Origin of the sequence: Serratia sp. X3, from assembly GCF_014982455.1 — a bacterium.
GTDB classification, from domain to species: Bacteria; Pseudomonadota; Gammaproteobacteria; order Enterobacterales; family Enterobacteriaceae; genus Serratia; species Serratia ureilytica.
Window position 1 is genome coordinate 57031 of sequence record NZ_JADCNB010000004.1, and the last position, 56627, is coordinate 113657.

A 56627-nucleotide genomic window follows, 5' to 3' on the forward strand; every position below is an offset into this window, starting at 1 on the left:
AATTTAAAGGAACCGGTGTGCTGCAGGTGATCGCATTTCAAATACAGCTCGCAACCCAATTGCTGAGATAGCAGCACGCTGCGCTCCAATGGCGTGACTCGCACCTGAGGGCGCAGTTGCTGATGGGCAGAAACAATGGCATCGAAAAGGGGGTTCATACCGGCTCCGGATTTTTAGACTTAAAATCCAGTTTGTACTTTTTTGTATTGATTGTAAACCCCGTCGGGCAACCCGGCCAGAAAGTGGAAATGGCCGGGGGGTACGCATCGCGTATGCGGTGAAAATAAACATTACCTGGCGTTTAGCGGCACAATTTTTTATTTATTTGCGTTAAGTAAGGTGTCGCTGTGGGCGTATTTAATGAGGAAAAGGATAATCAATAAAATAATGCTCGATTCCTTTACTTATACCGTTTGGGCGTCGTTGAGTTTCCCCATCAGTAATGTGGCCGGCTAGCCGGGCGTTTATTTCCTGCCGGTGTCGTCGATAGGCTTAACGGATAAGTCTCATGGAAATTTCGACGCGGGAAAGCCCCGGCTCATCCTCGCCGGCCATATGAAACGCGGCTGTCGATCCGGTAAGATGGCCGTTCAGTGCCAGCATGCGCAGGAGAGCCGTCATGAGCCATCGGGAAAAACAACTGACTTTCGACCCACGCGGGCATCAGTTAACCAATATCAACGTCTGGACGCCGGACAGCCAATGGCTGGCTTATGACGTGCGCCCGCGCGGCGCCTCTTTCACCGGCCTGAGCATCGAGCGGGTTAACGTCGCCAGCGGCGCGGTGGAAGTGGTTTATCGCGCCCAGCACGGCGCCCACGTCGGCGTGGTCACGGTCAGCCCCGATGCGCCGGCGCGTTACGTCTTCATCCACGGCCCGGAACATCCGGACAGCGCCTGGCAGTATGATTTTCATCACCGCCGCGGGGTGATCGTCAGCGAACCGGATCGCGAATTGGCCATTACCCTCGACGCGCTGGATATCACGGCGCCCTACACGCCCGGCGCGCTGCGCGGCGGCAGCCATGTGCACGTTTTCAGCCCGGACGGCAGCCGCCTCAGCTTTACCTACAACGATCACGTGATGCATGAATGCGATCCGGCGCGCGATCTGCGCAACGTCGGCGTGGCCGTGCCGCTGCACGGGGTCAATCCGCCGAAACAGCATCCCCGTGAATATGACGGCAGCCATTATTGCGTGCTGGTCAGCGAGACCGTGCCGCAGCCGCAGCCGGGCAGCGATCAGATCAATCGCGCCTATGAAGAAGGCTGGATTGGCCGCGAAGGCTACCGTAAGGCCGACGGCAGCCGGCAGCGCTGGGCGCTGGCGTTCATCGGCGATACGCTGTCCGCCGCCGGCGAGAAACTGCCGGAGGTGTTTATCGTCGATCTGCCGGAGAACGACGCCGACTACGCCAGGGCCGGCGCGGTGCCGCTGCAGGGGACGGAAAGCGAGCTGCCGGCGCCGCCGCTTGGCGTCAGGCAGCGGCGGGTGACCTTTACCGGTGAACGCCGTTTTCCGGGCGTGGTCGGTGCGCCGCGCCATTGGCTGCGCAGCTCGCCGGACGGCAGCCAGATAGCTTTTCTGATGAAGGATGACGGCGGCGTGGTGCAACTGTGGACGGTGTCGCCGAACGGCGGTGAGCCGCGCCAGGTCAGCCGCGGCGAGCATGACATCCAGTCGGCGTTCAGCTGGCACCCGCAGGGCGGGACGATAGCCCTGGTGTGTGACAACAGCGTGATGCTGTGTGAGGTCGCCAGCGGCCGCCTGCAGCGTTTAACGCAGCGCAGCGTGCAGCCCCCGTCGGGGGATGCCGTGGTGTTTTCGCCGGATGGCAAGAAAGTGGCGTTTATGCGCGAGATTGCCGGATTCAACCAGATCTTTGTGGTTGAGGCGTAAGGCGGGCCTGATGGCCCGCTGCGTGCGAGATTAGTGTGTGGCGGTGCTGTCGTTTCCCTCGCCGGGGTTGCCGGTTGCCGCCAGATTCTGCTGCTCGCTGCGCAGGATGCGCGCTTTTGGCGAGTCTGCGGTGGCGTCATTGCCTGAACGCAGATAGTCGTAAGGCAGCAGCACGGTATCCATCACTGCGGAGAACGGCAGATCCAGCGCCACCAGCGGCATCATCGCCCAGCTGGTGTTGTCGTCCTTCAGCATGTCCACGCTGGCGCGGGTGCCGGGATAGTAACCCTGATTCGGGCCGGTATGGCTCATCACGCTGGAGCAACCGCTGGTCGCCAACAACATGCAGCCCGTCGCTATCGCTTTCATCGTCGTCATTAATCCATCCTGCAGGGTTGCTGTGCCCTTAAATTAAGCTGATTTATAACATCCTGTTGCTGCTTTAAAAGAAGCAAAATCCCGCTCTGTGGCGGCTCTCTCACTTTAGTGTAAGTGGTAAAAAAACTTTCACCTAACCGAAAAGCGCTTTTTTTGATCCTCGCCCGTTGAATTGATGAAATCAACCCCCATTTTATCATCAGAGCCGGATTGAGAATTTGCCGTAAGGGAATTCTGGCTTAATTAGCCTGTCCAGAATGGAAGGCGTATTTATTTCAACCTCGCTGAAGTGCCTTAGGAGGCTGTTTTATGCGTAATTTCGATCTTTCTCCGCTATACCGTTCCGCCATTGGTTTCGATCGCCTGTTCAACGCGCTGGAGGCCGGCCAGAGCCAGGGCAACGGCGGTTATCCCCCTTATAATGTCGAGCTGGTGGACGAGAATCATTATCGCATCGCTATTGCGGTAGCCGGGTTTGCCGAGCAGGAGTTGGAGATCACCACGCAAGATAATCTGCTGATCGTGCGCGGTGCGCACAATAACGAACCGGCAGAAAAAACCTATTTATATCAGGGCATCGCTGAGCGTAATTTCGAGCGTAAATTCCAGCTGGCCGAACATATTCAAATTAAAGGCGCCAAACTGGAAAACGGTCTGCTGTATATCGATATGCAGCGCATCGTGCCGGAAACATTAAAACCGCGCCGTATCGAAATTAAATAATTCCGTTTTTGCCGGCAGGAACGCTGTCGGCAAATATGCAGTAATAATCCGCCTGCCGTCAGGGGGCTGAATAAACACATCTCGCTTAATGAAAGGAGTTGTTCCTATGCGTAATTACGATCTATCCCCGCTTCTGCGTCAATGGATTGGCTTTGATAAACTGGCCAGTTCCATGGGGGGCCAGGAACCCCAGGGGTTCCCGCCGTATAACATCGAGAAAAGCGATGACAATCACTACCGCATTTCTCTGGCGCTGGCCGGTTTCCGGCAGAGCGAACTGAATATCGAAGTGGAAGGGCCGCGGCTGACCGTCAGCGGCAAACCCACGCCGCCGGAAAAACAGGTCGAGTACCTGCATCAGGGGCTGGTGTGCAAAGAGTTCCAGCTGACCTTCACCCTGGCGGAGCACCTGCAGGTGTCCGAGGCCAAATTTGAAAATGGCCTGTTGCACATCGATCTGGTGCGTCAGGTTCCGGAAGCCTTGCAGCCTCAGCGCATCGCCATCGGTGCGACGCCGGAGCTGGAAGCCAAATAACCGACTGAAAAACAGTCATCATCATGCGGGGGAGATCCAGACGGATCTCCCCCGCTGCGTTATGTGGCGCATGCCACAGTCCCCCCGTCTGTCTGATGCCATAATCCTTGTTAATTGTGTGTCTTTGGCCGCAAATCCCATGTTCAACTTTGGCAAGGATGTGACCTATGAGCGATATCGCCCTGACCGTCAGCATGTTGGCGTTGGCGGCCGTCATTGGGCTGTGGATGGGGAACTGGAAGCTGTACGGTATCGGGCTGGGCATTGGCGGCGTGCTGTTCGGCGGCATCCTGGTCGGCCACTTCGCCCAGAGCGGGCAAATCAGCCTGAACGGGGACATGCTGCACTTCATCCAGGAGTTTGGCCTGATCCTGTTCGTTTACACCATCGGCATTCAGGTTGGCCCCGGCTTCTTCTCTTCGCTGCGCGTCTCCGGTCTGCGGCTCAACGCCTTCGCGGTGCTGCTGGTGCTGACCGGCGGCGCAGTGGCGGCGGCGGTGCACAAGCTGTTCGACGTGCCGCTGCCGATCATCCTCGGCGTGTTCTCCGGCGCGGTCACCAACACCCCGGCGCTGGGCACCGGTCAGCAAATCCTGACCGATCTCGGTTCCGATCCGGCGTTGGTGGACGGCATGGGCATGGGTTACGCCATGGCCTATCCGTTCGGCATTTGCGGCATCCTGCTGGTGATGTGGCTGATCCGATTGGTTTTTCGCATCAACATCGAGCGCGAGGCGCAGGCGTTTGAAAGCAGCCTGGGCAATCAGCGCGAGCTGCTGCACGCCATGAACGTGGCGGTGCGTAACCCCAATCTGCAGGGCATGGCGATCAAAAGCGTGCCGCTGCTCAACGGCGAAGCGATCGTCTGTTCGCGTCTCAAACGCGGGGAGCTGTTGATGGTGCCGGCGCCGCATGAGCGGCTGGAGCTCGGCGACTACCTGCACCTGGTGGGCAAACGCGAAGATCTGGAGAACGCCCGGCTGGTGATCGGCGAAGAGGTCGATGCTTCGCTGTCGACGCGCGGCACCGCGCTGCAGGTGGTGAGGGCGGTGGTGACCAACGAGCAGGTGCTGGGGAAAAAAATCCGCGATCTGAATCTGAAGCAAAAGTATGACGTGGTGATTTCACGCCTCAACCGCGCCGGCGTCGAGCTGGTGGCCGGCAGCAACGTGACGCTGCAGTTTGGCGACATTCTCAACCTGGTCGGTCGGCCGGAGGCCATCGACGCGGTGACGGCAATCGTCGGCAACGCCCAACAAAAGCTGCAGCAGGTGCAGATGCTGCCGGTCTTTATCGGTATCGGCCTCGGGGTGCTGCTCGGTTCCATTCCGCTGTTCGTGCCCGGCTTCCCGGCGGCATTGCGGCTGGGGCTGGCCGGCGGGCCGTTGGTGGCGGCGCTGATCCTGGGGCGCATCGGCAGTATCGGCAAGCTGTATTGGTTTATGCCGCCGAGCGCCAACCTGGCGCTGCGCGAGCTAGGTATCGTGCTGTTTCTGGCGGTGGTCGGTTTGAAATCGGGCGGCAATTTTATCGATACGTTGCTGCACGGCGAGGGGCTGACATGGATTGGTTATGGCGCGTTAATCACCGCCATTCCTCTGCTGAGCGTCGGCATTCTGGCGCGCACGGTGGGCAAAATGAATTACCTGACGCTGTCCGGTATGTTGGCGGGGTCGATGACCGATCCGCCGGCGCTGGCGTTCGCCAACGGCCTGCATCCCACCAGCGGCGCCGCCGCGCTGTCTTACGCCACCGTTTATCCGCTGGCGATGTTCCTGCGCATCATGTCGCCGCAGCTGCTGGCGGTGCTGTTCTGGACGCTGTAGTGCGGATCGTCTACAGCCGATAAGGCATCAACACGCCATTGTCAGTGCCGAAATCTTTGGGGTTGCGGGAGATGAGCATCCGGAATCCCACCTGCGCTGTGGCCCAGATAATGGCGTCTGGCAGTTTCACATGCTGTGAGTGGCGCAGTTCTACGGCGCGTTCGGCGACTTCATCGGTAATAGGCAGCAGCAGAAATTGCCCTAAAAACTGACGTGTTTTCAGCTCCAGTGCCGGACCCTGTTTTTTAGCACCTACCATCACTTCCATCCAGGTGATGGCGCTGATGGCCGGATTGATGTGATACTCGACCAGAACGTCCCTGGCTTGAGGAATGCCGTTGAGATAATCGATCAGGATATTGGTGTCGAATAACGCCCGTTGAGCCACCATTATTCCCACTCCTCGCGCTGACGATTTTCGTACTCCACGCCATCTCCCATCGCCCCGGACCAGAGCCCGAAAGCGTTGCTGGGATCTTCCACGTGGTTCTCCGTCAGATAGCGAGAGACTGCTTGACGAATGATCTCGGCCCGGGGAACGTGGCGGATATTTTTCAGATTATCGAGCTGCCGCAGGTCTTCTTCAGGTAAATCGATCACGATGCGAGTCATCGTTGGCCCTCCAAAAAAAAGATATACGATATATGCATCGTATATCTTTATCGGTCGATTTTCAATCAGTCGGCGTTAGCCTTCCTGATGTGCGCGCTCGATCTCTTCCGCCAGAATAGCCACGCCGCGCTCGATTTTCTCCGGGTCGGGCACATAGTTCATGCGCATGCACTGGTGGGTATGCGGCCATTCATGCTCCAGCCCCGGGAAGAAGTAGTGGCCGGGCACCATCAGCACGCCGCGCTTTTTCAGGCGCTGATACAGCACTTCGGTGGTGATCGGCAGATCCTTAAACCACAGCCAGAGGAAGATTGCCCCTTCCGGTTTGTGGATCAGGCAGCGTTCCGGCGACAGGTAGCGGCGAATGATCTCGATGGTGTGCTCGACGCGCTGTTTGTAAAACGGGCGAATCACCTCGTTCGATAGGCGCAGCAGATCGCCGCGCGCGATCATTTCCGTCGCCATCGCCGGCCCCATGCTGCCTGGCGACAGGCTGATGATGCCGTTCATGTTGGTCAGCGCGGTGATCACCTTCTCGTCGGCGATCACGATGCCGCAGCGCGAGCCGGGCAGGCCGAGCTTGGACAGGCTCATGCACAGAATGGTGTTCGGGTTCCACAGCGGCGTGGCGTCGCTGAAGATGATGCCGGGGAACGGCACGCCGTAGGCGTTGTCGATGACCAGCGGAATATCGCGCTGTTGCGCCAGCAGATCGAGCTTCATCAGCTCTTCGTCGGTGATCACGTTGCCGGTCGGGTTGGTCGGCCGTGAAACGCAGATCATGCCGATGTCATCGCCGATGGTGAGATGTTCGAAATCGACGTGATACTTAAACTGGCCGTCCGGCAGCAGCTCGATGTTCGGTTTGGCGGAGACGAACAGCCCTTCATCCAGCCCGGCGTCGGCATAGCCGATATATTCCGGCGCCAGTGGGAACAACACGCGGCGGCGCGAGCCGTCGGCATAGCGGCCGGCGAACAGGTTGAACAAGTAGAAAAATGCGCTTTGGCTGCCGTTAGTCAGAGCAATATTCTGCTCAGAGATCTCCCAGCCGAGCTCGTCGCGCAGCAGATTGGCCAGCGCTTTCAGCAGCGCGTCCTTGCCTTGCGGGCCGTCGTAGTTGCACAGCGCTTCGGTCAGTTTGCCCTGGTCGAGCATCTCCTGGCACAGCTGTTTGAAATACGCTTCCATCTCTGGGATCTGTGCGGGGTTGCCGCCGCCGAGCATGATGGCGCCGGGGGTGCGCAGGCCTTCGTTCAGGTCGTCCATCAAACGGGTAATGCCCGCATAACGGGTAAATTTTTCGCCGAAAAGTGAGAAAGTCATAGGTGCAGCAGTACTGTTTTTTAGCAGGTAATCACCCACCATACCGCCAGATAAACCCCGCTGCAATGCGGCTGACAAATTGAGCGGTGGGCACAAGTCTTGCCCTGCGTTCGATTAGCAGCATATTACGCTGGATTATTGTGACCGTTCGCCGGCCCACACCATTATCACCTCAACCTTTCAGCTACGCGATCTTAGGGTTGGCACAGGTTTTGCGGCCTCGACCCAGATCACACTTTTTCGCTGCATTTAATTAACACTATGGCAATTTATAACCATATCGAGTAACTTCCGCATCCGTTAAATTTAGCTTAACAATAAAGATTATCTAAACTAATGCTCGGGAAGGGATGAGTAGTGCGGTAGCGTGGATGAAGCCATGCCAAAAGCACGCCTTTCAAGGTGATTTTACTTGCCTGACCATAGGTTGATTGCCAGTTTCGTCTCTGTCTCTCTACAGAGTAATCTGTTTGATGAGCGGTGTCTCCTGCTGGCCGGCATGGGGCATGTACGTTGCCGTTGCTGAAAATTGGCTATTTTGTATAAAAATTACTAATCATACTGCCCGCGAGGGAGCCGCAAATAGCATTCAGCGGCACAACGCCAGGGTAGGGCGCTCTGTGTCTGGCAGATGCGCATCGCCAAACCTCGCAGCCCATTAGGCGGGTAGGGTTGGAGGATAAAGGTTTCGCGCCGATTCACCTGGCGTCATTTGAAAACCCGTATGCAGCGTAGACTTTCGCTCACCGCGCATAAGTGAGATGAGGTCAGGTAGCAATGAAAAACAGCGCAAGTCTGGTTTCGATAAATAAGTGGAAAAGAAATCTATAAAATTCTCTTTCGCACTTTTTAGCGTGCAGGAAGTTTAAAGAATAAATAATCAAGCTCTTTTATTTGTGAGATGAATTACTTCACTTGAAAAACAGGGAAGCATTTGCTGTTCAATGTTCATGAGCATTGCGGTGAACATCAATATGTCGTTATTCCAATCAGAGTAAAAAGGAAGATTGCACGATGATTCGTGGTAACATTAAAGAGTTTGAGAACACACTTGAGTGCCGTGTGAGCGCATACCCCATGATGACAGAAGTAGGGTATTGCAAATTGGCTTCGGATGACTTTAACCTTACCGATGCGCAAAAATCAGACTTAAGTATTATTCAGCGGCATTTCGATACGCTTGCTCTGGATCCCTACGGCGAAAATGCGGGGCGCTATCGGCAGCACAGTAAATATGTATTTTTACCTTGCTTTAATCTCTTGATTCCTCAATCTTCCGAACACGCCTACAGTTACAAACAAGATGTCGGATTTAATGATGAAGTCGTTGAGGAGGCAAGGAAGTTTCAGCCTGTCCCAAACGAAATTTTGTCAAATAATCTGATCACGTCGCTTGTCCTGCATGATTTTAAAAACTCCCCGTTACATGAATATGCTTCCACGATTCCCATGGAGGTCGGCATTCACTTCATCAGAATGAAAGCGACGGTTGATGCGCCGGGGATTTCCGTACCGAATCGACTTCATAAGGATGGCGAGCCTTGCACCTGGATACATTTGATCAATCGTGATGGTGTTTCTGGCGGTGAGAACATCATCACAGATAACACCAAGACGAACATCCTGTGTAATGAGGCGATGCTCAAACCGCTGGATTCCATCGGCATCGTTGATGATTTGGTCTGGCACCAGGTGAAACCGGTTCATGTGGATGGGCACGGTAAGGTGGGCTTCCGCGATGTCATATTAATCGATTTCACCCCGATGTTCGCGGTGCCAAATAACCCATCGTAATAAAGACTCACATGAACGGGGGGAGCCTTTATTCAAGGCATGCCCCCCACTTCCTGATACTCGAAAATAGGCAGTAACCGTGTTAGCAAAAGAAACTCTTGCCGTTCACAGCGGGACCATTATCGACGAAATGCATGGTGGCATTCTTTCTCCGCTATTCTCCGCGAGTTCTCACAAGCATCTTGATATGACAGAAGATGTCTATCCAAGACATGGTAACTTACCCAATCAGCGCGCCGTTGCCGAGAAGATGTGCGCATTGGAAAGCGGTGGTGAGGCCGCTCTGGTATTCAGTTCCGGTATGGCGGCTTTCGCGACGGCGATGCTTTCGCATTTAAAAGTCGGTGACCATATTGTTTTACAAAACGGCGTGTATTCAGGTGCGCTCAAGTTTGTACAGAATCATTTTGCAAAATTAGGCATCACATACAGCGTTTCGGAGAGTTGTGAAGTAGAAAGCATCATCGCATTAGTCAATTCGAATACGCGAATGATATATATCGAAACACCGACTAATCCATTGCTTAAAATCCTGAACATTGAGCTATTGACCCGATTCGCCAAGAGTCGGGGGGTGTTCACCATTATTGATAACACCGTGGCGACGCCGATCAACCAAAACCCTCTGGAATATGGCGTCGATTTGGTATTGCACAGCGCCACCAAGTTTTTGGGCGGCCACGGCGATGTGTCAGGCGGCGTGGCTGTCGGCAGTGAAGAGTCCATTGCTGCAATGGCCGAATATATGAATGACTTTGGCGGGTGTCTGAACGCGCAGTCATGTCACCTGCTTGAGCGAAGCTTGCGCACGTTGGCCATTCGAATGAATGCCATTAACCGCAACGCGATGGAACTGGCCAGCCGTTTAAATGAGCACCCTAATGTGACGAACGTGTTCTATCCGGGGTTGCCGAGTCATCATAATCATAGCGTTGCCCGCGAACAGATGCGGGGCTTCGGCGGCATGGTCAGCTTTGAAATCGCCCCGCGGTTTGACGCGACAAGTTTTCAGAAGAAGTTAAATCTCATCGTCCCTTCCAACAGTTTGGGGGATTTGGAAACCACGCTGAACTCGCCTTATCAGGCCTCATCGTCGTTCAGAAGTCTTAGCGAGCAGGAGCAGAAAAAATCAGGGATTACGAGGCAATTAATACGAATGTCAGTCGGCATCGAAGACGTTAATGACTTGTATGAAGATTTGCATCAAGCGCTCAAGTGAATGATATGGAATTAGAAATGCAAACAGGCTCAACGTTGAATAGTGATGAAGTTCACCGCATAGAATCTCTTTATGGGCTGACGGTAAAAAGCAGCGCCTTCTTGGGGATGGGATCCGGCAATACCAATTACTGCCTCGAAACGGATATCGGCCGCTGTGTTTTCAGCATTATTGAAGAGCAAAGCCGTGATGACGTTGAGATCATGGCAAAGACGCTGGTATGGCTGGAAGCACACGATTATGAGACCTCCTTGCTGGTCAAACCCAAAGGGCAAGAAAGCTATTCGATCATTTTAAGGGGTAAGCACTCTCTATTAAGAACCTATATGGATGGCGCCGTCCGCCGGGATTTCAACGAACATATGCTCAGGCAGCTCGGCGTTGCCATGGCGAAACTGCATACGATCCCTGTCCCTAATTTCTTAACAGACTCAGTCTTCTATGAGCAGAAAAAGTTCATGGATGCCCTCGATGCCAATATCGATCAGGATTATGAGCGCTGGGCCAAAGACAGACTCAGGCATCTTGCCGTAGAACGCATCAGCGGCTTGCCTACCTCTGTCATCCACTCCGATCTTTTCTACGACAATATGCTGTTTGAAGGCGAGCAGTTCGTCGGCATGATAGATTTTGAGTTGACCTGTATTTATCACTCCGTTTTCGATATCGCCATGGCGATTGTCGGCACCTGCGGCATCAATGGGACGCTGTCGCCGGAAAAAGCGAAGCATATCATCGCGGGTTATAATTCTATAAGAGTGCTTGAAGCGCGAGAAATTAAGGTGTTGAAAACCTATACGGAATACGCCGCCATTCTGACATCTCTTTGGCGTTATTGGCGGTATAGAATCTATCAGCCGGGTGGTGATAAATCTGATAAATATCGCGAAATGACAAGCCTGGCTAAAAGCATTGAACGCACCGACTTCTCACAAATTTGCTGACACGTTCCCTCCATAAAGTAAAAGGGCGTCGAGCGTAAATTCGACGCCAAGACAATCGAACGTTAATATTCGGCCCTGATTATAGTACGGAGTAACCCGCTGCATGGACATCAAAGACACGAAAAAAATCGTCATCCTCGTTGACGCCTACTCATCCGGCAATGATGTGGCACCGGAATTCAATAAAAAAGGATACGGGTGCGCGCACATTCAAAGTCGAGAAGATATCCCGGCGAAGCTGTTGAATAGCTACAGAGGGGATGATTTCTTTATCAGTTTGCAATACACGGGGGATGACATCCTCAATCAATTGCAAGAGTACGATGTTATCGCGGTGATTGCAGGCTGTGAAACAGGCATTGAACTCGCAGATCATCTGGCTGAGCTTCTGGACCTGCCCGGTAACGATACCAGCACGAGTCGTTCTCGCAGGAATAAATACCTGATGCAGGAGTGCCTGAAAAATAGCGCGATCAATCATATCCCCACGCACCGGTTAACTACCGTTAAAGACGCCACGCAATATGCGACCGAGCTGTTTAAAAAATACCGGAAGCTGGTCCTAAAACCCGTTGACAGCGCAGGCACGGACTCCGTTTTTGTTTGCAAAACGGTTGAAGAAGTTGAAGCTCATGCAGGTGATTTGTTCAAAAAAAGCAATCAGCTCAATTTAAAAAATGAAGTCATTATTCTGCAGCCTTTTATTGAGGGTGAAGAGTACGTCGTTGATACTGTCAGTTATCAAGGCCGTCACAAGATCTGTGCGATATGGAAGATGGGCAAAGGCAGTTACAACGGGGCCGATTCCATCTGTGAGTTCACCGAACTGACCTCCTTCGATGCGCAGAATCACGCTCAGCTCAAAGATTACATCTTTAGCTGTCTGGATGCTTTAGGGATCACGTTTGGCGCAGCGCACTCGGAACTGTTTTTAACCAAAGACGGTTGGACGTTAATTGAAACCGGGGCCAGACCGCACGGCGCGGGTTTTCCGGCGTTGTCATCCCTGGCGTTGAAGCGCACGCAGATTGACGAACTGGTACTGAGCGTGTGTTCAACCGAGGCATTCCTGGAAGCGGTCGCAGAGGAATATAAACCGTTAAACTATTTAAAAATTAAAGAGCTGATATCTTTTAGCGCTGGCACTATCAAGGCCGTTAAGCATGTCGATACCATCGCCGGTTTGCCATCCTACAAGAAATCAAATCTGCCGGATGTTGATCAGGAAATAAAACTCACGACGGACGTTTACAGCTCTCCGGGCTGGATTGCGTTAAGCCACCGTTGCGCCGATCAGCTCAATGCCGACTATCAATATATCGTTGGCCTTGAAAGCAAGGGCATGTTTGAAGTCTATGAACAGTAAAATCAAGGCGTCTGGCCCAACGTACATTCTTGGATATTGCATCCTGGGTGCGGCCATAGATGTTTTTCTCTCAGGTTTGTTGCAGAGCATCGATCTGTTCGTATTATTGTTTTGGACTTTCACCTTGACCTGGCTCGGTTTCTTTGTGATCTCCGTGCTGTTTTTCCCCGTCAAGCTGCGAGCTTGCCTCAACGCCTGGAAGTTAATTCTATTATTGAATATATCTACGCTGGGAGCTTGGGTTGGGCTTTTCGTTGGGTTGAAATGGACGGAGCCCTCCATTCTGGTGGCCATGCTTTTTGGTCTGAGCCCGATCATTTCTGTTTTCATTGAGATTTATAACCGAAACTCGGTGGGGGTAAAAAACATCGTTATAGCCGTGATGCTGGCTTTTATTGTCGCCGTGCTGATGATATTGGCCGTGAAAGGGCAGCGTTTTAATCCCTTCGATTCAAACACCCTATTTGTTCTGGCGCTCGGCTTAGTGTGTCTCGTCACCTCAACCTGTATGGCTGTCGGCACCTATATTGCAAAATCATTGTCCAAAAAAGCGTTTAACGCCGTCAATATTCAGTCGTTCAGATTTCCCTTGCTCATTGGCGTTTGCGCGCTGATGTTGCCGAGCGAAGGCGTATTGGCAACGACACAATCCAGCTTCTGGATGTACCTGCCGATCATCGTCATATTAGGGAATATATTGCCGCTATGGATGCTGCAAAAGGGTATTGAACTTACCAGCGCTTTGACCACCAACATTATTGTGAATGTTTCACCCTGCATTACGCTGTTGCTGGAGGCTTTTGACCCGTCGATAGCCTACAGCCATATGAAACTGGTGGTGTTGGTGATGCTGCTGCTGGTCATGCTGATCGCCAATGACGACGTTGGCAAATTTGTCGTCAGCAAGATAAGGGGGAAGCCCGTGAGGTTGACGGAGTGAAGATACTCCGTCGATAGCCGCAAAAAGCGGCGCGGCCGGCAATCCGCAGATCGCCGGCCGCGCTAAGTTATTTCTGCAACAGCTGCGGGTTGACGCAGTTTTCTTTCACTGTGCCGGTCAATGCCGCGATCAAGTTATCCACGGCGCAGGCGGCCATGCCGTAGCGCGTTTCATGGGTGGCGGAACCGATATGCGGCAACGCCACCACGTTCGGCATGCTGAGCAGCGGCGAGTCGGCCGGCAGCGGTTCTTTCTCGAACACATCCAACCCCGCGGCGTGGATCACGCCGTTTTGCAGCGCTTCGATCAGCGCCTGCTCATCCACCACCGGCCCACGGCCGGCATTGATCAGAATGCCGCTTTTCTTCATCTTCGCCAGCTGATCGCGGCCGATCAGATGGAAAGTTTGTTCGGTCAGCGGCAGCGTGATGCAAACGAAATCCGACTCGGCCAGCAGGGTATCCAGATCGCAGCGACGGGCGTTGAAGCGTTGCTCCGCCTCTTCGTGCGTGCGGCGGGCGTTGTACAGCACCGGCATGCCGAAGCCGAAGTGCGCGCGCTGCGCCAGCGCCAGGCCGATGCGGCCCATGCCGAGGATGCCGATGGTTTTGTGGTGCACGTCGACGCCGAACCAGTCCGGCCCGATGCTGCCGCGCCATTCGCCGGCATTGACCCGTTCCGCCACTTCCACCACCCGGCGCGCCGTCGCCAGCACCAGGCTCATGATGGTGTCGGCGACGGTTTCGGTCAGCACCGTCGGGGTATGCATCAACAGCACGTTATGCGCGTTGAGCGCCTCGACGTCGAAGTTGTCGTAGCCGACGGAAACGGTCGAGGCCGCGCGCAGTTTGGGCGCCTGCTGCAGGAAGGCTTCGTCAATTTTGCCGCCGGAACCGATGATCCCTTCAGCCTGCTGCAACGCCTGGCGCAGTTCCTCGCGGTTCTCCGGCTGCAGGCCGTTGAACGCGTGTACGGTGAAGTGCTGTTCCAGACGTTCACGCAGGTCGGCGGGCAGGCTTTTGTACAATACGATAGAAGGTTTCATCACGAACTCCAGCTGGGCCAAAGGGGGCCTGGCGCCCCCTCGGGTTGATTGACAGAGAAAAAGTATAACCGGATCAAGCCATCTGCGGCTGGATCTCGTTGCGGGCGGGCTTGACGATCAGCGTCAACACCACCGCCACCACCAGTGCGATGGCCATAAACATGTAGGAAGCCGCCGGGCTGCCGGTGGCGCCGTTCAGGTAACCGACGAACCAGGAACCGAAGAACGAACCCAGCGCGCCCATGCTGTTGATCAGCGCCATGGCGCCGCCGGCGACGTTTTTCGGCAGCATTTCTGGAATGATGGCGAAGAACGGCCCATAAGGGGCGTACATCGCGGCGCCGGCGACCACCAGCAGGCCGTAAGAGATCCAGAAATGGTTGGCGCCGACGGCGTAAGAGCCGAAGAACGCCAGCGCGCCGATCAGCAGCAGCGGCCAGACGAACAGCTTGCGGTTTTGCATTTTGTCCGACGCCCAGGAGACCACGATCATGGCGATGGTCGCCGCCAGGTAAGGCACCGCCGACAGCCAGCCGGCTTCCACCATACCCATCTGCATGCCGCTGCGCAGGATGGAAGGCAGCCACAGCACGAAGCCGTACACGCCGATGCTCCAGGCGAAGTACTGCACGCACAGCAGGATCACGTTGCGCGAACGGAAGGCTTCGCCGTAGTTGCGCACGGCCTTGATGCCTTTCTGTTCTTCGTCCAGCTGCTGTTGCAGCGCCTGTTTCTCATCGGCGCTCAACCAGCCGGCCTGCGCCGGTTTGTCTTTCGCCAGCACCCACCAGCAGAACGCCCAGATGACCGCCGGAATGCCCTCGATGATGAACATTTCGCGCCAGCCGAAGGCGTGGATCAGGTAACCGGACACCACCGACATCCACAGCACCGTCACCGGGTTGCCGAGGATCAGGAAGGTATTGGCGCGTGAACGCTCCGATTTGGTGAACCAGTTGCTGATGTAGATCAGCATCGCCGGCATCACCGCCGCTTCCACCACGCCGAGGATAAAGCGGATGGCGGCCAGCATCGGGATATTGCTCACCACGCCGGTCAGCGAAGCGCAGCCGCCCCACAGCACCAGGCACCAGAAGATCAGTTTTTTGACGCTGCGGCGCTCGGCGTAGATGGCGCCGGGAATTTGGAAGAAGAAATAACCGAGGAAAAACAGCGCGCCCAGCAGCGAGGCCATGCCCTTGGTGATGCCGAGATCCTCATTGATGCCGGCGGCGGAGGCGAAGCTGAAGTTGGCGCGATCGAGATAGGCCAGGCTGTAGGTGATAAACACGATGGGCATGATGTACCACCAGCGTTTGGCCGCGACAGTCGCTTTGTTCATGTTCAGTATCCTTCAGTGGTGTTGCATCCCCTTCGCCCAGCCCGTTGGGCATGAAAGACGAAGGGGCAGATGCTCTCCCGACGCGTCCCGGTTGTAGGGCCAGAGGCTGACGTCATGCGGAGAAGTCGTTTTTTATTGTTATTCGGCCAGCGCCGCGCGGGTCGGCAGGCCTTCGCTGTCGCCGATGGCCTGGATCGCCAGCGAGCCGATTTTGTTGCCGCGTTGCACCGCCTGTACCAGCGTTTTGCCTTCCAGCAGGGCGCTGAGAGTGCCGACGGCAAAGCCGTCACCCGCCCCTACGGTATCCACCACGTTGTCGACCTTGACCGCGGCCACCGCCGCCTTATCGCCGGCGGCGGTTTTAAACCAGGCGCCGTCCGGGCCGGTTTTGATGATCACCGCCTGCACGCCACGCTCCAGATAGAAATCGGCGATGCCTTCCGGCGTCGACTGGCCGGTGAGGATCTGTCCCTCTTTTAACCCCGGCAGCACCCAGTCGGCGGCGAACGCCAGCTGGTTCAGCTGCTCGATCATCACCTCGCGGCTGGGCCACAGCACCGGGCGCAGATTGGGATCGAACGAAATGGTTTTGCCCATGGCGCGCATCTCGCGCGCCGCATGGTGGCACAGCGCCAGCGATTCGCCGGACAGCGCCGCCGCCACGCCGCTCAGGTGCAGGTGGCGCGCGGAACCGAAATATTCGCGGTTGAAATCGGCGACTGACAGGCGGCTGGCCGCCGAGCCTTTACGGAAATATTCCACGCTGGGATCGGTACCATCGGTAGTCTTGGATTTCACCTGAAAACCGGTCGGATAGTGGCCGTCGACCGTCACCTGCCGGTAGTTGATGCCTTCTTTTTTCAGCTGCTGCAGGGTGAAGCGGCCAAACGAGTCGTTGCCGACGCGGCTGACCCAGCCGACGTTCATGCCCAGACGGGCCAGGCCGATCGCCACGTTCAGTTCGGCGCCGGCGATGCGTTTGGTGAAGGTTTCCACCTCCGCCAAATCGCCGGTCTGCGCCGCCACGAACATCGCCATGGCTTCACCCAGCGTGACCACATCCAGGGGCGCCTGCTGCGCCGTGGTTGCCGTTAACGTTGTCATCATGGGTTACTCCGCACGCAAAATATTGACGTAATGGCGGGTGACGGCTTCCAGGTCATCACCCTGCAACGGGAATTCGATGCCGCGCGGCGCCTCGTGCGGCAGGCGGGCCAGCAGATCGCGCCAGCTGCCGTCGGTATCGTCCAGCGCAATGGCGCGCCAGCCGCGCGGGCCTTGCGTCGCGGCCTTGACGTGCACGTAACCGACGTGGCGGGCCAGGCGCTCGGCGGCGGCGAAGGCGTCTTGCCCCACCCACAGCCAGTTGGCCATATCGAAGGTCATGCTGACCGGCAGGTGGCTATCTTCCGCTGCATGGAAAAAGGCGTTCAGCATCGACAAAATGCCGCAGTCCGGCGTTTGGTCGTTCTCGACCACCAGTTTGACCGGATGTTGCTCCAGCGCCACTTTCAGCTCGGTAAAATCGAAGCCGGGGCGGAAATGGCCGAGGGAGAGCTTCAGCTGGCGCGCGTTCAGCGCCTGCGCTTCCGCCAGCAGCGTCGGCAGGTTGGGATTCAACGTATGTTGCGGAGTGAACAGCGCCTCAGGGGCTGAATAGACGGCGAACAGCTGCTGGCGTTCTATCTCCTGGGCCAGCGCAGGCAGGCTGTCCAGTTCGCCGGCAGCGAACAGTTCGCGGCGGATCTCCACCCCGTCGGCGCCCGCGCCGGCGATGATGGGCAACAGCGCGCGCTGGCCGCCCTGTTGTTTGACGGTATCGGCGCCGTAGGCGCCAGTGACCACGATGATTTCTGTTTTCATTTTGACTCCTGAGGCGGCATTGTCGCCGCCGCTGCTGTTACCGGTACGTTAAATGGAACCGGTTCCAGTAGAAAGCGACAGAATGTAAAAATATGATCGCAATCACGAAGCTGAGCAAAAAACAGCCGATGAAGGCGGGGCGGTTAAGGCCCCGGAGAAGGCGGGTTAGCGGGTGGTAGAGCCGCGGACGATCAGCTCGCCGGAGAACATCTGCTCGCCGCTGGGGGCGGCCAGACCCTGAATACGCTGCACCAGCCGCTCCAGCGCCGCGTGCCCCATTTGGTAGGTGGGTTGTTTCAGCGTGGTGATGCCGACGCCCGCCAGTTCCGCCCACTCCAGCTCGTCGAAGCCCAGCAGGCCGATGTCGTTGCCCCACTGGATGCCGAGCCGGCGCATGGCGCGCGCCACCTGCAGCGTCAGGGCGCCGTTGGCGGAGATCACCGCCTTGCGCATGCCGCGATGACGGCCGCTGAAATCGCCCAGCACCTGTTCCAGTTTTTGCCGATCGTTGAGCGGCGTTTCGGCCTGCTCCGCCAGCAGCGCAGGGTGCTGCGCCATGGTATGCCTGAAGGCGTGCAGGCGTTCCAGGCGGGTATTGACCGTACCGAGCGGTTCGCTGAGGAACAGGATCGCTTCGAAGCCTTGTTGCAGCAGGTGCTCGGTGGCGACGGTGGCGGCTTCGCGGTTGTTCAGGCCCACTACGTCGCAGGCGAAGTCGGGGATTTTGCGGTCGATCAGCACCATCGGCAGCATCGACTGTTGCAGCGTGGATAAGGCTTCCTCGCGCATGCCGACCGCGTTGACCACGATGCCTTCCACCCGGTAACTGCTGAGCAGCTGCAGGTAGTGCTGTTCCTGATTGACTTCGTTGTTGGTGTTGCACACCAGCAGGGTAAAGCCGTGTTGGCGGCAGGCGGCCTCGATGCCGCGCATCACGTCCACCGAATAGGGGTTGGTGATATCGGCGAGGATCAGGCCGATCAGGCGCGTTTGGCCGCCCTTCAGGCTGCGCGCCATCTGGCTTGGGCGGTAGTCGAGCTGCTGGATCGCCTGTTCTATGCGCTGTTTGAGATCGTCGGAAAGCAGGTGCTGTTCACCATTCAGATAGCGTGACACGCTGGTCTTGCCGGTTTTGGCGATGCTCGCTACATCGCTGATGGTGGCGCGTCCTGAGGCGCGCGTTGCCTTGACAGTGCTCACAGCCGATCCCTCCTGCGGTTAATTGCCAAGGAGACTACCATACCCGGCGTGCGGGCGGGAATGTTGAAGGATAAGGAGAAAATCGCAGGGAAGCGGCGGGGCGCCGGTGGCGCCCCGCGCGGGATTACTGCAGCGGGCTGAGGGTGATCTCGACGCGGCGGTTTTGCGCCTTGCCTTCCGCGGTGCTGTTGGACGCGATCGGGTTGTCCGGGCCGGCACCGGCGGTGCGGATACGGTTCGCCGCCACGCCCTGGGTGATCAGCGCGCTGGCTACGCCATCGGCGCGCTGCTGCGACAGGTTCATGTTGAGCGAACGGGAACCGGTGCTGTCGGTGTAGCCGATGACGTTGACTGCGGTTTTCGGATACTCTTTCAGCACCATGGCGACGCCGGTCAGGGTGTTGGCGCCCGCCGGTTTCAGCGTGGCGCTGCTGCTGTCGAAGGTCACGTTGTTCGGCATGTTCAGCACGATGTTGTCGCCCTGACGGGTGACGCTGACGCCGGTGCCTTTCATCTTGTCGCGCAGTTTGGCTTCCTGCACGTCCATGTAATAGCCAGCGCCGCCGCCGAGCGCCGCACCGGCCGCCGCGCCGATCAGCGCGCCCTTGCCGCGATCTTTCTTGGAAGAGGACAGTACGCCGACGCCGGCGCCCAGTGCGGCCCCGAGGCCCGCGCCGATGCCGGACTTGCCGACTTCGGATTCGCCGGTGTAAGGGTTGGTGGTACAGGCCGACAGCGTGAGCGCGACGCTCACTGCGCCGGCAATAATTGCAATGCGTTTTTTCATGTTCTTGTCCTTAATGGCATCAATATCTGTACGCGCCGGCCCAACACGGGGGCGCAAAAAAGTAGGCGACGCAGGTGGGGCCCGCATCACCGCGCTACTATGACGCGTTGGCTCGCCGGCAGTTCCGGAGAAAAACGTGACAAATGATGAGCGCGGGTAAGTGCTGGGGGAGTTATGCGATAAAACGCCGGGCGGCGCCATGCAGCGGATTCCTAATTGCGCGCCGCCAGGGCGCGAATGCGCCTTTTTTAACCGTAACCGGTTGAATTCTCGATTGCCGGCCAGTTCATGATCAGCGTATAGGCCTGGGTTTCGTCGTTAAACAGGCGCTGCGTCACCTGAAAACCGTGCTTGTGGTAAAACGCGCAGGCGCGCAGGTTTTGCTGATAAACCTCCAGGCTGAGCCGGCGGTAGCGCTGCTGCACGTGCGTCATCAGCGCCCGGGCTACGCCGCGGCCGTGATACGCCCGATCGACAAACAGCGCGCCGATGAATTGTTCGTCCAGCACGCTGATAAAGCCGACGATCTCGTTTTCATGCCAGCAGGCCCAGCTCTGCGCGCGCGGCAGGTAATTTTCCCGCACCAGTGTGGCGCTTTCACGCCAGTATTTTTCCGCCACGAATGGATGAGCGGCGATGGTGCTGGGCAGCCACAGCGCCATCAGCCGGTCGATATCCGCCGGGCCACAGGGGAGGATCACCGTGGCTTTGGGTAGCACATGCACCCCGTGAGATGATCGTTCACCAGCCCGCTGGCCTGCATGAAGGCGTAACAGATGGTGGAGCCGATAAACTTGAAGCCGCGCTTTTTCAACGCCTTGGACATGGCGTCGGACTGCTCGGTTTTGGCCGGAACCTGGTTCAGCGCCTGCCAGCGGTTGAGCTGGGGCCGGCCGCCGACGAAGTCCCATATGAAGGTGACGAAATTCTCGCCGGCCGCCTCCATCGCCAGATAGGCTTTGGCGTTGGTGATGATGGCTTCTATCTTGCCGCGGTGACGGATGATGCCGCTGTCTTGCAGCAGTCTTTCCACGTCTTGTTCGGTCATGGCGGCGACCCGCTGCGGATCGAAATCATGGAAGGCGCGGCGGTAGTTCTCGCGCTTTTTCAGTACGGTGATCCAGGAAAGACCGGCCTGTTGCCCCTCCAGACACAGCATTTCAAACAGCTCGCGCGCGTCGGTGGTGGGCGTGCCCCATTCCTTGTCGTGATACTCGAGATACAACGGATCGGCCGTCACCCAACCGCAACGTTCGTCTGCCATCCTGAATGTCCTTATGCTGTATTTATGAACAGTAATCATCGCTCGAAGCGGCGAACTTGGCAAGCCTCTGATTGTTTTGTCCGCAGCCCCGCTTGACGTGACGAAAAAGCCGACAATAGTTACTACATGGCCGGTGGAAAACCGGCCAACGATAAAAACGACATTGCCTTCATTTGCAGGCTCTCAGGAGTCGATTCATGCCTCTAAAAATAACATGCATGCCCCGCCCGGCGGCGCTTGCAGTGGCGTTACTTTGCAGTGTGACCCTTCCGGCTCAGGCGTACGATCAACTCTACGTCTTTGGCGACAGCCTGAGCGATACCGGCAACAACGGCCGGTTCACCTATGACGGCAGCCAGCACCTGCTGTACGACGAAGCGTTGGCGCAACGCATCGGGGCGGCGCTGGTGGCTTCGGACAACGGCGGTGAGAACTACGCCGCCGGCGGCGCCGTGGCGGTGCCGGGCCTGAACCCGGCCGACAACACCCAGGAGCAGGTGCAGCGCTACCTGAATCGGGTTAACGGCCAGGCCGATGGCGACGGTTTGTATATTCACTGGATCGGCGGTAACGATTTGGCGGCGGCGGCGCTGAACGCCGCTACCGCGCCCGGCGTGGCCTATAACAGCGCCGCGGCCGCCGCCGCGCAGGTGCATTCGCTGCTGAACGCCGGCGCCGGCACGGTGATCGTGCCGACGGTGCCGAACATCGGCTCCACGCCGCAGCTGATGGAGCTGATCATTCAGCAGGCGCTGCCGCCGGTACAGGGGGCGGCGATTCAGGCGGCCTATGCCACGCTCAATTCGGTGGCTACCCCGGACAACGCTTCGCGCACGCAGGCAATCCATGCGGCGTTGACCGCCGCGGCGAAGCAGGGCAGCGCGATCCCTCAGGTGCAGCAGGCGATCGCTGCCCAGCTTGTGGCGGCCTATGACAGCCTGAGCGCGCAGGCCGCTCAGTTGACCGATTTCTATAATCAAAGCGAAGACCGTTTGCTGGCGCAGGGGGGCGGCAATATTGTGCGGGTGGACGTCAACAAGCTGTTCGCCGAAGCGATCGCCAATCCGGCGCAGTTCGGCTTCGCCAACACGGCCGGCATGGCTTGTCCGCCGGGCGTTTCCTCGGCGGTTTGCCGTTCCGACATGCCCGGCTTCGACGCCGGCCAGTCCTATCTGTTCTCCGACCATTTCCACCCCAGCCCGCAGGCGCACCTGCTGATTGCGGATTATATCCAGGCGGTGCTGGATGGCCCGGCGCAGGTGGTGGCGCTGAATCAGGCGACGGCGGCGATGGCGCGTGACAGCCGCGCCACGCTCGACAGCCGTTTCCAGCAGCTGCGCAACGGCGACAATCCGCAGGGCTCGCTGGGCGTGTTCGGCGGCTACGCAGGCCAGCACTATGACTATGCCGATAACCGGGCGGCGGGAGATGGCAACGCCACCACCCACAACCTGACCGTCGGCGTGGACTATCAACTGACCGACAGCTGGTTGATCGGTGCGTTGATCGCCGGTTCCAACGACGATCAGCATCCTTCCAGCCGCTATGACTACAAGGCGCGTGGGGTGCTGTTGTCCGCCTTCAGTTCGCTGGCCATATTCGAGCAGGGTTGGGTCAATGCCGATCTGCACTATGCGACGATGGATTATGACGACATCCGCCGCAGCATGCGGTTGGGGCCGCTGACGCGCACCGAAACCGGTTCGACCTCCGGCAAGCAGTGGGGCGCGCGCGTGACCGCCGGCTACGACTTCCCTATCGCTGCTTACCTCACCACCGGGCCGGTGGCGCAGTTCGCCTGGGATTACAGCCAGGTGTCCGGCTACAGCGAAGACGGTGATGACAGCACCGCCATGCGCTTCAACGATCAAACTTATCATTCGCAGATCGGCGCGCTGGGCTGGCGGTTGGATACGCAATTCGGCGTGTTTAACCCCTATGCGGAAGTGAGTTATCAGCATCAGTTCGGCGATGACGTCTACCGCGCCGGCGGCGGCCTGAAATCGACGCAAACCTCATTTACTCGCGACAGTGCGGGTCAGGACAAAAACTGGGTGGATGTCACGCTGGGGGCCAACATGCCGTTGACGGACAGAGTGTCGGCCTTCGCCACCGTCTCGCAAACCGGCGGTCTGAGCAGCGGCGAGCAGTTTATGTATAACGTCGGCGTCAGCGCGCGCTTCTGAGAAACTCTCGGGAGGGGGGGGGAGCCTGTGACGGCGAGGCGATGTGGGCGGATAAGACTGTACTTTAGTACAACTATCATTTATCGCTGAAAGTTCTTATCGTTATTGCATAACGGTAAAATACAGCGTTACAAAAAAAAACTGATCCTATAAAGGATCAGGTAGCCACTTGGCCAACACCAGGGAAAATTTTGGTTATTATTGTATATCCAAATCTTCACTGTCAATGGCTTTTTCCCTCCATCATCTGATGCGGGGCGTTTTCGCCTGCCTGTCTGGCCCCCTCTCATCTTCAACGCGACAGAACGCTTTTGTCAGATGCATGTCATGATGCCGGGTTGTTATGATTTTGTTTTATTTGTGTTTCTTTGCCGGATAATGCCCTCCGCCGCCCCTTCTTCAGCGACGCGCTTATTTCTCGATTAAATTAATTCCCCTCCCGAAATTATTTTAATTGACTCTTGAAAACACCTGTTGATTATTAACGCTTCCCATTATGCTTGTCGGTTTAATTTACTTGGCGGCGCAACCGGGTTATACTCTTCTCAGTTTTATAGTGATGTTATTTCTTGAAGAGGATTGGTGAGTGTCTAACTTTTTTTTCAATAATGAAACCATTAATGCCTCTATAAAAGAAGAGTTGGAACGCGGGCTGAGCAAATACAATAATATAAAATATGCCTATGCTATAATGAATAAAAGAAATCCGACTAGCTTTTCAATCATTTCCAATAGGACTGAGTGGTTCGAGTTTTATATCAAAAACAACTATCAGTTTATTGATCCCGTTTTGATTACCGCATCACATAGAATCACCCCGTTTACCTGGGATAAAGATTTGGAAATTGGCGCAGGATTAAAATTGCCAAAGATTTTTGATATGGCCAAGAACTACAATATTATTAATGGGTATACTTTCGTCTTGCACGATCATCATCATAATCTGGTGGTGTTATCCATTATGTTGGATAAGCATTGTGATGCGGATGTTGAACAGCAGATTGACAATAATAAGGCCGAAATTCAAATGCTGCTGATTACCATGCACGGAAAAATGACGGCGCTCTACCAGGAAATGAGCACGCCTGCTGACTTTGAAAAAATGAACCAGCGGGAGTTTTTCTCCAAGCGTGAAAATGAGATCATCTACTGGGCGAGCTTAGGTAAATCCTATCAAGAAATTGCCCTTATCCTGGGAATAAAACTCACCACCGTAAAATATCACATCGGTAACGCCGTCAAAAAGCTTGGCGTCACCAATGCCAAACATGCCATCAGGTTAGGTGTGGAGCTGCAGCTCATCCGGCCGCTTCTCGCTGACTCGGAAGGATAATGGCCAGGAATCCAATGGGTTATCCCACTTTGTGGCGTGTTGGTTGATGCGCGCCAGCAATCTGTTCCGGTTGGCATCGTCTATCGGCAGATAGATCAGATAAATATTTTTATTCTTTTCGGAGCATCCGGTTTTTACCACCGAGATATGCCAGCCGGAGCGTTGGAAAATAATGCGCATCGGGTGACTGATAATGGCGTATATGCCTTCGTAGCCGCAGCTTCTTGCATAGTTTATCATCGACAGGAAAAGCATGGTGCTAATTGGCGCTTGATGGAGTTGAAGTGCTTGAATGCGCGCCTTGTCTATAAATAATCTGCTGGCTTCAACGTAATTCCCTTCGGGGAGTTTTATATCGTTAAAGTAATTGTCGAATACGCCATCGCTGATCATGTTTGGGTATTTCGTTTCGATAAATCGCAAGCTGCAAATGACGTGATCTTGGTAGGTGCCGAAAATATAGGTGGCGTGACGGTTGTCGTATTCGTCAAACTCCATGTTATTTTCGCAATTAACGAGCCAGTCTAAACGGTCTTTAAACGTTTTTTTTCTTAAGGAGAATAGTTCTTTCGATCTGTTATCTGGCAGCAAATTATAGTCTACGTCAAAGAGCTCTATCATTTTCAATCTTTTTCCTAAGCGACTTAAATGGCTTTTTAGCTGCGGCTGTTATTTGTTCTTGTTATACTACCAGAGTCACTATGGCAAGTAAATTTCAGTCGATGCCGCGTCGGTGAGAATAAAGTAAATATATAACACTGAGTTATGTTTTTTTTCATTCCATTCACTTATTTGAATGTTGTTCAACACGCCTGTTGTTTGTCGAAGAAGCCTCAAGCTGCCGGTAGTGGAAGCAAGCGGGGGATGAATCGGCGTTTCTCTAAAGCCAGCCGATAGCGAAAGCGGTGCGGTTATCTCGCCCTCTGCGGCGCCGATGCCGCCGACGGTTTTCTTGACCGACGGGTGAAAATCCAGCGCTTCTCGCCCCGATTCGCACTTGTTGCCGGATTCTGGCTGTATATCTTACGGTCAAAGGGTATACTGGCGCATTCCATATAAATCCACTTGTATCGCGTGCGAATTCAACATGCAAAAGTTTGATACCAAGACCTTCCAGGGCCTGATCCTGACACTGCAGGATTATTGGGCGCGCCAGGGCTGCACCATCGTTCAACCATTGGACATGGAAGTCGGCGCGGGAACCTCACACCCGATGACGTGCCTGCGCGCACTGGGGCCGGAGCCGATGGCCGCCGCTTATGTGCAGCCATCCCGTCGCCCGACCGACGGCCGCTACGGCGAAAACCCGAACCGTCTGCAGCACTACTACCAGTTCCAGGTGGTGATTAAGCCATCGCCGGACAACATTCAGGAACTCTACCTGGGCTCGCTGAAAGAGCTGGGTCTGGATCCGACCATCCACGACATCCGCTTCGTGGAAGACAACTGGGAAAACCCGACGCTCGGTGCCTGGGGCCTGGGTTGGGAAGTGTGGCTGAACGGCATGGAAGTGACGCAGTTCACCTACTTCCAGCAGGTCGGCGGCCTGGAGTGCAAGCCGGTGACCGGCGAGATCACCTATGGCCTGGAGCGTCTGGCGATGTACATCCAGGGCGTGGACAGCGTGTACGATCTGGTGTGGAGCAACGGCCCGCTGGGCGTCACCACCTACGGCGACGTGTTCCATCAGAACGAAGTGGAGCAGTCCACCTACAACTTCGAATACGCCGACGTCGACTTCCTGTTCTCCTGCTTCGAGCAGTACGAGAAAGAAGCCCAATCGCTGCTGGCGCTGGAAAAACCGCTGCCGCTGCCGGCCTACGAACGCATCCTGAAGGCGGGCCATACCTTCAACCTGCTGGACGCGCGCAAGGCGATTTCGGTGACCGAGCGTCAACGCTACATTCTGCGTATCCGCACGCTGACCAAAGCCGTTGCCGAAGCCTACTACGCTTCCCGCGAAGCGCTGGGCTTCCCGATGTGCAACAAGAAGAACGAGAACTAAGAGGCAGCCATGACTCAACAGACTTTCCTGGTGGAAATCGGCACGGAAGAGCTGCCGCCGAAGGCTCTTCGTTCCCTGGCGGAATCTTTCGCCGCCAACTTCACCGCCGAGCTGGACAACGCCGGCCTGGAACACGGTAACGTGAGCTGGTTCGCTGCACCGCGCCGCCTGGCGCTGAAAGTGGCCAACCTGAGCGCGGCGCAGGCCGATCGCGAAATTGAAAAACGCGGCCCGGCGATCGCTCAGGCGTTCGACGCCGAAGGCAAACCGAGCAAAGCGGCCGAAGGCTGGGCGCGCGGCTGCGGCATCACCGTCGATCAGGCGGAGCGCCTGGTGACCGACAAGGGCGAGTGGTTGATGTACCGCGCCCATGTCAAAGGCCAGTCGGCGCAACAACTGCTGGCCGGCATGGTCAGCACCGCGCTCGGCAAGCTGCCGATCCCGAAACTGATGCGCTGGGGCGATTCCGACGTGCAGTTCGTGCGTCCGGTGCACACCGTCACGATGCTGCTGGGCGCCGATCTGATCCCGGGCACCGTGCTGGGCATCGAATCCGCGCGCACCGTGCGCGGCCACCGCTTCATGGGCGAAGCCGAGTTCACCCTCGACAATGCCGACCAATACCCGCAGATCCTGCTGGAGCGCGGCAAAGTGGTCGCTGACTACGAAGCGCGCAAAGCCCTTATCAAACGCGACGCCGAACTGGCGGCGCAGAAGATCGGCGGCAAGGCCGATCTGAGCGACAGCCTGCTGGAAGAAGTGGCCTCTCTGGTGGAATGGCCGGTGGTGCTGACCGCCAAATTCGAAGAGAAATTCCTGGCGGTGCCGGCGGAAGCGCTGGTGTACACCATGAAGGGCGACCAGAAGTATTTCCCGGTGTACGACGCCGCAGGCAAACTGCTGCCTAACTTTATCTTCGTGGCCAACATCGAGTCGAAAGACCCGCAGCAGATCATCTCCGGCAACGAGAAGGTGGTGCGTCCGCGTTTGGCCGACGCCGAGTTCTTCTTCAACACCGACCGCAAAAAACGTCTGGAAGACAACCTGCCGCGCCTGGAAACCGTGCTGTTCCAACAGCAGCTGGGCACCCTGCGCGACAAAACCGATCGCATCCAGGCGCTGGCGGGCTGGGTTGCCGGCCAGATTGGCGCCGACGTCAACCACGCCACCCGCGCTGGCCTGTTGTCGAAGTGCGACCTGATGACCAACATGGTGTTCGAATTCACCGACACCCAGGGCGTGATGGGCATGCACTATGCGCGCCACGACGGTGAGGCGGAAGACATCGCCGTTGCGCTGAACGAGCAGTATCAGCCGCGCTACGCCGGTGATGCGCTGCCGCAGTCGCTGGTGGCCTGCTCGCTGGCGATCGCCGACAAGATGGACACCCTGGCCGGCATCTTCGGCATCGGGCAGCATCCGAAAGGCGATAAAGACCCGTTCGCGCTGCGCCGCGCCGCGCTGGGCGTGTTGCGCATCATCGTCGAGAAAAACCTGCCGTTGGATCTGCAGACTCTGACCGAAGAGGCCGTGCGCCTGTACGGCAGCAAGTTGACCAATGCCAAGGTGGTCGACGACGTGGTGGAATTCATGCTGGGCCGCTTCCGCGCCTGGTATCAGGAAGAAGGCCACGCGGTCGATACCATTCAGGCGGTGCTGGCGCGCCGTCCGACCAAACCGGCCGACTTCGACGCGCGCGTCAAGGCGGTATCCCATTTCCGCACGCTGGACGAGGCGGCGGCATTGGCTGCGGCCAACAAACGCGTCTCCAACATTCTGGCCAAGTCTAGCGAAACGCTGAACGACAGCGTGCGCGCCTCGGTGCTGAAGGATGCGGCTGAGATCCAGCTGGCGACTCACCTGGTGGTGCTGCGCGACAAGTTGCAGCCGTACTTCGCGGCGGGCAACTACCAGGAAGCGCTGGTGGAACTGGCCGCGCTGCGTGAGCCGGTGGATGCGTTCTTCGACAACGTGATGGTGATGGCGGACGATGCGGAAGTGCGCGTTAACCGTCTGACGCTGCTGAGCAAACTGCGCGAGCTGTTCCTGCAGGTGGCGGATATCTCCGTGCTGCAATAAGCGATTCTTTGCTGTGAAAAGGCGCCCTCGGGCGCCTTTTTTATGGTTGGCGTAACAGTCTGATACCGGCAGCGGTCAAGCGATAGCGTTGTAAACGGCTCTTGGGTTTATCCGGTAGCGTCATTTCAATCCAACCCGCATTCAAGGCCGGCTGTAGATAGCGCTCGCGGAAAGATTTTCGATCTTGCAACTGTAGAACATTCTGGAGCGCTTCTCGCGACATCTCCCCTTGCAGCGCCGCTAGCAAGTCAGCGACTTGGGGGGTGACTTGGGGGGTGACTTGGGGGGTAATGCTCAGCTCAAGCGCTTTTAGAATCATTTCCAGCATGAATTCAACGAAGGGTGAGCAATCGGTCTTTTGGTTGCTGGCATTCAGAGCCTGGTAATATCCGGGCTGGTTATCATGTACCAGGCTCTCAACCGGCACGTTGGCGAACAACGGATCCCAGCGTGACAAAATCAGCGTTTGCCACAACCGTCCCATACGGCCGTTTCCATCGGCAAAGGGATGGATAAATTCGAATTCATAGTGAAATACACAGCTGCCGATCAGCGGTGGCAGGTCGGTTTGTTGCAGCCAGATGAGCAATTGACGGATTAGCAACGGTACGCGTTCCGCCGGTGGAGCCATATGGATCACAACATTGCCGTTCATCACGCCGACGCCGCTTTGACGATAGCGGCCAGCATCAGGCAGTAAGCTGTTCATCAACATCCCATGTGCGGCAAGCAGATCGCGTTCATTTTCGGGATGCCAATGATTCAGGTTGGTATAGCAATGGATGGCATTCATTGCTTCCTGAACGTCACGCGGAGGGGCGATGACGCGCTTACCTGCGATGATAGCGGTGATCTGCTCTTCGCTCAGGGTATTGCCTTCGATCGCCAACGAACCTTGAATAGTGCGGATCCGATTGATGCGCCTTAGCCGCAACGCATGCTCTTGTTCCGCTTGTATCGTCAAACGGGCCAATGCGGCGCCGACGTCTGTCGCCAGATGCAGAATGGAGGGCGTGATGGTCAACGGTGGCTGATAAGAGGACATGAGCAAGTTGGCCCGACGATAAACGTAGGAAAAGTGTACCATGCGTGCGTGGCACGTGCAGTACGCCGTTTTCAACCGCCTCCGGCCGAGACAATGTTCACCGCAAGTGGAATCGCGTATCGGAACGCCGCCAGTTGATCTATTCTTATAGGCGCACGGAGTGCGGAAAAAGGGGCGGAGTCCAATGAAAAAGCAGGTTTATAACAGGAGTTATGTCACATGGCGGTAGGGATCCAGAGCAGAGGTTTCGCGCGTTGGTTGGCACCGGTATTGGCATTGTTGGTGGTCATGCAATTGACCGCCTGCGGCGATAAAGAGCCGGAACAGCGCAAAGCATTTATCGATTACTTACAGAATACCGTGATGCGCAGCGGGGCGAACATCCCCACGCTGAGCGAAGACCAGAAACAGAAGTTCGGCAACTATGCCGGTGATTACGCGATTTTGGTCGGTTTTTCTCAGCAGTTGTCCAAGTCGGTCGGCGCCAGCCTGACCCCGGCGCTGGATCAGATTAACCAGATCCGCACCGCGCAGGACTACCTGAACAAACGCGACGCGCTGCAGCAATCGGTCGGGGCGTTGAACCTGTTGGGCCAGCAGATCCAGTCGGCCAAATCGCAGGCGGATACTGCCCACGCGGCGCTGAAGCAGCCTGACGATCTCAAGGCGGTGTACAACCAGGCCTATGACAAGATCGTCACCGCACCGGCCAACGCCTTGATGCCGGCGATCCCGACCACCGCCAGCTTTGTGCAGGATCTGGTGCAGGTCGGCGACTTCTTGCAGAGCCAGGGCAATCAGGTCAGCTTCAACAACAACGGCGTGCAGTTCCGCACTGCGCAGCAGGTGGCGCAATACAACACCATGATGTCGAATCTGGTGGCTAAGCAGCAGAACCTGATGAATGCGCAGAAAACCATTCAAAGCGTGATGCAATAACGCGCCCACGCATGAGACAGGCCAGCATTGCCGGCCTGAGGTTAATACCAACCTTGAAGACGTTGCCGGGTTTATAGAAGGCAACATATAAGAATAAGGAAAATCAATTCATTGATTTTCGGCTGCTCACCACAAAGGAGGAAAAACCACGCTTTTTCCTCCTTTGTCAGCAGCTAAAGGCCGGCATTGCCGGCCTGTTTTATTTCCCCTCAGCGTTTCCAATAGCTTGCTGGCTTATTGCGCAGGCTTCTGTACTACACTTCAATTAATCCATTCATTAGGCAATGTAGTTTTCTTTCACTCATCACTTCGCTAGTTCCCGGCGGGATGAGTGCTCACAGGGAAGATCAAACAGCGCGTGGTTATCGGGCGCGGCAGCTAAAAATAAATTGTGATGTTTGTCGCAATTTAAAAACAAAACACAAAGTTGAAAGTGTGACTGACATCACTTTATTTCGGGTTTTAAGGCGATTTTTTTCTCGTTGTGCTTTTTTTACACGTCATAAATGTGATCTAAATCACTATAAATGAGGGTTTGCTGGGGTGTTGTATGTGATTTGTATCACAAAAAATCCGTGAAGTTCGCGTGACAAAAACAGCGTGATAGAGTCCGTTTCGCATACAGCGGCAACACGGCTGGATCGTCACAACAATAATCACGCGCTCTATTGTCAGCGCGTAACAATAGGGGTGTGTTTTATGTTTTCACCAGACATCAAGGTTAAAGTGCAAAACTTTGGCCGCTTCCTGAGCAACATGGTGATGCCCAACATCGGCGCCTTTATCGCCTGGGGGATTATCACCGCGCTATTCATTCCAACCGGCTGGCTGCCGAATGAGACCTTGGCCAAGCTGGTCGGCCCGATGATCACCTACCTGCTGCCGCTGCTGATCGGCTACACCGGCGGGCGGCTGGTGGGCGGCGATCGCGGCGGCGTGGTCGGCGCCATCACCACCATGGGCGTCATCGTCGGCGCCGACATGCCGATGTTCCTCGGCGCGATGATCGCCGGCCCGCTGGGCGGCTGGGCCATCAAGCATTTCGACCGCTGGGTGGACGGCAAGATCAAAAGCGGCTTTGAAATGCTGGTGAACAATTTCTCCGCCGGCATCATCGGCATGCTGCTGGCGATCCTGGCCTTCCTGGGCATCGGGCCGCTGGTGGAGGTGCTCTCCAAACTGTTGGCCGCGGGCGTGCACGTGATGGTGACGAACAACCTGCTGCCGTTGGCGTCCATCTTCGTGGAACCGGCGAAAATCCTGTTCCTGAACAACGCCATCAACCACGGCATCTTCTCGCCGCTGGGTATTCAGCAGGCCACGGAAGCCGGCAAATCGGTGTTCTTCCTGATAGAAGCCAACCCAGGCCCGGGCATGGGCGTGCTGATGGCCTACATGTTCTTTGGCCGCGGCAGCGCCAAGCAATCCGCCGGCGGTGCGGCGATCATTCACTTCCTGGGCGGCATCCACGAAATCTACTTCCCCTACGTGCTGATGAACCCACGCTTGCTGCTGGCGGTGATCCTGGGCGGCATGACCGGCGTCTTTACCCTGACGATGCTGAACGGCGGCCTGGTTTCTCCGGCTTCCCCGGGGTCGATTTTGGCGGTGCTGGCGATGACGCCGAAAGGCGCTTACTTCGCCAACATTGCGGCGGTATGTGCTGCCTTCGCCGTCTCCTTCGTGGTATCCGCTTTCCTGCTGAAAACCTCCAAGGTGAAAGAGGATGACGATCTGGAAGCCGCGACCCGTCGCATGCAAGAGATGAAATCGCAGTCCAAAGGCGGCGCGGCGGCGCCGGCATCGGTCGACGGCGATCTGAGCACCGTGCGCAAAATCATCGTCGCCTGCGATGCGGGCATGGGTTCCAGCGCCATGGGCGCCGGGGTGCTGCGCAAGAAAGTGACCGACGCCGGGCTGAAGAATATCTCGGTGACCAACAGCGCCATCAACAGCCTGCCGGACGACGTGGATCTGGTGATCACCCACCGCGATCTGACCGAGCGCGCGATGCGCCACGCGCCGCAGGCCCAGCACATCTCGCTGACCAACTTCCTCGACAGCAAGCTGTACAGCGATCTGGTCGAGCGTTTGGTGGCGGTCAACAAAACCACCGACAACCAGCAGAAGGTGATGGGCGCGTTGGACGACAGCTTTGAAGCCGGGGAACCGAACCTGTTCAAGCTGAGCGAGAGCAACGTGTTCCTCAACCTGCAGGCCAGCGACAAAGAGCAGGCGATCCGCTTCGCCGGCGAGCAACTGGTGAAGGGCGGCTACGTCGAGGCGGAATACGTGCCGGCGATGCTGGAGCGCGAAAAGCTCACCTCCACCTACCTGGGCGAGTCGATCGCCGTGCCGCACGGCACCATCGAGGCCAAAGACCGGGTGCTGCGCACCGGCGTGGTGTTCTGTCAGTACCCGCAGGGCGTGCGCTTCGGCGATGGAGAGGACGAAGTGGCGCGCCTGGTGATCGGCATCGCCGCGCGCAACAACGAGCATATTCAGGTGATCACCAGCCTGACCAACGCGCTGGATGACGAGAGCGTGATCGAGCGGCTGGCGAATACCACCAGCGTCCAGGAAGTGCTGGACCTGCTCGGCGGCAAAAAAGCCGGATAACAGAATCATTTTAAAGGGTGCAGCTTGCTGCACCCTTCGACATTAAGAAGGTAGAGTTATGAAAGCATTACATTTTGGCGCAGGGAACATCGGCCGCGGTTTTATCGGCAAGCTGCTGGCGGACGCGGGCGTTGAGGTGACCTTCGCCGACGTCAATCAAACGGTGCTGGATCTGCTGAACAGCCGAAAAAGCTACTCGGTGCATGTGGTGGGCGAGCAAGAGCGCGTGGAGAACGTCACCAACGTCAGCGCCGTCAACAGCGGCGGCGAAGCCGCGGTGGCGCTGATCGCCGAGGCGGATCTGGTGACCACCGCCGTGGGTCCGCAAATTCTCGCCAAAATCGCCGGCACGATCGCCAAAGGACTGGTGCTGCGCCATCAGCAGGGCAATGTGCAGCCGCTGAACATCATCGCCTGCGAGAACATGGTGCGCGGCACCAGCCAGCTGAAGCAGCACGTGTTCGCCGCGCTGCCGCAGGATGAGCAGGCATGGGTTGAGCAGCATGTCGGCTTCGTCGATTCGGCGGTCGATCGCATCGTGCCGCCGGCGGACAGCAGCGATCCGCTGGAAGTGACGGTGGAAACCTTCAGCGAATGGATCGTCGATCAGACGCAGTTTAAAGGCCAGCCTCCGGCGATCGCCGGCATGGAGCTGACCGACAACCTGATGGCCTTCGTCGAGCGCAAGCTGTTCACCCTCAACACCGGCCACGCGATCACCGCCTACCTCGGCCAACGGGCCGGGCTGCAAACCATTCGCGACGCCATTCTCGATCCGGCGATCCGCCGGGTGGTGAAAGGGGCGATGGAAGAGAGCGGCGCGGTGCTGATCAAACGCTACGGCTTCGACGCCGACAAGCACGCCGCCTACATCAACAAAATCCTCGGCCGCTTCGAAAACCCGTATCTGCACGATGACGTCGAGCGCGTGGGGCGCCAGCCGCTGCGCAAACTGAGCGCCGGCGATCGCCTGATCAAACCGCTGCTGGGCACGCTGGAATACGGCCTGCCGCATGCCAACCTGATCCAGGGCATCGCCGCCGCCATGAGCTACCGCAGCGAACAGGATCCGCAGGCGCAGGAACTGGCGGAACTGCTGAACACGCTCGGGCCGAAAGCCGCGCTGGCGCAAATTTCCGGCCTGCCGGCGGAAAGCGAGGTTGTAGAACAGGCCGTTGCTGTGTATAACGCCATGCACAAGTAGAATCGTGATGATGAACACCCGAGCGCAGCTTGCTGCGCTCCTGCAACCCGAGTTCGGCATCGACGGCCCTCCCCACGCCTTTCGAAAAGCGACGATGGAAGAAGCACAGGCATTTGAAAACCAGGTTCTGGAAAAGCTGAACGCGGGCAAAACGGTGCGCAGCTTCCTGATCGCAGCGGTAGAGCTGCTGGCGGAAGCGCTCAACGTGCTGGTGGTGCAGGTATTCCGCAAGGACGACTACGCGGTGAAATATGCCGTCGAACCGCTATTGTCCGGCAGCGGCCCGCTGGGGGATCTGTCGGTGCGTCTGAAGCTGATGTACGGGCTGGGGGTGATTTCCCGCCACGAATATGAAGACGCCGAGCTGCTGATGGCGATGCGCGAAGAGCTGAACCACGACGGTTCGGAATACCGCTTCGTCGACGACGAAATCCTCGGGCCGTTCGGCGAGCTGCACTGCGTGGCCGCGCTGCCGCCGGTGCCGACCTTCCTGCAGCCGGGCGAGGCGGATGAAGCGCTGATCGCCATGCAGCGCCAGCGTTATCAGCAGATGGTGCGCTCCACCATGGTGCTGTCCATTACCGACCTGATCGCCGGCATCGGCGCCAAACAACCTTCCCGACTCTCTCCTCTCGGCCGCGGCTAAGCAAAGGCCGCGCGCCATTCGTCGAACAGCAACCACAGCGCGGTGGCGGCCATCAGCCCGGACATCACGCCGTTGAAGGCGCGCAGTTTCCAGGTGACCCGCAGCGCGTTGCGCAACCGGTCACCCAACACCGCCCACAGCAGCACGCACGGCAAGTTCAGCAGCGCGAAACCGGCGATGATAGACAGCGTATGGACGAAAGTGGCGCCTTCGCGCGGGGTGAACAGGATCGCCACGTTGATCACCATCAGCCAGGCCTTGGGGTTGACCGCCTGAAACAGCGCGCCGCTGAGCAGGCTCATCGGCTGCGCCTGTTCTTTGGTGTCCGGCGAGGCCGCCTGAAACAGCTTCCATGACAACCACAGCAGATAGGCGCAGCCGATCACCGCCAGCGGCAGGCGGATGACGCCGGCCCAGCTCAGCGCCAGCGCCAGCAGCGGGATAATGATCGCCAGCTGTACCGCACAACCGACGCAGATGCCGAACAGCATCGGCAGGGTGCGGCGCAGGCCGAAGTTAACGCCCGACGAGGCCAGCAGCAGGTTGTTGGGACCGGGGGTGATCGACATGACGGTGACGTAGCTGACAAAGGCGGAGTCCAGCATGGCAGGTTCCTTGAACGTGAAAATGACGGTAATAACGAGAGGATCAGCATAATCGCTGCGATGGGATGGTGACAGAATCACAAATCGGATATTGTCATGGTTACAGTTGTATGAAATGTAAACTGTACCCATTGCCTGGAGAGAAACTGTGACCTTGCTCGATGAAACCCCGGATACCCGTTACCTGCAGCTGGCGGATACGCTGGCCGAAGCCATTCGCCGCGGCACGCTGCAGCCCGGCGACCGCTTGCCTTCGGTGCGGCGCTGTGCGCAAACCCATCGCGTCAGCATCAATACCGTGGTGTCGGCTTACCGCACGCTGGAGGATCGCGGGCTGATCGAAGCGCGGCCGCAGTCGGGGTTTTATGTCCGCAGCACGCTGCCGGCGCTGAAGATGGCCTCGGCGCCCAGCAGCCGCATCGAGCCGCCGGCGGACGACGTGCTGGCGTTGATCGATACGGTGTTCGCCGCCCAGCAGAATCCGGCCTTCACCAACATTGCGCTGGCCTGCCCGCAGACCAGCGATTTCTATCCCGGCGGCAAACTGGGGCGCATGCTGTCTTCCCAACTGCGCCGCCAGCCGGGTCTGATCGGACAATATCCGTTGCCGCCCGGCAGCCTGCGGCTGCGTCAGCAGATCGCCCGCCGCTCAATGACGCTCGGCATGCTGTTGGAGCCGGGCGACGTGGTGTTGACCCACGGCTGCATGGAGGCGCTGCAGCTGGCGCTGCGCGTCACCACCAAACCGGGCGACTGCGTCGGGCTGGAGTCGCCGACCTACTTTTATCTGCTGCCGCTGCTGGCCAGCCTGGGGCTGAAAGCGCTGGAAATCCCTACCGATCCCCAGCTGGGGCTGTCGCTGGACGCGCTGGAGCTGCTGCTGAACGAGAAGCGGCTGAATGCGGTGATCGCCATGCCGACGGTGCAAAACCCGCTGGGTTGCACTATGCCGCTGGCCGCGAAAAAGCGGCTGGCGCGGCTGATGAACGATCATCAGGTGCCGTTGATTGAAGACGGGCTGTATGCCGAGATCCAGTTCGGCGGGGCGCTGTCGCCGGCGGTGAAGGCGTTCGATCGCGACGGCTGGGTGCTGTTTTGCTCCAGCTTCACCAAAACGCTGGCGCCGGATTTTCGCGTCGGCTGGATCTGCGGCGGCCGTTTTCACGAGGCGTTGCGCAAGCTGAAGGCGGTGTCGTCGATGTCCGAGTCGCAGCTGCTGTCGGAAACGCTGGCGACCTTCCTGGAGAGCGGCGGCTACGATCACCATTTGCGCAACCTGCGCAAGCGCTATGCGGCGCAGGTCGACGAGGCGAGGGCGCTGATCGCCCGGCATTTCCCGCGCGGCACGCTGGCCACGCAGCCGGCGGGCGGCTTCGTGTTCTGGGTCGAATTCCCCCCCGGCGTGGACAGCGTGGCGCTGTTCCATCAGCTGCTGGAGGAGCAGATCTGTTTGACGCCGGGCACCCTGTATTCCCCGAGCGGGCGCTACCGCAACGCGCTGCGGCTCTCCTGCTGCTACCCGTTCAACGCGCGCTACACCCAGGCGCTGGCTCGGCTCGGCGCCAGGGCCTGCGAGATGAGCGGCCTGCCGCCCGGCATTGCGCAGGACGGGTAACGGCGCGCGCCTTTTGCTACAATGCCGGTATCATTGATTAGAGTGCCATTTTGGGCACAACGGGCCAGAGACCATGAAAGAGAAAGAAAAGGCAGAGATCAAGCGCCTGAGCGACCTGCTGGACGCCTTGAACCACAAAGACGCCACCGTGATCCAACAGGGCAACCCTGACTTGATCGCGCAGCACACCAAAGAGAAAGAGAAGCTGGCGACGGAGATCGAGCGCCTGAAAAACGTGCGCGGCGAGAAGCTGAGCGCCGAAGCGCAGAAGCTGAGCCAGCTGCCGTTCAGCCGCGAGATCACCAAGAAAGAGCAGGCCGATATGGGCGCGCTGAAGAAAAGCGCGCGCGGGCTGATCGTAGTGCACCCGATGACTGCGCTGGGCCGCGAGATGGGCCTGAAAGCGGTCACCGGCTACGCCAAGAAAGCGTTCTGAATCCCGGGCGTCAGACCTTGGTGGTGAAATACGCCTTGGTCTGATAGGGCACGGTGACCGTGTCCTGGCCCCGCAGTTCCTCTTCTTCCGCCACCAGTTGGCGCAACCGATCGATAACCTGCTCCTGTTGCGCCTGCGGCAGCGCGGCGATAAAGCTGGTTGAACGCACGCGGTTGTAGATCACGTCCTCCACCGCCCCCCGGTGGCCGAGCATAAACACCTGCTCCTGCAGCGGTTCAAAGCCTTTGAACGGGAAGAATTTGCGCCATTCGCCGGTATAGAAACGCGGCGCATCGCCTTCATGGCTATCGACGATCTGATTCAGTTTACGCACCCAACCGACGCGCGCATCGCGCATGTTCCACACCAGGCCGAGTTTGCCGCCGGGCTTGAGAATGCGCTGGATTTCCGCCAGCGCCTGCGGCGTGGCGAACCAATGGAAGGACTGGGCGCACACCACGGCATCCACCGACTCGTCCGGTAGCGGGATCGCGTCGGCGGTGCCCGCCAGCGTTTTCACCTGCGGCAGCGCCGCCGACAGTTTTTCCAGCATTTGCGGCACCGGTTCGACGGCGATCACCTGCGCGCCGGTTTCCAGCAGGCGCGGGGTGAACTTGCCGGTACCGGCGCCGAGATCGATGACCGTCATGCCGGCGTGCAGGCCGATGACGTCACGCAGCCAGTCGGCGATTTCCGGCGGGTAATCCGGCCGGCCTTTCACATAGCGATCGGCATTGGCCTGATAGCCCTCGGCGGCGGCGTGATGAATCGAATGGGTCGGGGTGGTCATATACCTGGCTCCTGGCTGAAAAAACGTGCGGCTACAGTATAGGCGGAAGAAAAGGGTTAACGCGGCATTCGGCGCACGTTTTTCATTTTCCGCCCGCGCTTTCAACGGCCGAGCAGGCGGCGGTTGAAATCCTCAAGGCGCCCTTCGGCGAGCCGCGTGAGCATGGTCTTGCTCCAGCTGGCGGAGAGGCCGGCCACCGCCAACAGACGGCGATACTGTTCCGCATCGAACGGCATGTGCCAGGCGATGGCGATGGCTTCGGCCACCGACACATCGCTGTTGCGCGCCGCCAGCGCCAGCGGACGGTCGCCGCTGACCGCGCCCGGCGACACCACCCGATACAGCCAGCCGCAGCGGCCGCTTTGCTGCATCAGCACCGAAATGTCCTCGATGGCGAAGTGATAATTGAGCTTGAAGCACGGCGAGCGCGGCTGGGTGACCTGGATCAGCGCCTCGCCCCAGCGGAAGATGTCGCCCATAAACACATTGTGTTCGGTCAGCCCTTCGGTGGAGATATTCTCGCCGAAGGCCGGGGCGCAAAATTGCTCGGCCTGCGCCGGAAACTGCTCGCGCCAGTGGGCATAATGCTCGCGCGGGTAGTGGCACAGCGCGCGGTCCGGCCCGCCGTGGTAGCTTTTTTCGGCCTGTTCGTCGCCTTCCAGCCCGAGCGGCGTGAGCCGGATGGCGCCATCCACCTGGCGTTTGGCGATGGCGCTGGGGCGCCCGCCTTCATAGGGTTGGATGCTGCCGATGTAAACGTCTGGGTGATGCATGTGCGCCTCCGTGTCTCGCGTCGAGGGCTCAGCATAGCCTGAGTTGTTCTCGTACACTACCTGGCGTTTACCTGTACGGAAGGATGTGTTTTTCCTGTCTATATTTAGGTTTTTATCGTCGAGAAAAAACCATGCGTTTCATTGTATTGAGGCATGCGGAGTCAGAATGGAACCGCTCGGGGATTATTCAGGGACGAAGTGACAGTCCGCTGACAGAAGAGGGGCGACGTCAAATCGCTGGGCTTGGCGCTCGCTTGCAAATGTTATCGGTCACTTCGTTGATCAGTTCACCGGCTGGCCGGGCTTTTACGACAGCGGAGACGTTGGCTGAGAGATGTGGCTGCACTGTGCAAATGGATGAGCGTTTGCAGGAGCAAGATTTTGGCCGACTGGAAGGATTATCTTATGCGCAGGCCATGCGCGATTATCCAGAAGCGACGCAGTGCCTCTTTGCCGGTAAGGCAGAGGCGTCGGCTCCGGGAGGGGAGAATGCTTATGAGGTTGCCTGGCGCCTGATGGCTTGTCTGTCCGATCTGGCTGTCGATGGACAAAATCAAACGCTTGCTGTTGTTACGCACGGCCATGCTCTGCAGGCACTGATTTGGTGGCTTAAAGGGGCCGACCCGCAGGAGGACCTCCGCAGATACGGTCATCGCAATTGCGGCTACGCAATGCTTGATGCGACCGCCTCTGGTTTTAACTTGTTGAATTGGGGAGTCGCGACCCACCTGTTGCCACAAAGATAGGGCGAGGAACGGCTATTCCTCGCCTGAGGGCGTCAGAAGGTGGTCCAGTTCTCTTCCGCTGCGGCGTTGGCGGCCGCGGGTTTTACGGCCGGCGCTTTCGGCGCGGCGGCTTTCACGGCGGCGGGTTCGGTCTGCTCCGCCAAACGGAACACCGAAACGCTCTGCAACAGCATGTCGGCCTGCTCTTCCAGCGAATCGGCGGCGGCGGCGGACTCTTCCACCAGCGCGGCGTTCTGCTGAGTGGTATGGTCCATTTCGACGATCGCCTGGCCAATCTGGGCGATGCCGCGCGTCTGTTCATCGGAGGCGGCGGCGATCTCGGCCATGATGTCGCGCACGTGGGTAACCGAGCGGACGATCTGCTCCATGGTATTGCCGGTGCTTTCCACCAGTTCGGTGCCGGTTTTCACCCGGCTGACCGATTCGGCGATCAGCCCTTCGATCTCCTTCGCCGCCTGGGCGCTGCGGCTCGCCAGGCTGCGCACTTCGCTGGCGACCACCGAGAAGCCGCGTCCCTGTTCGCCGGCGCGCGCCGCTTCCACCGCGGCGTTGAGCGCCAGGATGTTGGTCTGGAAGGCAATGCCGTTGATCAGGGTAGTAATTTCGGCGATACGCTGCGAACTGCTGGAAATATCGCGCATGGTGCTGACCACGTTCTCCACCAGCTTGCCGCCCTGTTGCGCGGTCTGCGAGGCGTCGGTGGCCAGCTGATTGGCATGATGGGCGTTGTCGGCGTTCTGTTTCACCGTGGCGGTCAGCTGTTCCATGCTGGCGGCGGTTTCCTCGACCGCCGCCGCCTGCTGCTCGGTGCGGGAAGAGAGATCGGTGTTGCCGGCGGCGATTTCCGCGGAGGCGGTGGAGACCTGGCTGACCCCCATCTGGATCTTTTCAATCATGGTGCGCAGATTTTGGCTCATCGCCGCCACCGCGTTCAGCAGCTGCCCCAGCTCATCGCGGCGGGTGCTGGTTTGCGCCTGGCGCAGATCGCCGCTGGCGATGCGTTCCGCCATCGCCAGCGTGCTGTGCAGCGGACGGGTGATCTGCAGCGTGATACGCCAGGCGATAAGCACTCCGGCGATGATGGCGATCAGGGTGGTGATGCCCATCTGCAGCTGCGCCAGATTGATGTTGTTGCGCGTCTGCACCAGCTCGTCCTGCATAAAGGCGTTCACCAGCGTGCCGATCGCCTGCGCGCGTTCACCGAGCTGCCGGCTGATCTGCTGCTCGTGCTCATAGGCCGGCAGGTAGGCCGCAATGCGGTTTTTGTAATCGTCCAAAGCGGCGAGCAGCGGTTGCAGCTGCGGGCGTTGCGCGTCGCTGACCCGGCGGCTCAGGGCGTTGGCCGCGTCACGCGCGTCGTCGATGGCCGCCATCAGCGGCGCCTCGGTTTCCTTGTTCAGGCTCAGCAGCAGGCCGCGTGCGCCGTAGCGCACCTGGGTCAGCTTCTGGTTCAGCTGGATAAAGGCCAGCTGCAGATCGCCGTTGGTCAGCTGACGTTCCACCTGGCTTAGGCTGGCCTGCACTTCCGACATGTTCCAGCTCTGGCGCACCGCGTCTTTGGCCGCCACCGCCTGCTCAAAGACTTTTTGCTGCTGCTGATATTCCCCGATCAGCGTCACCAGACGCTGCAGATCCTTGCGGCTTTGGGCGTCCCAGTCCAGCGCCTGCCCCTGGTCTATCAGTTTGACGGCGTTGTCGATATTGGCGCGATTGTTCTGAATGTATTCCGGCTGGTAGGTCTGGCCATACATGGCGCGGTTGTATTTGGCCTGATTGATCTCCTCGTTCAACCGGTTGCTGAAGTCGATGCGATCGGCGCGGGATTCGATGATGTGCAGGTATTGCGCTCCGGTGCCGGCGATGACGACCGCCAACAGCAGCAACAGCGCGAAGCCGAGACCGAGCTTTTTACCTACGGTGAGATGAGTGAACTTTCCTGCCAATGCTTGCAATGCCGCCATAGCGTTTTTCCTTCTCCGGGCGAACGTCAATTGAACAAACCATCGGCAAGAAGTGGTCAAACTTTAGCGGGTTTCAGGCAAAAAAATACCCGCCGGTGGCGGGCATCTTCATCAGCGGGGGCGAATTACTTCTTCGCGGCGAAGCGTGCGGCCGCTTCGTCCCAGTTGACCACGTTCCAGAACGCCTTGATGTAGTCAGGGCGTTTGTTCTGATATTTCAGGTAGTAAGCGTGTTCCCACACGTCCAGACCGATGATTGGGAAACCGGAAGCGCCGGCGACGGCTTCGCCCATCAGCGGGCTGTCCTGGTTGGCGGTAGACACCACGGCCAGTTTGCCGTCTTTCAGCACCAGCCAGGCCCAACCGGAACCGAAGCGGGTGGCTGCGGCTTTCTCGAACTCTTCCTGGAATTTCTCAACGCTGCCGAAATCGCGCTCGATGGCCGCTTTCAGATCGCCGCCCAGCGTGGTGCCGGTTTTCAGGTTCTTCCAGAAGAAGCTGTGGTTGGCGTGGCCGCCGGCGTTGTTGCGCATGAAGGTGCGTTTGTCGGCAGGCACTTTATCCAGATCCTGGATCAGCTCTTCAACGCTGTATTTGGCCAGCTCAGGGTAAGCTTCCAGCACGGTGTTGGCGTTGTTGACGTAGGTCTGATGGTGTTTGGTGTGATGGATTTCCATCGTCTGCTTGTCGAAATGCGGTTCCAGTGCGTCGTAAGCGTACGGCAGGGATGGCAGTGAATAACTCATAATCATCATCTCCAGTGGTGTATGGGCGGCGCAAAGGGCGAGCACCGCGTAAGCAGTCGGATCATTATAGTTAATTAAATGATATTGAAAATGATTATCAATGCCCTGTGAACTGTGTGGTTAATGAACAAATCGTTGCGTTAACATGCTGATAGAAGAGGGCGCTGGGGGGCCGCGTCGAACCGCCGCCCCGGCGCGTTGGTTACTCTCTATACTGTAGGGAGCGCCAACGCCGAAATGTATCGAAATGTGCCAATGCGTTCACTGAATGAGCACGAGTGTGTAACAACCACAAGCACGCTGTGGTAATATGGCCGGCGTTCGTAGCAAGCATAACAACAGTGACATTCGCGTTTGCCGCGCTAGCGGGCAGGCGCATTTGAACAATGTGACAATCGAGAGTAAAGGAGACCCCCATGCAGGTCAGCAGAAGGCAGTTCTTTAAGATCTGCGCTGGCGGTATGGCAGGAACGACGGTGGCCGCGCTGGGCTTTGCCCCCGAAGTGGCGTTGGCGGAAACCCGGCAGTACAAACTGCTGCGCGCCCGCGAGACCCGTAATACCTGTACGTATTGTTCCGTCGGCTGTGGGCTGTTGATGTACAGCCTTGGTGATGGCGCCAAAAACGCCAAAGAAAGCATTTTCCATATCGAAGGGGATCCGGATCACCCGGTAAATCGCGGCGCGCTTTGCCCGAAAGGCGCCGGCCTGGTTGACTTTATCCACAGCGAAAGCCGCCTCAAGTACCCGGAATACCGGGCGCCGGGGTCGGACAAATGGCAGCGCATCAGCTGGGACGACGCCTTTACCCGCATCGCCAAGCTGGTGAAAGAAGACCGTGACGCCAACTTCATCAAAACCAACGACCAGGGCGTTACCGTCAACCGCTGGCTGACCACCGGCATGCTGTGCGCTTCGGCCGCCAGCAACGAAACCGGTTTTCTGTCGCAAAAATTTAGTCGCGCTCTCGGCATGCTTGCCGTAGACAACCAGGCGCGTGTCTGACACGGACCAACGGTAGCAAGTCTTGCTCCAACATTTGGTCGCGGTGCGATGACCAACCACTGGGTTGATATCAAGAACGCGAATTTGATTATCGTCATGGGCGGTAATGCGGCGGAAGCGCATCCGGTGGGGTTCCGCTGGGCGATGGAAGCCAAAATACACAACAATGCCAAGCTGATCGTGATCGATCCGCGCTTTACCCGAACCGCATCGGTGGCGGACTTCTACACGCCGATCCGCTCCGGGACCGACATCGCTTTCCTGTCGGGCGTGTTGCTGTATCTGATGACCAACAACAAATTTAACCGCGAATACGTCGAGGCCTACACCAACGCCAGCCTGCTGGTGCGGGAAGACTTTGCCTTCGAAGACGGCTTGTTCAGCGGCTACGACGCGGAAAACCGCAAGTACGACAAAACCACCTGGAACTACCAGTTCGACGAGAACGGCTTCGCCAAGCGCGACGTCACGTTGCAGGATCCGCGCTGCGTGTGGAACCTGTTGAAGCAGCACGTGAGCCGCTACACGCCTGACGTGGTGACCAACATCTGCGGCACGCCGAAGGACGATTTCCTCAAGGTGTGCGAATACATCGCCGAAACCTGCGTCGCGGATAAGACCGCTTCTTTCCTGTACGCCCTGGGCTGGACTCAGCACTCGGTCGGCGCGCAGAACATCCGCACCATGGCGATGATCCAGCTGCTGCTCGGCAACATGGGCATGGCGGGCGGCGGCGTCAACGCGCTGCGCGGCCACTCCAACATCCAGGGGCTGACCGATCTCGGCCTGCTGTCGCAGAGCCTGCCGGGCTACCTGACGCTGCCGTCGGAGAAACAGACCGATCTCGAGACCTACCTGAAGGCCAACACGCCGAAGGCGCTGCTGCCGGGCCAGGTGAACTACTGGGGCAACTACCCGAAATTCTTCGTCAGCCTGATGAAGACCTTCTACGGCGACAAGGCGCAGAAGGACAACAGCTGGGGCTTTGACTGGTTGCCGAAGTGGGACAAAGGCTACGACGTGCTGCAGTACTTCGAGATGATGGCGCAGGGCAAGGTCAACGGCTACTTCTGCCAGGGCTTTAACCCGGTAGCGTCGTTCCCGAACAAAAACAAGGTGGTGGCTTCGCTGTCCAAGCTGAAGTTCCTGGTGACCATCGATCCGTTGAACACCGAGACCTCCAACTTCTGGCAGAACCACGGCGAGTTCAACGAAGTGGATTCCTCGCAGATCCAGACCGAAGTGTTCCGCCTGCCGTCCACCTGCTTCGCCGAAGAGAACGGCTCGATCGTCAACTCCGGCCGCTGGCTGCAGTGGCACTGGAAAGGCGCGGACGCCCCGGGTGAAGCGCTGAACGACGGCGAGATCCTGGCGGGCATCTTCAGCCGCCTGCGCGAGATGTATGCGCGCGACGGCGGCGCGGTGCCGGAACAGGTGCTGAACATGCGCTGGGACTACCTGACGCCGGACAACCCGGCGCCGGAAGAGGTGGCGCAGGAGAACAACGGCAAGGCGCTGGCGGATCTGCTGGATGCCGACGGCAAAGTGGTGGTGAAAAAAGGCGAGCTGCTCAGCTCGTTCGCGCAGCTGCGCGACGACGGCACCACCGCCAGCGGTTGCTGGATCTTCGCCGGCAGCTGGACGCCGGCCGGCAACCAGATGGCGCGGCGCGACAACGCCGATCCGTCCGGTCTCGGCAACACGCTGGGCTGGGCCTGGGCATGGCCGCTCAACCGCCGCATTCTGTACAACCGCGCCTCGGCCGATCCGCAGGGTAAACCGTGGGATCCGAAACGCCAGCTGCTGGAGTGGGACGGCGCCAAGTGGGTCGGGGCCGATATCCCGGACTACAGCACCGCTGCGCCGGGCAGCGACGTCGGGCCGTTCATCATGCAACCGGAAGGCATGGGCCGCCTGTTCGCCACCGACAAGATGGCGGAAGGGCCGTTCCCTGAACACTATGAGCCGTTCGAAACGCCGCTCGGCACCAACCCGCTGCACCCGAACGTGGTGTCCAACCCGGCGGCGCGCGTGTTCAAGGACGATCTGGCGGCGATGGGCAAATCCGACAAGTTCCCGTACGTCGGCACTACCTATCGTCTGACCGAGCACTTCCACTACTGGACCAAGCACGCGCGGCTGAACGCCATCGCGCAGCCGGAGCAGTTTGTGGAGATCGGCGAGAAGCTGGCGGAGAAGAAAGGCATCAAGCAGGGCGATACCGTGAAAGTCAGCTCCAACCGCGGCTACATCAAGGCCAAGGCGGTGGTGACCAAGCGTATTCGCACGCTGCAGGTGCACGGCCAGGAAGTCGACACCATCGGCATCCCGATCCACTGGGGTTACGAAGGGGTGGCGAAGAAAGGCTTTATCGCCAACACGCTGACGCCGTTCGTCGGCGACGCCAATACGCAAACGCCGGAGTTCAAGGCGTTCCTGGTCAACGTGGAAAAGGTGTAACGGAGACGAATTATGGCCATGCAATCTCAAGACATCATTCGTAAATCCGCCACCAATGGCTTCACGCCGGCGCCGCGCGCCCGTGACCACCAGGAAGAAGTGGCCAAACTGATCGATGTCACCACCTGTATCGGCTGCAAGGCCTGTCAGGTGGCCTGTTCCGAATGGAACGACATCCGCGACGAAGTGGGGCACAACGTCGGGGTGTACGATAACCCCGCCGATCTGACCGCCAAGTCGTGGACGGTGATGCGCTTCTCCGAGGTGGAGGAAAACGGCAAGCTGGAATGGCTGATCCGCAAGGATGGCTGTATGCACTGCGCGGATCCGGGCTGCCTGAAGGCCTGCCCGTCGGAAGGCGCGATTATTCAGTACGCCAACGGTATCGTCGACTTCCAGTCCGAGCACTGCATCGGCTGCGGCTACTGCATCGCCGGCTGCCCGTTCGACGTGCCGCGCATGAACAAGGACGACAACCGGGTGTACAAGTGCACCCTGTGCGTCGACCGCGTGGACGTCGGCCAGGAACCGGCCTGCGTGAAAACCTGCCCGACCGGCGCGATTCACTTCGGCACCAAGGAAGCGATGAAGCAGGTGGCGGCGGATCGCGTCAGCGAGCTGAACACCCGCGGCTACCAGAACGCCGGTCTGTACGATCCGGCGGGGGTGGGCGGCACGCACGTGATGTACGTGTTGCACCACGCCGACAAACCGCAGCTGTACCACGGTTTGCCGGACAACCCGAGCATCAGCCCGGCGGTGACCTTCTGGAAGGGCGTGTGGAAACCCCTGGCGGCCATCGGCTTTGCCGCCACCTTCGCGGCCAGCGTGTTCCACTATGTCGGCGTCGGGCCTAACCGCGTCGAGGATGAGGACGAGCACGACGAGTCGCACGACGAGGAGACGCGCAAATGAGAAAGGAAAAGCCCATTCAGCGTTACAGCGCACCGGAGCGCATCAACCACTGGATCGTGGCGTTCTGCTTCGTGTTCGCCGCCATCAGCGGGCTGGGGTTCTTCTTCCCCTCCTTCAACTGGCTGATGAATATCTTCGGGACGCCGCAGCTGGCGCGCATTCTGCACCCGTTTGTCGGGGTCATCATGTTCGCCGCGTTCCTGCTGATGTTCCTGCGCTACTGGAAGCATAACCTGATCAACCGGGAAGATATCGTCTGGGCCAAGAACATCCACAAAATCGCCATGAACGAGGAAGTGGGTGATACCGGGCGCTATAATTTCGGCCAGAAGTGCGTGTTCTGGGCGGCGATTATCAGCCTGGTGCTGCTGCTGGCCAGCGGCGTGGTGATCTGGCGGCCGTATTTTGCGCCGTCGTTCTCCATCCCGCTGATCCGCATCGCGCTGCTGGTGCATTCGCTGGCCGCGGTCGGCCTTATCATCGTGATTATGGTGCACATTTACGCCGCATTGTGGGTAAAAGGCACCATTACCGCGATGGTGGAAGGCTGGGTGCCGGCGGCCTGGGCCAAGAAACATCATCCGCGCTGGTACCGTGAGGTCCGCGAGAAACGACAGGAAGATAAACCCTGATGAGTATCCGCATCGTTCCTAAAGAGCAGTTAGGGGCACAGCGTGAGAAGTCCACAACGGCGGAGAACATCCCGCCGTTACTTTTCGCCAACCTGAAAAGCCTGTACAGCCGCCGCGCCGATCGTCTGCGTCAGCTGGCGGTCGATAACCCGCTGGGCGACTACCTGAACTTCGCCGCCGAGCTGGCGCAGGCGCAGCAGCATGCGTTGCACGATAACCCGCTGCAGCTCGATCTGAGTGAAGCGTTGGCGCAGGGCGCCACCAGCGGCAAACCGCCGCTCGATCTGAGCGTGTTCCCGCGCAGCGAGCACTGGCGCAAGCTGCTGACGTCGCTGATCGCCGAGCTGCGTCCGCAGGCGCCGGAACACATTCTGGCGGTGCTGGACAACCTGGAGAAGGCCTCGGCGCACGAGCTGGAGCTGATGGCCGACGCCTTGCTCAACCGCGAGTTCGGCAAGGTGGGCAGCGAGAAGGCGCCGTTCCTCTGGGCCGCGCTGTCGCTCTATTGGGCGCAGATGGCCAGCCTGATCCCCGGCAAGGCGCGCGCCGAATACGGCGAGCAGCGCCAGTTCTGCCCGGTGTGCGGCAGCATCCCGGTTTCCAGCATGGTGCATATCGGCACCGTCAACGGCCTGCGCTACCTGCACTGCAACCTGTGCGAAAGCGAATGGCACGTGGTGCGGGTGAAGTGCAGCAACTGCGAGCAGACCCGCGATCTCAACTACTGGTCGCTGGACAGCGAACAGGCGGCGGTGAAGGCGGAAAGCTGCGGCGACTGCGGCACTTACCTGAAGATCCTCTATCAGGAAAAAGACCCGCAGGTCGAAGCGGTGGCCGACGATCTGGCTTCGCTGGTGCTGGACGCCCGCATGGAAGAGGAAGGCTTCGGCCGCAGCAGCATCAATCCGTTCCTGTTCCCGGCGGAGTAACCGCCCGGCCCCGTTCGCGCGGGGCCGGACAAGCAATTTCAGAACGGGCTTCTGGCATTCGCCCGGGCGAGTTGCTACGTTTAGGCCATGACGCGCCAAGCGAAAGGAACCACGATGTTAAACACCCTGGCAAAACTGACCGCGGTCGCCGTGCTGGCGATCGGACTGGCGGCCTGCGACAACAAGGACGACACCAAACCGGCGGTGCCGCCACCGGACACCAAGCCGACCGTGACGCAGCCCGCGCCACCGCCGCCGCCTGCGCCGGTAGAAACCCCACCCGCGCCGCCGGGGCTGAACGTGTCGCTGCAGAAGGGCAAGATCACCTTCGAGTTGCCGCCGGGCTTTAGCGATCAAACGTTGAACAGCGGCATCGTCAATGACAGCACCTCCACCATCCAGCGCTTCCTCGACGGCAAGTCGCGCCAGAGCGCGGTTTCGTCCGAAGTGATCCCGCCGGACGGCATGAAGATCAATACCAGCGACAAAATGCTGAAAGAGCTGACGCAGAGCGCCATCACGGTGCTGGCCGAGCGCTATCAGAATATCCAGACCACCAAAGAAGAGAACTTCACCGTCGGCAAACAGAAGTTTCGCCGGGTGGATACCGAGCAGACCGTCAACGGCCAAAAGGTGGTGTCCACCCTGGTGTTGACGGTGTTCAACAAACGGGTGGTAACGCTGCAAATGCTGTCGCCGGCCAAAACGCCGGAAGTGCATCAGGCGCTGGTGCAGCGGATTATCGATACTCTGGCGGTGAAGTAAGGGCATTGCGCCGCGGCCAGGACGAAGCGGAGGAGACCGGATGAAGCTTATCGGCAGTTACACCAGCCCCTTTGTGCGCAAGATTTCCGTGATGCTGCTGGAGAAGGGGATCGCGTTTGAATTCGTCAACGATCCGCCGTATGAGCCCGGCAGCCGGGTGAAGGAGCAGAACCCGCTCGGCAAAGTGCCGGTGCTGATCGCCGATGACGGCGAGGTGTTTTACGACTCGCCGATCGTGGCCGAATACCTCGAACTGCTGACGGTGGAGCCGGCGTTTTTGCCGGCCGATCGCGCCGCTGCGCTGCGCGTCCGCCAGGTGGCGGCGCTGGCGGACGGCGTGACTGAGGCGGCGGCGACACTGTTCCGCGAAAGCCGGCGCGCGCCGGAAAAGCAGGACGAAAACTGGATGCTGCGCCAGCGTGACAAGCTGACGCACGGCCTGGATGCGCTGGAGGCGCTGGCGCGGGAAAAAGCGTGGCTCAATGCCGAGCGGCTGACGCTGGCGGATATCGCCGTCGGCTGCGCGCTGGGCTATCTCAATTTCCGCCGCATCCTGCCCAACTGGTGCGTCCAACGTCCGGCGCTGGTCAAGCTGGCCGAACGCCTGTTCGCCCGCGAAAGCTTCGCCCGCACGGCGCCGCCCTGAACATTCTTTTCTCCCCGCCGCGGCGGGGTTTTGCTATGCCGATACGTCTAAACTGAAAACCGAGCGACCATGAGCACTGAATCCCACCTTCTTTACAGCCAACTGCCCGCCATCGACCGCCTGCTGCGTGAACCCGCGATTGAACCGCTGGTGGCGCAGCATGGCCAGACGCTGATCGGCGAACTGCTGCGCCGGCTGCAGGCCGAGGCGCGCGCCGCTATCAGGCAACAGCAACGTTTACCGGCCTGGTGCGGCGACTGGCCGCAGGCGCTGAGGACCGAGCTGGCCCGGCAGCAACGTCCGGCTTTGTTGCCGGTGTTCAACCTCAGCGGCACCGTGCTGCACACCAACCTCGGGCGCGCCCTGCTGGCGCAGCCGGTGCAGGATGCGGTGAGCGCGGTGATGGGAGAGGCGGTGACGCTGGAGTACGATCTGGACGGCGCCGGGCGCGGCCATCGCGATCGGACGGTGGCGAGTCTGCTGTGCCGGCTGACCGGCGCAGAGGACGCCTGCATCGTCAATAACAACGCGGCGGCGGTGCTGCTGATGCTGGCGGCGATCGCCCCCGGCAAAGAGGTGGTGGTGTCGCGCGGCGAGCTGGTGGAAATCGGCGGCGCGTTCCGCATTCCCGACGTGATGCGCCAGGCCGGCTGTCAATTGGTTGAGGTCGGCACCACCAACCGCACCCATCTGAAGGATTACCGCCAGGCCATCAACGAGCAGACTGGCCTGTTGATGAAAGTGCACACCAGCAACTACAGCATTCAGGGCTTTACCGCGGCGGTCGATGAGGCTGAACTGGCGCAGCTCGGGGCCGAACAGGGCGTGCCGACCGCCACCGATCTGGGCAGCGGCTCGCTGATCGATATGGCGCAGTACGGCCTGCCCGCCGAACCGATGCCGCAGCGGTTGCTGGCCGCCGGTGTCGATCTGGTGACGTTCTCCGGCGATAAGCTGCTGGGCGGCCCGCAAGCCGGCATCATCGTCGGCAAAAAGGCGCTGATCGCGCGCCTGCAGCAGCACCCGCTCAAGCGCGCGCTGCGCGTCGGCAAGCTGACGCTGGCGGCCCTGGAGGCCACGCTGCGGCTTTATTTGCAGCCGGAAAAACTGGCTGAGCAGCTGCCGACGCTGCGGCTGCTGACCCGCCCGCAGCAGGAGATGCAACAGGCGGCCGAGCGGCTGCTGACGGCGCTGACGCCACGGTTCACCGCCGATTTCGAGCTGCGCGCCGAACCGTGCTGGTCGCAGATTGGCAGCGGTTCGCTACCGGTGGATCGCCTGCCCAGCTATGCGCTGACCTTCACGCCGCGTGACGGCCGTGGCGCCACGCTGGAAGCGCTGGCTGAACGCTGGCGCCGCCTGCCGCAGCCGGTGATCGGTCGCCTCGGCGACGGCCGGCTGTGGCTGGATCTGCGCTGTCTGGAACAGGAAGGGGCGCTGATCGACGCGTTGAGCGCATCATGATCATCGCCACCGCCGGCCATGTCGATCATGGCAAAACCACCCTGCTGCAGGCGATCTCCGGGATCAACGCGGATCGCCTGCCGGAAGAAAAGCGCCGCGGCATGACCATCGATCTGGGCTACGCCTACTGGCCGCAGCCGGACGGCCGGGTGCTGGGCTTTATCGACGTGCCCGGCCACGAAAAATTCCTCGCCAATATGCTGGCGGGCGTCGGCGGCATTGACCATGCGCTGCTGGTGGTGGCCTGCGACGACGGCGTGATGGCGCAGACCCGCGAGCATCTGGCGATCCTGCGCCTGAGCGGGCGCCCGGCGCTGACGGTGGCGCTGACCAAGGCCGACCGGGTGGAGGCGGCGCGTGTCGATGAGGTGCGCAGTCAGGTGCGCGACGAACTGGCGCGCCAGGGCTGGCCCGATGCGCCGCTGTTTGTCACCGCGGCGGCAGCGGGCGAGGGTATCGAGGCGCTGCGCGCGCATTTGCTGGCGCTGTCGCCCGGCGAGCATGCGCTGACGCGCCGTTTTCGTCTGGCGGTAGACCGTGCGTTCAGCGTCAAAGGGGCGGGGCTGGTGGTGACCGGCACCGCGCTCGGCGGCCGGGTGAAGGTGGGGGATACGCTGTGGCTGACCGGCGCCGACGCGCCGGTGCGGGTGCGCGGCCTGCATGCCCAGAATCAGACCGTGGAACAGGCGCAGGCCGGGCAACGCATCGCGCTTAACATCAGCGGCGATGTCGATAAAGATCGGATCGCGCGCGGCGATTGGCTGCTGGCGCAGCGCCCGCCGGAGGCGGCGGAACGCATTCTGGTGGCGCTGGAGACGGATTGGCCGATCCGCCATTGGCAGCCGCTGCATCTGCACCATGCCGCCAGCCACATCACCGGGCGCATTTCGCTGCTGAACGACGGGCTGGCGGAACTGATCCTCGATCGTCCGCTGTGGTTGGCACAGAACGATCGACTGGTGCTGCGCGATATCGGCGCGCGGCAAACGCTGGGCGCGGCCCGGGTGCTCAGGCTGAATGCGCCCAAGCGCGGCAAGCGCCAGCCGGACTATCTGGCCTGGCTGCAGGCCCTGGCGCAGGCGCAAGACGATGCGCAGGTGCTGGCGCTTGAGTTGCCGCACGGCGCGCTGTCGCTGGCGGCGTTTGCCTGGGCGCGTCAGTTGACCGACGACGGCCTGGCGGCACTGCTGGCGAACCGCGATCTGCTGATCGTCGGTGACCGGGCGCTGGCGCAGGATCAGGTGCAACAGGCGGAAAGCCACCTGCTGCAGGTGCTGGCGGAGTACCACCAACAGCACGCCGATCAGCTGGGATTAGGGCGCGCCCGCCTGCGGCGCATGGCTCTGCCTCAGCAGCCGGAGGCGTTGGTGTTTATGATGATCGATCGGCTGCTGAAGGCCGGCGCGTTGCGCAATACGCGCGGCTGGCTGCATCTGCCGGAACACGGCCTGGCGTTCAGCGCCGAAGAGGCGCCGCTGTGGGCGCGCATCGAACCGCTGTTCGGCGACGAACCCTGGTGGGTGCGCGATCTGGCGAGCGAGCTGGGCGAAGAGGAAAGCCGGGTGCGCGCGCTGCTGCGCAAGGCGGCTCAACTGGGCCATGTGACGGCGGTGGTGGTGGATCGCTACTACCTCAGCCGACGCATCGATCAGTTCGCGGCGCTGATCCGCGAGCTGGATGCGGAGCGCGGGGGCGCCAACGCCGCCGATTTCCGCGATCGGCTCGGCGTCGGGCGCAAGCTGGCGATCCAGGTGCTGGAGTTCTTCGATCGCAGCGGCTTTACCCGCCGTAAGGGCAACGAGCATCTGCTGCGCGACGGCGGGCTGTTCGGCAACTGATTGCGTGTTTTTTGTTCTCTGATGGCGGTATAATCAGCTTTAATCACTTTGATTGATGTTGATTGTACTGAGGAGCAAGACGATGAATACGAAAGTCATCACCGCTCATGTGCCGCTGCCTTTGGCTGAAAAGGTGGATGAAATGGCCGCCAAACTTGACCGCTCACGGGGATGGATAGTGAAGCAAGCCCTCGCCGCCTGGCTTGAGCAAGAGGAAGAGCGCCGTCGATTAACGCTGGCGGCGCTGGCCGATGTCGAAGAGCAAAACGTTATCGATCATGAGTCGGTAGAAGCCTGGGCGGCCAGCCTGGACAGTGACGAGCCGCTCCCGGTACCGCGCTGATGGAATTAAAATGGACGAGTAAGGCGCTATCGGATTTGGCGCGTTTGTTTGAGTTTCTTGCCTTGGCTAACCGCACTGCGGCAGCGAATTCGGTGAAGGCCTTGGTCGCTGCTCCTAAAGCGTTGCTCGATAATCCCCGCCTGGGTGAAAGACTGGACGAGTTTTTACCGCAGGAAGTGAGGCGTATTCTGGTCGGCCGCTATGAGATACGTTACCAGGTGCAGCCGGCAGCGATTTATGTTCTGCGTATTTGGCATACCCGCGAAGAGCGATAGGCGGAATTCCCCTACCCGATAAATCTGACGGCGGCCCGGCGGGCGATCTCCGTCCTGTCGGCGTTGCTGTTGTTGGCGGTAGCGGTGGTGGGCGCGGGGTATGCGCTGGGGGGGCTGCTCGGCTGAAGCCGCATAAAAAACGCCGGTCGGGAAACCGGACCGGCGTTTTATCGTCGCGCTTATGCCGCGCCGTTCGGCTGCGGCGTGGGGTCGCCGTTGCGGCGTTTGGCGAGGAACAGCGCCACCAACGTCAGCCAGCACAGGCCGCTGATGAGGTTGAACAGGTTGAACAGCCCGCTGCCGCCCCAGACGTAGGCGACCTTGGCCAGCTCGATGCCGACGGTGAACACCATCATGCTCAGCATGCCCATGGTGGCGGACACGGTGCCTTTGCTGACGTTGCTGGAGAACAGCGTCAGGCGGTACAGCCCGGCGTTGGCGAGGCCGATGCCGAAGGCGTACAGGCTCAGGCCGGCGGTCATCCACAGGTAGGCGTGGCTGGAGAACTGGGTCGCCAGCGCGGCGATCAGCAGCCCCAACAGCATCGGGCCCGCGCCCAGCTTGATCAGGCGTTCCACGCTGTTTTTGCCAGTCAGGCGCGCCAGCGTCAGGTTGCCGAGGATCAGCGCGCCGAACACCGGAATTTGCAGCAGGCCGTAATCCAGCGTCGACAACGACTCCCCGCTGATCAGGATCACCGGCGACTGGGCGATCCAGGCCAGCAGCGGCAGGCTGGCGAAACCGATCGCCAGGGCGCCGCACAGGAAGCGGCGGTTGCCCAGCACCTGGCGGTAGTCGCGCCACAGGTTGGCGGCGGAAAACGCCTCGCCCTGCAGCGTGGCGGTTTCCGGCATGGCTTTCCACAGGCCGTAGAAGGCGATGGCCGCCAGCGCCGCAAACAGCACGAACATGCTTTGCCACGGTGCGACGTGGATCAGCGCCGCACCGGCCAGCGGCCCGAGCAGCGGGGCGATCAGCGCCACGTTAGCCATCAGGGCGGTGATTTTGATGCACACCGCCTCTTCGAACGACTCCTGGATCGTGGCGTAGCCGACCGCGCCGATAAAGCACAGGCCGATGCCCTGCAGGAAACGCATGGCGATGAACTGCTCGATGGTGGTGACCAGCAGGATCGCCAGGCAGGAGACGATAAAGAACGCCACCCCGGCCAGCATCACCGGGCGGCGGCCGCGGCGATCCGACAGCGGCCCGAGCAGCCACTGCAGGAAGATGCCGCCGGCCAGATAGGCGGTCATCGAGGTGGGCACCCACTCTTCGCCGGCGTTGAAATCCGCCACGACGGCCAGCATGCCGGGCTGAATCATATCGTTGCCGATATAGGTGGCGAACTCGAACAGCACCAGACAAAGAGGGAATAAAAGCGCCTGTCGGCCCAAACGTGCCGCAGGTGGTAATGTCGTTTTCATATTATTGTACTGATAGTAAAAGAGAAAAAGGAACTGCCAGGGCGGGAAGCGCAAACTGAGCGAGTTATGGCGGCTATTTTGCCGCCAATTGTTCACCTTCGCAATCATAAGGTGTTGTTTAAGTGCATTCTGATATTTCGCTTTTGGGTTGTCGCCGAACGCCGTGCCCGATAACCTCTTCTTAACATATCAATATGACACAAGATCGGGCGAGCGTTTGAGCGAGAAAATCGGCTGGATAGACAACCTGCGGGCGATGGCGTGCATGATGGTGGTGATGATCCACGCCACCACCTATTACGTCACCAACGGCGCGGCGATAGGGTTGCACAACTGGGACATCGCCAACGTGCTGAACTCACTGTCGCGCGTGTCGGTGCCGCTGTTCTTCATGATTTCCGGCTACCTGTTCTTCGGCGAAAAGAGCGCCGGCCGGCGGCATTTCACCCGCATCCTCTGCTGCATTCTGTTCTACAGCGCCATTGCGCTGATCTATATCGCGGCTTTCACTAAGATCGGTTTCTGGCCGTCGCTGCGCGGCATCCTGCAAAAGCCGGTGTTCTATCATCTGTGGTTTTTCTACGCCATCGCGGTGATTTACCTGCTGTCGCCGCTGATTAGCGTCAAACCGGTATCGCGCCGCTACCTGGCCGCCGCGCTGGTGGTGTTGGCGGCGATCGCCAACCCGAATACCGATAAGCTGACCTTCGGCAACGCGCATCTGCTGCCGGTTAACCTGTATATCTACGGCGATACCTTCTACTACCTGCTGTATGCGTTGGCCGGACGGGCGATTGGCATGATGGAGGCGCGCGGGCGCGCCGTGGGCTGGCTGGCGGCGTTGGGATTTGCGCTGTGCGTGGCGCTGATCGCGCGCGGCACCAAGCATCAGCTGTTCATCAACGGCAACTTCGCCGATACCTACTACATCTACAGCGGTCCGCTGGTGTTTATGGCGGCGGTAGCGCTGCTGGTGTGGGTGAAACACTGTCTGCCGCAGCCGATCGGCTGGCTGAGCGTATTTTCCCGTCATTCGCTGGCGATTTACGGTTTTCACGCCCTTATCGTCAATGTGATGCGCAATCGGCACCTGGATTTCACCGGCCACCCGCTGCTGGACATCTTCTGGGTGTTCGG

General features: G+C 59.0%; 52 protein-coding genes (2 of these 52 only partly in view). 31 read left to right on the top strand and 21 right to left on the bottom strand.

Translation table 11 applies throughout. The annotated features are described in order from the left end of the window. Positions 1 to 158: the 5' end (the start) of a threonine/serine dehydratase gene (locus tag IMX17_RS17170; protein WP_182265608.1), read on the bottom strand. It extends 811 nt beyond the left edge of the window; 158 of the gene's 969 nt are visible here — the first part of the coding sequence; it begins with the start codon at positions 156 to 158; its stop codon lies off the left edge, out of view. A 461-nt stretch (positions 159 to 619) separates the two neighbouring features. On the opposite strand from IMX17_RS17170, the gene IMX17_RS17175 reads away from it, so the two are divergent. Then, complete coding sequence (locus tag IMX17_RS17175) at positions 620 to 1900, top strand: DUF3748 domain-containing protein (protein ID WP_033652318.1); 1281 nt, start codon at positions 620 to 622, stop codon at positions 1898 to 1900. 30 nt (positions 1901 to 1930) lie between these two features. Here the strand turns inward: IMX17_RS17175 and IMX17_RS17180 are convergent, their stop codons facing one another. Beyond that, positions 1931 to 2278 carry a YceK/YidQ family lipoprotein gene (locus IMX17_RS17180; protein WP_016929593.1) on the bottom strand — a complete coding sequence of 116 codons (348 nt, stop codon included), beginning with the start codon at positions 2276 to 2278 and terminating at the stop codon, positions 1931 to 1933. Between the two features lie 309 nt (positions 2279 to 2587). Here IMX17_RS17180 and ibpA point away from each other — a divergent pair, with 309 nt between their 5' ends. From ibpA to IMX17_RS17195, 3 genes are all read left to right on the top strand, one after another. Then, a complete protein-coding gene (gene ibpA, locus IMX17_RS17185; protein ID WP_004933919.1) occupies positions 2588 to 3001 on the top strand; it encodes a small heat shock chaperone IbpA in 414 nt (137 codons plus the stop codon). 106 nt (positions 3002 to 3107) lie between these two features. After that, a complete protein-coding gene (ibpB, locus tag IMX17_RS17190) occupies positions 3108 to 3536 on the top strand; it encodes a small heat shock chaperone IbpB (protein ID WP_004933922.1) in 429 nt (142 codons plus the stop codon). Positions 3537 to 3703: 167 nt separating this feature from the next. After that, the gene (locus IMX17_RS17195; protein ID WP_193550017.1) at positions 3704 to 5362 is read left to right on the top strand and encodes a putative transporter; all 1659 of its coding nucleotides are present in this window, start codon (positions 3704 to 3706) and stop codon (positions 5360 to 5362) included. A gap of 10 nt (positions 5363 to 5372) precedes the next feature. Here the strand turns inward: IMX17_RS17195 and IMX17_RS17200 are convergent, their stop codons facing one another. From IMX17_RS17200 to IMX17_RS17210, 3 genes are all read right to left on the bottom strand, one after another. Next, entirely contained in the window at positions 5373 to 5753 is a 381-nt protein-coding gene (locus tag IMX17_RS17200; RefSeq protein WP_025304766.1) for a type II toxin-antitoxin system VapC family toxin, read from the bottom strand. Then, a complete protein-coding gene (locus IMX17_RS17205; protein WP_025304767.1) occupies positions 5753 to 5974 on the bottom strand; it encodes a ribbon-helix-helix domain-containing protein in 222 nt (73 codons plus the stop codon). The genes IMX17_RS17200 and IMX17_RS17205 overlap by 1 nt, the downstream gene beginning before the upstream one ends. Positions 5975 to 6049: 75 nt before the next feature. Continuing rightward, the gene (locus IMX17_RS17210) at positions 6050 to 7300 is read right to left on the bottom strand and encodes a valine--pyruvate transaminase (protein WP_193550018.1); all 1251 of its coding nucleotides are present in this window, start codon (positions 7298 to 7300) and stop codon (positions 6050 to 6052) included. Between the two features lie 1014 nt (positions 7301 to 8314). Between IMX17_RS17210 and IMX17_RS17215 the strand changes: the two genes are divergently transcribed. From IMX17_RS17215 to IMX17_RS17235, 5 genes are all read left to right on the top strand, one after another. Then, positions 8315 to 9094 (top strand): 2OG-Fe dioxygenase family protein, encoded by a 780-nt coding sequence (locus IMX17_RS17215; protein WP_182265610.1) that lies wholly within the window; start codon positions 8315 to 8317, stop codon positions 9092 to 9094. Positions 9095 to 9173: 79 nt separating this feature from the next. Continuing rightward, positions 9174 to 10313, top strand: a complete 1140-nt coding sequence (locus IMX17_RS17220; protein ID WP_193550019.1) for a PLP-dependent aspartate aminotransferase family protein — start codon at positions 9174 to 9176, stop codon at positions 10311 to 10313. A gap of 5 nt (positions 10314 to 10318) precedes the next feature. Beyond that, positions 10319 to 11257: a phosphotransferase gene (locus IMX17_RS17225; RefSeq protein WP_182265611.1), complete on the top strand. Its 939-nt coding sequence runs from the start codon at positions 10319 to 10321 to the stop codon at positions 11255 to 11257. Positions 11258 to 11360: 103 nt separating this feature from the next. Continuing rightward, complete coding sequence (locus IMX17_RS17230) at positions 11361 to 12623, top strand: ATP-grasp domain-containing protein (RefSeq protein WP_182265612.1); 1263 nt, start codon at positions 11361 to 11363, stop codon at positions 12621 to 12623. Then, complete coding sequence (locus IMX17_RS17235) at positions 12613 to 13563, top strand: hypothetical protein (protein WP_193550020.1); 951 nt, start codon at positions 12613 to 12615, stop codon at positions 13561 to 13563. The genes IMX17_RS17230 and IMX17_RS17235 overlap by 11 nt, the downstream gene beginning before the upstream one ends. Positions 13564 to 13630: 67 nt before the next feature. On the opposite strand, the gene ghrB is transcribed toward IMX17_RS17235, so the two are convergent. The 8 genes from ghrB to IMX17_RS17275 all read right to left on the bottom strand — a co-directional run bounded on the left by ghrB (position 13631) and on the right by IMX17_RS17275 (position 21064). Beyond that, entirely contained in the window at positions 13631 to 14608 is a 978-nt protein-coding gene (gene ghrB, locus IMX17_RS17240) for a glyoxylate/hydroxypyruvate reductase GhrB (protein WP_193550021.1), read from the bottom strand. 73 nt (positions 14609 to 14681) lie between these two features. Then, positions 14682 to 15950, bottom strand: coding sequence for an MFS transporter (locus tag IMX17_RS17245; RefSeq protein WP_182265613.1), 1269 nt, complete (start codon positions 15948 to 15950; stop codon positions 14682 to 14684). Between the two features lie 138 nt (positions 15951 to 16088). Beyond that, positions 16089 to 17054 (bottom strand): sugar kinase, encoded by a 966-nt coding sequence (locus IMX17_RS17250; RefSeq protein ID WP_046688560.1) that lies wholly within the window; start codon positions 17052 to 17054, stop codon positions 16089 to 16091. A 6-nt stretch (positions 17055 to 17060) separates the two neighbouring features. Next, a complete protein-coding gene (locus IMX17_RS17255) occupies positions 17061 to 17813 on the bottom strand; it encodes a sugar phosphate isomerase/epimerase (protein ID WP_048232297.1) in 753 nt (250 codons plus the stop codon). Positions 17814 to 17978: 165 nt separating this feature from the next. Further along, positions 17979 to 19013, bottom strand: a complete 1035-nt coding sequence (locus IMX17_RS17260; protein WP_048232299.1) for a LacI family DNA-binding transcriptional regulator — start codon at positions 19011 to 19013, stop codon at positions 17979 to 17981. A gap of 124 nt (positions 19014 to 19137) precedes the next feature. After that, positions 19138 to 19800 (bottom strand): OmpA family lipoprotein, encoded by a 663-nt coding sequence (locus IMX17_RS17265; protein WP_033645129.1) that lies wholly within the window; start codon positions 19798 to 19800, stop codon positions 19138 to 19140. A 248-nt stretch (positions 19801 to 20048) separates the two neighbouring features. After that, positions 20049 to 20501: an N-acetyltransferase gene (locus tag IMX17_RS17270; protein ID WP_046898772.1), complete on the bottom strand. Its 453-nt coding sequence runs from the start codon at positions 20499 to 20501 to the stop codon at positions 20049 to 20051. Continuing rightward, positions 20498 to 21064 carry a DNA-3-methyladenine glycosylase I gene (locus IMX17_RS17275; protein WP_042783395.1) on the bottom strand — a complete coding sequence of 189 codons (567 nt, stop codon included), beginning with the start codon at positions 21062 to 21064 and terminating at the stop codon, positions 20498 to 20500. The genes IMX17_RS17270 and IMX17_RS17275 overlap by 4 nt, the downstream gene beginning before the upstream one ends. A 197-nt stretch (positions 21065 to 21261) precedes the next feature. On the opposite strand from IMX17_RS17275, the gene IMX17_RS17280 reads away from it, so the two are divergent. Continuing rightward, positions 21262 to 23250, top strand: a complete 1989-nt coding sequence (locus IMX17_RS17280) for an autotransporter outer membrane beta-barrel domain-containing protein (RefSeq protein WP_193550022.1) — start codon at positions 21262 to 21264, stop codon at positions 23248 to 23250. Between the two features lie 586 nt (positions 23251 to 23836). Next, positions 23837 to 24583 carry a LuxR family transcriptional regulator gene (locus tag IMX17_RS17285; RefSeq protein ID WP_033645125.1) on the top strand — a complete coding sequence of 249 codons (747 nt, stop codon included), beginning with the start codon at positions 23837 to 23839 and terminating at the stop codon, positions 24581 to 24583. Here the strand turns inward: IMX17_RS17285 and IMX17_RS17290 are convergent. Beyond that, positions 24530 to 25204: an acyl-homoserine-lactone synthase gene (locus IMX17_RS17290; protein ID WP_042783396.1), complete on the bottom strand. Its 675-nt coding sequence runs from the start codon at positions 25202 to 25204 to the stop codon at positions 24530 to 24532. The two genes, IMX17_RS17285 and IMX17_RS17290, sit on opposite strands and share 54 nt — an antisense overlap. A gap of 466 nt (positions 25205 to 25670) precedes the next feature. Here IMX17_RS17290 and glyQ point away from each other — a divergent pair, with 466 nt between their 5' ends. Further along, positions 25671 to 26588: a glycine--tRNA ligase subunit alpha gene (glyQ, locus tag IMX17_RS17295; RefSeq protein WP_004933966.1), complete on the top strand. Its 918-nt coding sequence runs from the start codon at positions 25671 to 25673 to the stop codon at positions 26586 to 26588. A 9-nt stretch (positions 26589 to 26597) separates the two neighbouring features. After that, entirely contained in the window at positions 26598 to 28667 is a 2070-nt protein-coding gene (gene glyS / locus IMX17_RS17300; protein ID WP_182265617.1) for a glycine--tRNA ligase subunit beta, read from the top strand. 40 nt (positions 28668 to 28707) lie between these two features. On the opposite strand, the gene IMX17_RS17305 is transcribed toward glyS, so the two are convergent. Beyond that, entirely contained in the window at positions 28708 to 29712 is a 1005-nt protein-coding gene (locus IMX17_RS17305; protein ID WP_060660858.1) for a Fic family protein, read from the bottom strand. A 219-nt stretch (positions 29713 to 29931) separates the two neighbouring features. Between IMX17_RS17305 and IMX17_RS17310 the strand changes: the two genes are divergently transcribed. From IMX17_RS17310 to IMX17_RS17325, 4 genes are all read left to right on the top strand, one after another. After that, on the top strand, positions 29932 to 30651 hold the full coding sequence (locus IMX17_RS17310; protein ID WP_046898774.1) for a DUF3053 domain-containing protein: 720 nt from the start codon (positions 29932 to 29934) through the stop codon (positions 30649 to 30651). A gap of 699 nt (positions 30652 to 31350) precedes the next feature. Then, on the top strand, positions 31351 to 33270 hold the full coding sequence (locus IMX17_RS17315) for a PTS mannitol transporter subunit IICBA (RefSeq protein ID WP_182265618.1): 1920 nt from the start codon (positions 31351 to 31353) through the stop codon (positions 33268 to 33270). Between the two features lie 58 nt (positions 33271 to 33328). Then, the gene (locus tag IMX17_RS17320; protein WP_182265619.1) at positions 33329 to 34474 is read left to right on the top strand and encodes a mannitol-1-phosphate 5-dehydrogenase; all 1146 of its coding nucleotides are present in this window, start codon (positions 33329 to 33331) and stop codon (positions 34472 to 34474) included. A gap of 94 nt (positions 34475 to 34568) precedes the next feature. Next, the gene (locus IMX17_RS17325; RefSeq protein ID WP_046898777.1) at positions 34569 to 35120 is read left to right on the top strand and encodes an MltR family transcriptional regulator; all 552 of its coding nucleotides are present in this window, start codon (positions 34569 to 34571) and stop codon (positions 35118 to 35120) included. Here IMX17_RS17325 and IMX17_RS17330 read toward each other — a convergent pair. Then, a complete protein-coding gene (locus IMX17_RS17330; protein WP_046898778.1) occupies positions 35117 to 35725 on the bottom strand; it encodes a LysE family translocator in 609 nt (202 codons plus the stop codon). The two genes, IMX17_RS17325 and IMX17_RS17330, sit on opposite strands and share 4 nt — an antisense overlap. Before the next feature lie 148 nt (positions 35726 to 35873). On the opposite strand from IMX17_RS17330, the gene IMX17_RS17335 reads away from it, so the two are divergent. Together IMX17_RS17335 and IMX17_RS17340 are read left to right on the top strand one after the other, a co-directional pair. Next, entirely contained in the window at positions 35874 to 37340 is a 1467-nt protein-coding gene (locus IMX17_RS17335; RefSeq protein WP_046898779.1) for a PLP-dependent aminotransferase family protein, read from the top strand. Between the two features lie 73 nt (positions 37341 to 37413). Further along, positions 37414 to 37776 carry a YibL family ribosome-associated protein gene (locus IMX17_RS17340; protein ID WP_015376167.1) on the top strand — a complete coding sequence of 121 codons (363 nt, stop codon included), beginning with the start codon at positions 37414 to 37416 and terminating at the stop codon, positions 37774 to 37776. A gap of 10 nt (positions 37777 to 37786) precedes the next feature. On the opposite strand, the gene IMX17_RS17345 is transcribed toward IMX17_RS17340, so the two are convergent. Together IMX17_RS17345 and yiiM are read right to left on the bottom strand one after the other, a co-directional pair. Further along, on the bottom strand, positions 37787 to 38566 hold the full coding sequence (locus tag IMX17_RS17345; RefSeq protein WP_046898780.1) for a class I SAM-dependent methyltransferase: 780 nt from the start codon (positions 38564 to 38566) through the stop codon (positions 37787 to 37789). A 101-nt stretch (positions 38567 to 38667) separates the two neighbouring features. After that, positions 38668 to 39339, bottom strand: coding sequence for a 6-hydroxyaminopurine reductase (yiiM, locus tag IMX17_RS17350; protein ID WP_015376169.1), 672 nt, complete (start codon positions 39337 to 39339; stop codon positions 38668 to 38670). 131 nt (positions 39340 to 39470) lie between these two features. Here yiiM and IMX17_RS17355 point away from each other — a divergent pair, with 131 nt between their 5' ends. Then, positions 39471 to 40085, top strand: a complete 615-nt coding sequence (locus IMX17_RS17355) for a histidine phosphatase family protein (RefSeq protein ID WP_182265620.1) — start codon at positions 39471 to 39473, stop codon at positions 40083 to 40085. A 32-nt stretch (positions 40086 to 40117) separates the two neighbouring features. On the opposite strand, the gene IMX17_RS17360 is transcribed toward IMX17_RS17355, so the two are convergent. Together IMX17_RS17360 and sodA are read right to left on the bottom strand one after the other, a co-directional pair. Beyond that, a complete protein-coding gene (locus tag IMX17_RS17360) occupies positions 40118 to 42046 on the bottom strand; it encodes a methyl-accepting chemotaxis protein (RefSeq protein WP_193550023.1) in 1929 nt (642 codons plus the stop codon). Between the two features lie 125 nt (positions 42047 to 42171). Beyond that, positions 42172 to 42792 (bottom strand): superoxide dismutase [Mn], encoded by a 621-nt coding sequence (gene sodA, locus IMX17_RS17365; protein ID WP_004934003.1) that lies wholly within the window; start codon positions 42790 to 42792, stop codon positions 42172 to 42174. Between the two features lie 416 nt (positions 42793 to 43208). Between sodA and fdnG the strand changes: the two genes are divergently transcribed. The 10 genes from fdnG to IMX17_RS17415 all read left to right on the top strand — a co-directional run bounded on the left by fdnG (position 43209) and on the right by IMX17_RS17415 (position 54063). Then, complete coding sequence (gene fdnG / locus IMX17_RS17370; protein WP_182265622.1) at positions 43209 to 46256, top strand: formate dehydrogenase-N subunit alpha; 3048 nt, start codon at positions 43209 to 43211, stop codon at positions 46254 to 46256. 12 nt (positions 46257 to 46268) lie between these two features. Then, positions 46269 to 47171: a formate dehydrogenase subunit beta gene (gene fdxH, locus IMX17_RS17375; protein ID WP_004934014.1), complete on the top strand. Its 903-nt coding sequence runs from the start codon at positions 46269 to 46271 to the stop codon at positions 47169 to 47171. Beyond that, positions 47168 to 47803, top strand: a complete 636-nt coding sequence (gene fdoI / locus IMX17_RS17380; RefSeq protein ID WP_004934017.1) for a formate dehydrogenase cytochrome b556 subunit — start codon at positions 47168 to 47170, stop codon at positions 47801 to 47803. The genes fdxH and fdoI overlap by 4 nt, the downstream gene beginning before the upstream one ends. Then, positions 47803 to 48732 (top strand): formate dehydrogenase accessory protein FdhE, encoded by a 930-nt coding sequence (gene fdhE, locus IMX17_RS17385; RefSeq protein WP_046898785.1) that lies wholly within the window; start codon positions 47803 to 47805, stop codon positions 48730 to 48732. The genes fdoI and fdhE overlap by 1 nt, the downstream gene beginning before the upstream one ends. 114 nt (positions 48733 to 48846) lie before the next feature. Beyond that, the gene (locus IMX17_RS17390; protein WP_016929564.1) at positions 48847 to 49497 is read left to right on the top strand and encodes a DcrB-related protein; all 651 of its coding nucleotides are present in this window, start codon (positions 48847 to 48849) and stop codon (positions 49495 to 49497) included. A 40-nt stretch (positions 49498 to 49537) separates the two neighbouring features. Next, entirely contained in the window at positions 49538 to 50143 is a 606-nt protein-coding gene (locus tag IMX17_RS17395; protein WP_182265623.1) for a glutathione S-transferase, read from the top strand. A 69-nt stretch (positions 50144 to 50212) separates the two neighbouring features. Further along, entirely contained in the window at positions 50213 to 51607 is a 1395-nt protein-coding gene (gene selA, locus IMX17_RS17400) for an L-seryl-tRNA(Sec) selenium transferase (RefSeq protein WP_182265624.1), read from the top strand. Continuing rightward, entirely contained in the window at positions 51604 to 53445 is a 1842-nt protein-coding gene (selB, locus tag IMX17_RS17405) for a selenocysteine-specific translation elongation factor (RefSeq protein WP_193550024.1), read from the top strand. Before selA ends, selB begins: the two co-directional genes overlap by 4 nt. A gap of 82 nt (positions 53446 to 53527) precedes the next feature. Next, positions 53528 to 53788 carry a CopG family ribbon-helix-helix protein gene (locus IMX17_RS17410; RefSeq protein WP_094141698.1) on the top strand — a complete coding sequence of 87 codons (261 nt, stop codon included), beginning with the start codon at positions 53528 to 53530 and terminating at the stop codon, positions 53786 to 53788. Then, on the top strand, positions 53788 to 54063 hold the full coding sequence (locus tag IMX17_RS17415) for a type II toxin-antitoxin system RelE/ParE family toxin (RefSeq protein WP_033631416.1): 276 nt from the start codon (positions 53788 to 53790) through the stop codon (positions 54061 to 54063). Before IMX17_RS17410 ends, IMX17_RS17415 begins: the two co-directional genes overlap by 1 nt. Positions 54064 to 54242: 179 nt before the next feature. Here the strand turns inward: IMX17_RS17415 and IMX17_RS17420 are convergent, their stop codons facing one another. Further along, positions 54243 to 55490 (bottom strand): MFS transporter, encoded by a 1248-nt coding sequence (locus IMX17_RS17420; protein ID WP_033633516.1) that lies wholly within the window; start codon positions 55488 to 55490, stop codon positions 54243 to 54245. A gap of 217 nt (positions 55491 to 55707) precedes the next feature. Between IMX17_RS17420 and IMX17_RS17425 the strand changes: the two genes are divergently transcribed. Further along, a protein-coding gene (locus IMX17_RS17425) for an acyltransferase (RefSeq protein WP_033652295.1) crosses the window boundary here: on the top strand, positions 55708 to 56627 show its 5' portion. Its footprint extends 73 nt past the window's final position; the window shows 920 of its 993 coding nt (coding positions 1-920); its start codon is at positions 55708 to 55710; the stop codon falls past the right edge of the window.

What these genes read in the sequence shown, in the direction of transcription:
- IMX17_RS17255 (WP_048232297.1), bottom strand. Translation starts at nt 17,813, where the DNA reads ATGAAAACAGAAATCATCGTGGTCACTGGCGCCTACGGCGCCGATACC.
- glyQ (WP_004933966.1), top strand. Translation starts at nt 25,671, where the DNA reads ATGCAAAAGTTTGATACCAAGACCTTCCAGGGCCTGATCCTGACACTG.
- IMX17_RS17250 (WP_046688560.1), bottom strand. Translation starts at nt 17,054, where the DNA reads ATGACAACGTTAACGGCAACCACGGCGCAGCAGGCGCCCCTGGATGTG.
- IMX17_RS17215 (WP_182265610.1), top strand. Translation starts at nt 8,315, where the DNA reads ATGATTCGTGGTAACATTAAAGAGTTTGAGAACACACTTGAGTGCCGT.
- ghrB (WP_193550021.1), bottom strand. Translation starts at nt 14,608, where the DNA reads ATGAAACCTTCTATCGTATTGTACAAAAGCCTGCCCGCCGACCTGCGT.
- ibpB (WP_004933922.1), top strand. Translation starts at nt 3,108, where the DNA reads ATGCGTAATTACGATCTATCCCCGCTTCTGCGTCAATGGATTGGCTTT.
- fdoI (WP_004934017.1), top strand. Translation starts at nt 47,168, where the DNA reads ATGAGAAAGGAAAAGCCCATTCAGCGTTACAGCGCACCGGAGCGCATC.
- IMX17_RS17320 (WP_182265619.1), top strand. Translation starts at nt 33,329, where the DNA reads ATGAAAGCATTACATTTTGGCGCAGGGAACATCGGCCGCGGTTTTATC.
- IMX17_RS17230 (WP_182265612.1), top strand. Translation starts at nt 11,361, where the DNA reads ATGGACATCAAAGACACGAAAAAAATCGTCATCCTCGTTGACGCCTAC.
- IMX17_RS17235 (WP_193550020.1), top strand. Translation starts at nt 12,613, where the DNA reads ATGAACAGTAAAATCAAGGCGTCTGGCCCAACGTACATTCTTGGATAT.
- IMX17_RS17390 (WP_016929564.1), top strand. Translation starts at nt 48,847, where the DNA reads ATGTTAAACACCCTGGCAAAACTGACCGCGGTCGCCGTGCTGGCGATC.
- IMX17_RS17225 (WP_182265611.1), top strand. Translation starts at nt 10,319, where the DNA reads ATGGAATTAGAAATGCAAACAGGCTCAACGTTGAATAGTGATGAAGTT.
- sodA (WP_004934003.1), bottom strand. Translation starts at nt 42,792, where the DNA reads ATGAGTTATTCACTGCCATCCCTGCCGTACGCTTACGACGCACTGGAA.
- IMX17_RS17175 (WP_033652318.1), top strand. Translation starts at nt 620, where the DNA reads ATGAGCCATCGGGAAAAACAACTGACTTTCGACCCACGCGGGCATCAG.
- IMX17_RS17210 (WP_193550018.1), bottom strand. Translation starts at nt 7,300, where the DNA reads ATGACTTTCTCACTTTTCGGCGAAAAATTTACCCGTTATGCGGGCATT.
- ibpA (WP_004933919.1), top strand. Translation starts at nt 2,588, where the DNA reads ATGCGTAATTTCGATCTTTCTCCGCTATACCGTTCCGCCATTGGTTTC.
- IMX17_RS17330 (WP_046898778.1), bottom strand. Translation starts at nt 35,725, where the DNA reads ATGCTGGACTCCGCCTTTGTCAGCTACGTCACCGTCATGTCGATCACC.
- selA (WP_182265624.1), top strand. Translation starts at nt 50,213, where the DNA reads ATGAGCACTGAATCCCACCTTCTTTACAGCCAACTGCCCGCCATCGAC.
- IMX17_RS17395 (WP_182265623.1), top strand. Translation starts at nt 49,538, where the DNA reads ATGAAGCTTATCGGCAGTTACACCAGCCCCTTTGTGCGCAAGATTTCC.
- IMX17_RS17180 (WP_016929593.1), bottom strand. Translation starts at nt 2,278, where the DNA reads ATGACGACGATGAAAGCGATAGCGACGGGCTGCATGTTGTTGGCGACC.
- IMX17_RS17305 (WP_060660858.1), bottom strand. Translation starts at nt 29,712, where the DNA reads ATGTCCTCTTATCAGCCACCGTTGACCATCACGCCCTCCATTCTGCAT.
- yiiM (WP_015376169.1), bottom strand. Translation starts at nt 39,339, where the DNA reads ATGCATCACCCAGACGTTTACATCGGCAGCATCCAACCCTATGAAGGC.
- IMX17_RS17245 (WP_182265613.1), bottom strand. Translation starts at nt 15,950, where the DNA reads ATGAACAAAGCGACTGTCGCGGCCAAACGCTGGTGGTACATCATGCCC.
- IMX17_RS17420 (WP_033633516.1), bottom strand. Translation starts at nt 55,490, where the DNA reads ATGAAAACGACATTACCACCTGCGGCACGTTTGGGCCGACAGGCGCTT.
- IMX17_RS17290 (WP_042783396.1), bottom strand. Translation starts at nt 25,204, where the DNA reads ATGATAGAGCTCTTTGACGTAGACTATAATTTGCTGCCAGATAACAGA.
- IMX17_RS17325 (WP_046898777.1), top strand. Translation starts at nt 34,569, where the DNA reads ATGGAAGAAGCACAGGCATTTGAAAACCAGGTTCTGGAAAAGCTGAAC.
- IMX17_RS17345 (WP_046898780.1), bottom strand. Translation starts at nt 38,566, where the DNA reads ATGACCACCCCGACCCATTCGATTCATCACGCCGCCGCCGAGGGCTAT.
- IMX17_RS17315 (WP_182265618.1), top strand. Translation starts at nt 31,351, where the DNA reads ATGTTTTCACCAGACATCAAGGTTAAAGTGCAAAACTTTGGCCGCTTC.
- IMX17_RS17275 (WP_042783395.1), bottom strand. Translation starts at nt 21,064, where the DNA reads ATGGCAGACGAACGTTGCGGTTGGGTGACGGCCGATCCGTTGTATCTC.
- fdhE (WP_046898785.1), top strand. Translation starts at nt 47,803, where the DNA reads ATGAGTATCCGCATCGTTCCTAAAGAGCAGTTAGGGGCACAGCGTGAG.
- IMX17_RS17355 (WP_182265620.1), top strand. Translation starts at nt 39,471, where the DNA reads ATGCGTTTCATTGTATTGAGGCATGCGGAGTCAGAATGGAACCGCTCG.
- glyS (WP_182265617.1), top strand. Translation starts at nt 26,598, where the DNA reads ATGACTCAACAGACTTTCCTGGTGGAAATCGGCACGGAAGAGCTGCCG.
- IMX17_RS17410 (WP_094141698.1), top strand. Translation starts at nt 53,528, where the DNA reads ATGAATACGAAAGTCATCACCGCTCATGTGCCGCTGCCTTTGGCTGAA.
- IMX17_RS17200 (WP_025304766.1), bottom strand. Translation starts at nt 5,753, where the DNA reads ATGGTGGCTCAACGGGCGTTATTCGACACCAATATCCTGATCGATTAT.
- IMX17_RS17360 (WP_193550023.1), bottom strand. Translation starts at nt 42,046, where the DNA reads ATGGCGGCATTGCAAGCATTGGCAGGAAAGTTCACTCATCTCACCGTA.
- IMX17_RS17310 (WP_046898774.1), top strand. Translation starts at nt 29,932, where the DNA reads ATGGCGGTAGGGATCCAGAGCAGAGGTTTCGCGCGTTGGTTGGCACCG.
- fdxH (WP_004934014.1), top strand. Translation starts at nt 46,269, where the DNA reads ATGGCCATGCAATCTCAAGACATCATTCGTAAATCCGCCACCAATGGC.
- selB (WP_193550024.1), top strand. Translation starts at nt 51,604, where the DNA reads ATGATCATCGCCACCGCCGGCCATGTCGATCATGGCAAAACCACCCTG.
- IMX17_RS17415 (WP_033631416.1), top strand. Translation starts at nt 53,788, where the DNA reads ATGGAATTAAAATGGACGAGTAAGGCGCTATCGGATTTGGCGCGTTTG.
- IMX17_RS17205 (WP_025304767.1), bottom strand. Translation starts at nt 5,974, where the DNA reads ATGACTCGCATCGTGATCGATTTACCTGAAGAAGACCTGCGGCAGCTC.
- IMX17_RS17340 (WP_015376167.1), top strand. Translation starts at nt 37,414, where the DNA reads ATGAAAGAGAAAGAAAAGGCAGAGATCAAGCGCCTGAGCGACCTGCTG.
- IMX17_RS17280 (WP_193550022.1), top strand. Translation starts at nt 21,262, where the DNA reads ATGCCTCTAAAAATAACATGCATGCCCCGCCCGGCGGCGCTTGCAGTG.
- IMX17_RS17195 (WP_193550017.1), top strand. Translation starts at nt 3,704, where the DNA reads ATGAGCGATATCGCCCTGACCGTCAGCATGTTGGCGTTGGCGGCCGTC.
- IMX17_RS17265 (WP_033645129.1), bottom strand. Translation starts at nt 19,800, where the DNA reads ATGAAAAAACGCATTGCAATTATTGCCGGCGCAGTGAGCGTCGCGCTC.